At 65.3% G+C, this 55,282-nt stretch carries 54 protein-coding genes (1 of these 54 only partly in view); 23 read left to right on the top strand and 31 right to left on the bottom strand.

What is annotated here, in order from left to right; translation table 11 throughout:
* A protein-coding gene (locus PKA57_RS03520; protein WP_324297549.1) for a crosslink repair DNA glycosylase YcaQ family protein crosses the window boundary here: on the top strand, positions 1 to 751 show its 3' portion. The gene continues 455 nt to the left of window position 1, outside the view; the window shows 751 of its 1,206 coding nt (coding positions 456-1,206); the start codon falls outside the window, past its left edge; its stop codon occupies positions 749 to 751.
* Here the strand turns inward: PKA57_RS03520 and PKA57_RS03515 are convergent.
* Positions 693 to 1,205 carry a gamma-glutamylcyclotransferase gene (locus tag PKA57_RS03515; RefSeq protein ID WP_324297547.1) on the bottom strand — a complete coding sequence of 171 codons (513 nt, stop codon included), beginning with the start codon at positions 1,203 to 1,205 and terminating at the stop codon, positions 693 to 695. The genes PKA57_RS03520 and PKA57_RS03515 overlap by 59 nt on opposite strands.
* Before the next feature lie 96 nt (positions 1,206 to 1,301).
* Between PKA57_RS03515 and PKA57_RS03510 the strand changes: the two genes are divergently transcribed.
* A complete protein-coding gene (locus PKA57_RS03510; RefSeq protein WP_324297545.1) occupies positions 1,302 to 2,438 on the top strand; it encodes a DUF2125 domain-containing protein in 1,137 nt (378 codons plus the stop codon).
* Here PKA57_RS03510 and PKA57_RS03505 read toward each other — a convergent pair.
* From PKA57_RS03505 to PKA57_RS03495, 3 genes are read right to left on the bottom strand one after another with little or no spacing between them, the layout of a single operon-like run.
* Positions 2,435 to 3,382: a prephenate/arogenate dehydrogenase family protein gene (locus tag PKA57_RS03505; protein ID WP_324297544.1), complete on the bottom strand. Its 948-nt coding sequence runs from the start codon at positions 3,380 to 3,382 to the stop codon at positions 2,435 to 2,437. The genes PKA57_RS03510 and PKA57_RS03505 overlap by 4 nt on opposite strands.
* The gene (hisC, locus tag PKA57_RS03500) at positions 3,379 to 4,476 is read right to left on the bottom strand and encodes a histidinol-phosphate transaminase (RefSeq protein ID WP_324297543.1); all 1,098 of its coding nucleotides are present in this window, start codon (positions 4,474 to 4,476) and stop codon (positions 3,379 to 3,381) included. Before hisC ends, PKA57_RS03505 begins: the two co-directional genes overlap by 4 nt.
* A 2-nt stretch (positions 4,477 to 4,478) precedes the next feature.
* Positions 4,479 to 5,375 carry a chorismate mutase gene (locus PKA57_RS03495; protein ID WP_324297542.1) on the bottom strand — a complete coding sequence of 299 codons (897 nt, stop codon included), beginning with the start codon at positions 5,373 to 5,375 and terminating at the stop codon, positions 4,479 to 4,481.
* Positions 5,376 to 5,660: 285 nt separating this feature from the next.
* On the opposite strand from PKA57_RS03495, the gene PKA57_RS03490 reads away from it, so the two are divergent.
* Together PKA57_RS03490 and metW are read left to right on the top strand one after the other, a co-directional pair.
* Entirely contained in the window at positions 5,661 to 6,845 is a 1,185-nt protein-coding gene (locus tag PKA57_RS03490; RefSeq protein ID WP_324297541.1) for a homoserine O-acetyltransferase, read from the top strand.
* The gene (gene metW / locus PKA57_RS03485; protein WP_324297540.1) at positions 6,842 to 7,492 is read left to right on the top strand and encodes a methionine biosynthesis protein MetW; all 651 of its coding nucleotides are present in this window, start codon (positions 6,842 to 6,844) and stop codon (positions 7,490 to 7,492) included. Before PKA57_RS03490 ends, metW begins: the two co-directional genes overlap by 4 nt.
* Here metW and PKA57_RS03480 read toward each other — a convergent pair whose 3' ends face one another.
* On the bottom strand, positions 7,493 to 8,254 hold the full coding sequence (locus PKA57_RS03480; RefSeq protein WP_324297539.1) for a methyltransferase domain-containing protein: 762 nt from the start codon (positions 8,252 to 8,254) through the stop codon (positions 7,493 to 7,495).
* 118 nt (positions 8,255 to 8,372) lie between these two features.
* Between PKA57_RS03480 and gloB the strand changes: the two genes are divergently transcribed.
* The 4 genes from gloB to PKA57_RS03460 all read left to right on the top strand — a co-directional run bounded on the left by gloB (position 8,373) and on the right by PKA57_RS03460 (position 11,162).
* Complete coding sequence (gloB, locus tag PKA57_RS03475; protein ID WP_324297538.1) at positions 8,373 to 9,143, top strand: hydroxyacylglutathione hydrolase; 771 nt, start codon at positions 8,373 to 8,375, stop codon at positions 9,141 to 9,143.
* 2 nt (positions 9,144 to 9,145) lie between these two features.
* Positions 9,146 to 9,574, top strand: a complete 429-nt coding sequence (locus PKA57_RS03470) for a cupin domain-containing protein (protein WP_324297537.1) — start codon at positions 9,146 to 9,148, stop codon at positions 9,572 to 9,574.
* Between the two features lie 74 nt (positions 9,575 to 9,648).
* A complete protein-coding gene (locus PKA57_RS03465; protein WP_324297536.1) occupies positions 9,649 to 10,515 on the top strand; it encodes a polysaccharide deacetylase family protein in 867 nt (288 codons plus the stop codon).
* 17 nt (positions 10,516 to 10,532) lie between these two features.
* A complete protein-coding gene (locus PKA57_RS03460; protein ID WP_324297535.1) occupies positions 10,533 to 11,162 on the top strand; it encodes a DUF882 domain-containing protein in 630 nt (209 codons plus the stop codon).
* Positions 11,163 to 11,164: 2 nt separating this feature from the next.
* On the opposite strand, the gene phbB is transcribed toward PKA57_RS03460, so the two are convergent.
* Both phbB and PKA57_RS03450 read right to left on the bottom strand, forming a co-directional pair.
* Positions 11,165 to 11,890 (bottom strand): acetoacetyl-CoA reductase, encoded by a 726-nt coding sequence (phbB, locus tag PKA57_RS03455; protein ID WP_324297534.1) that lies wholly within the window; start codon positions 11,888 to 11,890, stop codon positions 11,165 to 11,167.
* A 43-nt stretch (positions 11,891 to 11,933) separates the two neighbouring features.
* Positions 11,934 to 13,124, bottom strand: coding sequence for an acetyl-CoA C-acetyltransferase (locus PKA57_RS03450; protein WP_324297533.1), 1,191 nt, complete (start codon positions 13,122 to 13,124; stop codon positions 11,934 to 11,936).
* Between the two features lie 262 nt (positions 13,125 to 13,386).
* Here PKA57_RS03450 and phaR point away from each other — a divergent pair, with 262 nt between their 5' ends.
* Complete coding sequence (gene phaR, locus PKA57_RS03445; protein ID WP_324297532.1) at positions 13,387 to 14,040, top strand: polyhydroxyalkanoate synthesis repressor PhaR; 654 nt, start codon at positions 13,387 to 13,389, stop codon at positions 14,038 to 14,040.
* A gap of 10 nt (positions 14,041 to 14,050) precedes the next feature.
* Here phaR and PKA57_RS03440 read toward each other — a convergent pair whose 3' ends face one another.
* Positions 14,051 to 15,808 carry a bifunctional diguanylate cyclase/phosphodiesterase gene (locus tag PKA57_RS03440; RefSeq protein WP_324297531.1) on the bottom strand — a complete coding sequence of 586 codons (1,758 nt, stop codon included), beginning with the start codon at positions 15,806 to 15,808 and terminating at the stop codon, positions 14,051 to 14,053.
* Positions 15,809 to 16,046: 238 nt separating this feature from the next.
* Here PKA57_RS03440 and PKA57_RS03435 point away from each other — a divergent pair, with 238 nt between their 5' ends.
* Positions 16,047 to 16,373, top strand: coding sequence for a hypothetical protein (locus PKA57_RS03435; protein WP_324297530.1), 327 nt, complete (start codon positions 16,047 to 16,049; stop codon positions 16,371 to 16,373).
* Positions 16,374 to 16,383: 10 nt separating this feature from the next.
* On the opposite strand, the gene PKA57_RS03430 is transcribed toward PKA57_RS03435, so the two are convergent.
* From PKA57_RS03430 to PKA57_RS03420, 3 genes are read right to left on the bottom strand one after another with little or no spacing between them, the layout of a single operon-like run.
* Positions 16,384 to 16,740: a hypothetical protein gene (locus PKA57_RS03430; RefSeq protein ID WP_324297529.1), complete on the bottom strand. Its 357-nt coding sequence runs from the start codon at positions 16,738 to 16,740 to the stop codon at positions 16,384 to 16,386.
* 20 nt (positions 16,741 to 16,760) lie between these two features.
* Positions 16,761 to 17,582 carry an enoyl-CoA hydratase-related protein gene (locus PKA57_RS03425; protein WP_324297528.1) on the bottom strand — a complete coding sequence of 274 codons (822 nt, stop codon included), beginning with the start codon at positions 17,580 to 17,582 and terminating at the stop codon, positions 16,761 to 16,763.
* A gap of 35 nt (positions 17,583 to 17,617) precedes the next feature.
* Positions 17,618 to 18,421, bottom strand: a complete 804-nt coding sequence (locus PKA57_RS03420) for an SDR family oxidoreductase (RefSeq protein WP_324297527.1) — start codon at positions 18,419 to 18,421, stop codon at positions 17,618 to 17,620.
* A 227-nt stretch (positions 18,422 to 18,648) separates the two neighbouring features.
* Between PKA57_RS03420 and PKA57_RS03415 the strand changes: the two genes are divergently transcribed.
* The 5 genes from PKA57_RS03415 (at position 18,649) to PKA57_RS03395 (ending at position 24,225) form a co-directional block, all read left to right on the top strand.
* Positions 18,649 to 19,710, top strand: coding sequence for an alpha/beta fold hydrolase (locus PKA57_RS03415; RefSeq protein WP_324297526.1), 1,062 nt, complete (start codon positions 18,649 to 18,651; stop codon positions 19,708 to 19,710).
* A gap of 83 nt (positions 19,711 to 19,793) precedes the next feature.
* Positions 19,794 to 21,272 carry a PQQ-dependent sugar dehydrogenase gene (locus PKA57_RS03410; protein ID WP_324297525.1) on the top strand — a complete coding sequence of 493 codons (1,479 nt, stop codon included), beginning with the start codon at positions 19,794 to 19,796 and terminating at the stop codon, positions 21,270 to 21,272.
* A gap of 54 nt (positions 21,273 to 21,326) precedes the next feature.
* Complete coding sequence (gene pabB / locus PKA57_RS03405; RefSeq protein WP_324297524.1) at positions 21,327 to 22,784, top strand: aminodeoxychorismate synthase component I; 1,458 nt, start codon at positions 21,327 to 21,329, stop codon at positions 22,782 to 22,784.
* Entirely contained in the window at positions 22,781 to 23,371 is a 591-nt protein-coding gene (locus PKA57_RS03400) for an aminodeoxychorismate/anthranilate synthase component II (protein ID WP_324297523.1), read from the top strand. The genes pabB and PKA57_RS03400 overlap by 4 nt, the downstream gene beginning before the upstream one ends.
* Positions 23,368 to 24,225: an aminotransferase class IV gene (locus PKA57_RS03395; RefSeq protein ID WP_324297522.1), complete on the top strand. Its 858-nt coding sequence runs from the start codon at positions 23,368 to 23,370 to the stop codon at positions 24,223 to 24,225. The genes PKA57_RS03400 and PKA57_RS03395 overlap by 4 nt, the downstream gene beginning before the upstream one ends.
* Before the next feature lie 25 nt (positions 24,226 to 24,250).
* Here the strand turns inward: PKA57_RS03395 and PKA57_RS03390 are convergent, their stop codons facing one another.
* Complete coding sequence (locus PKA57_RS03390; protein ID WP_324297521.1) at positions 24,251 to 24,646, bottom strand: hypothetical protein; 396 nt, start codon at positions 24,644 to 24,646, stop codon at positions 24,251 to 24,253.
* Between the two features lie 199 nt (positions 24,647 to 24,845).
* On the opposite strand from PKA57_RS03390, the gene PKA57_RS03385 reads away from it, so the two are divergent.
* Positions 24,846 to 25,916 carry a M14 family metallopeptidase gene (locus PKA57_RS03385; protein ID WP_324297520.1) on the top strand — a complete coding sequence of 357 codons (1,071 nt, stop codon included), beginning with the start codon at positions 24,846 to 24,848 and terminating at the stop codon, positions 25,914 to 25,916.
* Positions 25,917 to 25,998: 82 nt separating this feature from the next.
* On the opposite strand, the gene rpmF is transcribed toward PKA57_RS03385, so the two are convergent.
* The 3 genes from rpmF to ald all read right to left on the bottom strand — a co-directional run bounded on the left by rpmF (position 25,999) and on the right by ald (position 28,070).
* On the bottom strand, positions 25,999 to 26,184 hold the full coding sequence (gene rpmF / locus PKA57_RS03380) for a 50S ribosomal protein L32 (protein ID WP_324297519.1): 186 nt from the start codon (positions 26,182 to 26,184) through the stop codon (positions 25,999 to 26,001).
* 185 nt (positions 26,185 to 26,369) lie between these two features.
* Entirely contained in the window at positions 26,370 to 26,846 is a 477-nt protein-coding gene (locus tag PKA57_RS03375) for an SPOR domain-containing protein (RefSeq protein WP_324297518.1), read from the bottom strand.
* Between the two features lie 105 nt (positions 26,847 to 26,951).
* Entirely contained in the window at positions 26,952 to 28,070 is a 1,119-nt protein-coding gene (gene ald, locus PKA57_RS03370) for an alanine dehydrogenase (protein WP_324297517.1), read from the bottom strand.
* Positions 28,071 to 28,217: 147 nt separating this feature from the next.
* On the opposite strand from ald, the gene PKA57_RS03365 reads away from it, so the two are divergent.
* Positions 28,218 to 28,838, top strand: coding sequence for a CoA pyrophosphatase (locus tag PKA57_RS03365; RefSeq protein WP_324297618.1), 621 nt, complete (start codon positions 28,218 to 28,220; stop codon positions 28,836 to 28,838).
* Positions 28,839 to 28,844: 6 nt separating this feature from the next.
* On the opposite strand, the gene PKA57_RS03360 is transcribed toward PKA57_RS03365, so the two are convergent.
* Positions 28,845 to 29,045, bottom strand: coding sequence for a DUF2061 domain-containing protein (locus PKA57_RS03360; protein WP_324297516.1), 201 nt, complete (start codon positions 29,043 to 29,045; stop codon positions 28,845 to 28,847).
* Positions 29,046 to 29,127: 82 nt separating this feature from the next.
* Positions 29,128 to 31,650 (bottom strand): cation-translocating P-type ATPase, encoded by a 2,523-nt coding sequence (locus tag PKA57_RS03355; protein ID WP_324297515.1) that lies wholly within the window; start codon positions 31,648 to 31,650, stop codon positions 29,128 to 29,130.
* A 354-nt stretch (positions 31,651 to 32,004) separates the two neighbouring features.
* Here PKA57_RS03355 and PKA57_RS03350 point away from each other — a divergent pair, with 354 nt between their 5' ends.
* Entirely contained in the window at positions 32,005 to 33,144 is a 1,140-nt protein-coding gene (locus PKA57_RS03350) for an ABC transporter ATP-binding protein (RefSeq protein WP_324297514.1), read from the top strand.
* A gap of 25 nt (positions 33,145 to 33,169) precedes the next feature.
* On the opposite strand, the gene PKA57_RS03345 is transcribed toward PKA57_RS03350, so the two are convergent.
* Together PKA57_RS03345 and PKA57_RS03340 are read right to left on the bottom strand one after the other, a co-directional pair.
* A complete protein-coding gene (locus PKA57_RS03345) occupies positions 33,170 to 33,898 on the bottom strand; it encodes a MerR family transcriptional regulator (RefSeq protein ID WP_324297513.1) in 729 nt (242 codons plus the stop codon).
* An 83-nt stretch (positions 33,899 to 33,981) separates the two neighbouring features.
* Complete coding sequence (locus tag PKA57_RS03340; RefSeq protein WP_324297512.1) at positions 33,982 to 34,617, bottom strand: TetR/AcrR family transcriptional regulator; 636 nt, start codon at positions 34,615 to 34,617, stop codon at positions 33,982 to 33,984.
* Between the two features lie 98 nt (positions 34,618 to 34,715).
* Here PKA57_RS03340 and PKA57_RS03335 point away from each other — a divergent pair, with 98 nt between their 5' ends.
* Together PKA57_RS03335 and PKA57_RS03330 are read left to right on the top strand one after the other, a co-directional pair.
* Positions 34,716 to 35,828, top strand: a complete 1,113-nt coding sequence (locus tag PKA57_RS03335) for an HlyD family secretion protein (RefSeq protein WP_324297511.1) — start codon at positions 34,716 to 34,718, stop codon at positions 35,826 to 35,828.
* A gap of 27 nt (positions 35,829 to 35,855) precedes the next feature.
* Positions 35,856 to 37,436 (top strand): DHA2 family efflux MFS transporter permease subunit, encoded by a 1,581-nt coding sequence (locus tag PKA57_RS03330; protein WP_324297510.1) that lies wholly within the window; start codon positions 35,856 to 35,858, stop codon positions 37,434 to 37,436.
* A gap of 62 nt (positions 37,437 to 37,498) precedes the next feature.
* Here the strand turns inward: PKA57_RS03330 and PKA57_RS03325 are convergent, their stop codons facing one another.
* The 11 genes from PKA57_RS03325 to PKA57_RS03275 form a co-directional block, all read right to left on the bottom strand.
* Positions 37,499 to 38,671: an acetyl-CoA C-acetyltransferase gene (locus tag PKA57_RS03325; protein WP_324297509.1), complete on the bottom strand. Its 1,173-nt coding sequence runs from the start codon at positions 38,669 to 38,671 to the stop codon at positions 37,499 to 37,501.
* 269 nt (positions 38,672 to 38,940) lie between these two features.
* A complete protein-coding gene (locus PKA57_RS03320) occupies positions 38,941 to 39,999 on the bottom strand; it encodes a sulfate/molybdate ABC transporter ATP-binding protein (RefSeq protein WP_324297616.1) in 1,059 nt (352 codons plus the stop codon).
* A 55-nt stretch (positions 40,000 to 40,054) separates the two neighbouring features.
* The gene (cysW, locus tag PKA57_RS03315; protein WP_324297508.1) at positions 40,055 to 40,918 is read right to left on the bottom strand and encodes a sulfate ABC transporter permease subunit CysW; all 864 of its coding nucleotides are present in this window, start codon (positions 40,916 to 40,918) and stop codon (positions 40,055 to 40,057) included.
* Positions 40,919 to 40,927: 9 nt separating this feature from the next.
* Positions 40,928 to 41,788: a sulfate ABC transporter permease subunit CysT gene (cysT, locus tag PKA57_RS03310; protein WP_324297507.1), complete on the bottom strand. Its 861-nt coding sequence runs from the start codon at positions 41,786 to 41,788 to the stop codon at positions 40,928 to 40,930.
* Between the two features lie 192 nt (positions 41,789 to 41,980).
* A complete protein-coding gene (locus PKA57_RS03305; protein ID WP_324297506.1) occupies positions 41,981 to 43,384 on the bottom strand; it encodes a porin in 1,404 nt (467 codons plus the stop codon).
* A 119-nt stretch (positions 43,385 to 43,503) separates the two neighbouring features.
* Complete coding sequence (locus PKA57_RS03300; protein ID WP_324297505.1) at positions 43,504 to 44,523, bottom strand: sulfate ABC transporter substrate-binding protein; 1,020 nt, start codon at positions 44,521 to 44,523, stop codon at positions 43,504 to 43,506.
* An 87-nt stretch (positions 44,524 to 44,610) separates the two neighbouring features.
* A complete protein-coding gene (locus PKA57_RS03295; protein ID WP_324297504.1) occupies positions 44,611 to 45,057 on the bottom strand; it encodes an Rrf2 family transcriptional regulator in 447 nt (148 codons plus the stop codon).
* 216 nt (positions 45,058 to 45,273) lie between these two features.
* The gene (locus PKA57_RS03290) at positions 45,274 to 46,782 is read right to left on the bottom strand and encodes a bifunctional 3-(3-hydroxy-phenyl)propionate/3-hydroxycinnamic acid hydroxylase (protein ID WP_324297503.1); all 1,509 of its coding nucleotides are present in this window, start codon (positions 46,780 to 46,782) and stop codon (positions 45,274 to 45,276) included.
* Positions 46,783 to 46,800: 18 nt separating this feature from the next.
* Entirely contained in the window at positions 46,801 to 47,673 is an 873-nt protein-coding gene (locus PKA57_RS03285) for a fumarylacetoacetate hydrolase family protein (RefSeq protein ID WP_324297502.1), read from the bottom strand.
* A gap of 32 nt (positions 47,674 to 47,705) precedes the next feature.
* Entirely contained in the window at positions 47,706 to 48,626 is a 921-nt protein-coding gene (locus PKA57_RS03280; RefSeq protein ID WP_324297501.1) for a VOC family protein, read from the bottom strand.
* 37 nt (positions 48,627 to 48,663) lie between these two features.
* On the bottom strand, positions 48,664 to 49,338 hold the full coding sequence (locus PKA57_RS03275) for a helix-turn-helix domain-containing protein (RefSeq protein ID WP_324297500.1): 675 nt from the start codon (positions 49,336 to 49,338) through the stop codon (positions 48,664 to 48,666).
* A gap of 188 nt (positions 49,339 to 49,526) precedes the next feature.
* Here PKA57_RS03275 and PKA57_RS03270 point away from each other — a divergent pair, with 188 nt between their 5' ends.
* Positions 49,527 to 50,324, top strand: coding sequence for a class III extradiol ring-cleavage dioxygenase (locus PKA57_RS03270; RefSeq protein ID WP_324297499.1), 798 nt, complete (start codon positions 49,527 to 49,529; stop codon positions 50,322 to 50,324).
* On the opposite strand, the gene PKA57_RS03265 is transcribed toward PKA57_RS03270, so the two are convergent.
* Positions 50,297 to 51,040: a TetR/AcrR family transcriptional regulator gene (locus PKA57_RS03265; RefSeq protein WP_324297498.1), complete on the bottom strand. Its 744-nt coding sequence runs from the start codon at positions 51,038 to 51,040 to the stop codon at positions 50,297 to 50,299. The genes PKA57_RS03270 and PKA57_RS03265 overlap by 28 nt on opposite strands.
* A 95-nt stretch (positions 51,041 to 51,135) precedes the next feature.
* On the opposite strand from PKA57_RS03265, the gene PKA57_RS03260 reads away from it, so the two are divergent.
* Positions 51,136 to 52,230 (top strand): efflux RND transporter periplasmic adaptor subunit, encoded by a 1,095-nt coding sequence (locus PKA57_RS03260; RefSeq protein WP_324297497.1) that lies wholly within the window; start codon positions 51,136 to 51,138, stop codon positions 52,228 to 52,230.
* On the top strand, positions 52,227 to 55,282 hold a 3,056-nt coding region (locus tag PKA57_RS03255; RefSeq protein WP_324297496.1), incomplete at its 3' end, for an efflux RND transporter permease subunit. The genes PKA57_RS03260 and PKA57_RS03255, both read left to right, overlap by 4 nt.

Below are 55,282 nucleotides of genomic sequence, written 5' to 3'. Positions count from 1 at the left end.
AGGCGGCTGGTGGGGCTGGGGCCCCTCGAAGACGGCGCTCGAATATCTCTGGCGCACGGGCGAGCTCGCCATCGCGCGGCGCGACGGCTTCGAGAAGGTCTATGATCTCGCCCCGCGCGTGATCCCGGATGAATGGCGCAAGGCGCGCCCCACGCGCGGCCAGACGGTCGATTGGGCCTGCCGCGAGGCGCTGGAACGCCTCGCCATGGCGACGCCCACGGAGATCGCCGCCTTCTTCGACCTCGTCGAGATCGCTGAGGCACGGGCCTGGGCGAAGGCGGCGCTGCGCCGGAAGGAGATCGTCGAGGTCGCCGTCGAAGGCGCCGACGGCACGCGGAAACCAGCGCTCGCACTGCCCGGCATCGAAGCGCAGCTCGCCGCGCTCGACGAGATGCCTGATGGCGCGCGGCTCCTCTCGCCTTTCGATCCGGCGATTCGCGACAGAAAACGCACGATCCGTCTTTTCGGTTTCGACTACCGTATCGAGATCTTCATGCCCGAGGCGAAACGACGCTATGGCTACTATGTGCTGCCGATCCTCGAAGGCGACCGCTTCGTTGCGCGCGCGGACCTGAAGACGCATCGCGACAAGGGCCTGCTCGAAGTGAAAGGCATGTGGCTCGAACCGAGTGTGAAGCTCGACAAGACGCGCAAGGCCGCGATCGAGGATGCGCTTGGCAAACTTGCCAGCTTCACCGGCGCCGATCGGGTAGAGGCAGGCGCTCCGCTACGGCGTGCCAGAGGCGCGTAAGCTCACGATCGGCAATGCCCGTTTCCTCGAGATGGCGGACCGTGCTTTCCAGATAGTCGGGATTCCGGCCCGACCGCCCCTCCGCGCCCGCGACGATTTCGACCTGCCGCTCGAAGGGAAGCGCGCCCGCATATTGCGGATGCCTGCGGTCGACGATGAAGCAGAGCGCCTCGACGCGGCGCTTCTCGTCGACGAGTTCGACGTTTTTCAACGCTTCGACATAAACCGATGTCACCTGCTCGCGCGCCTGCAGATAGCGCCGCGTTTCCTCCGCCCGCGAAGCCGCCACGCGAAAGGCGACGCCCCGGCAGGCGCCGCCCGCATCGAGGCCGAAAACGAGGCCCGGCCGCTCCGGCGTGCCTCGGTGCACATGGCTGTAGACGCAGAATGAACGGCGATAGCCCCTGAGAAGCGCGGGCCTGCGCTCCTCATGCTCGAAACCCGGCCGCCACATCAGCGACCCATATCCAAAGACCCATAAATCCTGCATCCTGTGCCCCGGAAGCATGTTCTGGATTTCATGAACGGCGCGGCGGATATTATCGACACCATGACGAGCACACCACCCGACACGAGAAATGCCGCGCCTGTATTTTCATGGCGCATTTTCGGGCCAACACTTGTCCTCATCGCGGGGCTCGCCGTCTATTCGGCCTACTGGTATGTCGCCGCCGGCAAGACGCGTGAGGCGATCGAGCGTTTCGCCGCCGCGCCTGCCGAGAAGATTGCCGTCGGCTGGGACACATTCTCGATTTCGGGTTTCCCCTACCGCATCGAAGCCGACTTCGTCGCCCCCATCATCCGCGCGCCGAACGCGCCGGAAGCATGGGAATGGTCGGCGGAAAATCTCGAAGCCGATTTCCTGCCCTACAATCTCCGCCACGTCGTGCTGAAGATCGAGGGCGGACAGCTTCTGAAATATCGCGACGTATCCGGCGCCGCGCGGCAAACGCACACCGTCAGCATGATTTCGGACGGCGCATGGGCGAGCTATGTCGCCATCGACGGCGCGCCGGTCGGCCGGCTCGCCATCGACATCAACAATCTCGTCGCGCTGCACGATACCGGCACTGACAAGCCCGGGGCCAAGGCAGGCGCGGGAAAGGAAGGCCGCTTCGCCGCCGGTCGTCTGCAGCTTCACGCGCAGCCCGCCGCAACGGATCCGGGAAGCCCACCCGCGCCGGGCGACGCGGCAAGCTATGACATCGCACTTCAAGGCGACGACATCGACCTTGAGCGCCTCGCCGCTTCGAAGGTTCTCGGCGAGCGCATGACGCTTTTCGCCGCGCAGGCGCGCTTGCGCAACCTGCCCCCAAGCACCAATGCGAGCCCGGTCGAGATGTCACGCGAATGGCTGGCCAATGGTGGCAGGCTCGCCATTTCCGATCTCGCTATCAAATGGGGCGCGCTCGATCTCATGGCGCAGGGCGAGGTGACGCTCGACCGGCAGATGCGGCCGGAAGGCCGTCTCGATGCCGCCATCGCGGATTATGCGGGGCTCGTGAGCGCGCTTGTGAAGGCGAAGGTCGTCAACGAGAAGGATGCGCGCGTCGCGCTTGTCGGCATCGGCCTTGTCGCGCAGTTGCAGGGTGACAAATCGGGCCGGGTCCATGTTCCCGTTCTGATGAAGGACGGAAGGCTCTTCCTCGGCCCGCTTCTGGTCGCGACGCTCGACCCGCTCTTCTAGCCGCGCCCGCCCCCGGGGCCAGCCTGGCCCGGAGTGCGGCCGAAATTCGGGGCCGAAACGTCCTGCCCCGCATCGATGATGGCGCGGCGGACGGCGCGCGTCCGTGTGAAGAGCGCGAAAAGCCCCTCACCGTCGCCCCAGCGGATCATGCGCTGCATGGCCGAGAGATCCTCCGAGAAACGGCCGAGCATTTCGAGGATCGCGTCCTTGTTGTTGAGGCAGATGTCGCGCCACATGGTCGGATCGGAGGAGGCAAGGCGCGTGAAATCGCGAAAGCCGCCGGCGGAATATTTGATGACCTCGGATTCCGTCACCGTTTCGAGATCGTCCGCCGTGCCGACGATGTTGTAGGCGATGAGATGCGGCAGATGGCTGACGATGGCGAGCACCAGATCGTGATGCTTCGGCTCCATCACATCGACCTTCGAGCCGCAGGCCTCCCAGAAGGCGGTGAGCTTTGCGAGCGCGGCCCGGTCCGTGCCCGGCACCGGCGTCAGAATGCACCAGCGCCCGTCGAAAAGTTCGGCAAAGCCCGCATCGGGGCCGGACTGCTCGGTGCCCGCGATCGGGTGGCCGGGGATGAAGCTGACGCCTTCCGGCACGAAGGGGCCGACATCGCGGATGACCGCCGTCTTGACCGATCCCGCATCGGTGAGGATCGCGCCCTTCTTCAGATGCTTCTCGATGGCAGTGGCGACATCGCCAAGCGCGCCGACCGGCGTGCAGAGCACGACGAGATCGGCATCGCTCACCGCTTCCGCGAGGTTCGCGGCGGCGCTGTCGATGAAGCCGAGTTCGAGCGCGCGGCGCCGCGTCGCCTCGCTCGTCGCATAGCCGACAACGTGATCGGCGAGCTTGCCGCGCTTCACCGCATAGCCGAGCGAACCGCCGATAAGGCCGAGGCCGATAATGGCGATGCGCGCGAATTTCGGATCTGCGCTCATGCGCGCTTCCCCATGAATTCGGCGAGCGCGGCGACGACGAGGCGGTTTGCCTCCTCCGTGCCGACGCTGAGCCGGAGATGCTGCGGAAGCCCGTAGGAGCCGACCTGCCGGAGAATGAGCCCGCGCGTCATCAGGAAGCGGTCGGCGTCCTGCGCCGTCTTTCCCGCTTCTTCGGGGAAACGGATGAGCAGGAAATTCGCAACGCTCGGCGCCACCTCGAGGCCGAGCTTGCCGATCTCCTCGCTGAGCCATGCGAGCCATGTCTCGTTATGCGCACGCGCCTTCTCGAAATGCGCGATGTCGCGGATCGCTGCGATGCCCGCCTCGAGCGCCGGAACGGAGACGTTGAAGGGGCCGCGGATGCGATTGATGACATCGACGACATGGGCCGGCGCATACATCCAGCCGAGCCGGAGCGCGGCGAGGCCGTAAATCTTCGAGAAGGTGCGCGTCATCACCACATTGTCCGACGTCGCCACAAGCTCAATGCCGCTTTCGTAATCGTTCTTGCGCACATATTCGGAATAGGCAGCGTCGATCACGAAGAGGATGTCGGAGCGAAGTCCGGCATGGAGCCGCTTCACCTCGTCGACCGGCAGATAACTTCCCGTCGGGTTGTTGGGATTGGCGAGGAAGACGATCTTCGTCCGCGGCGTCACCGCGGCGAGGATCGCATCGACATCGGCGCGCAGGCCCTTCTCGCGCACCGAAACGAGCTTCGCGCCCGCGGCCCTGGTGACGATGGGATAGACGAGAAAGCCGTGCTCGGTCGCGATCGCCTCGTCGCCCTCGCCGAGATAGGCCTGAGCGAGAAGGTGCAGCAGTTCGTCCGAACCGGCGCCGCAGACGATGCGGTCGGGACTGAGCCCGAAGCGCTCGCCGATCGCCCGGCGCAATTCGCTGGCCGAGCCTTCCGGGTAGCACTCGAGCCCGCCCGCCGCCGCGATGAAAGCCTCGCGCGCGCGGGGACTTGGCCCGAGCGGCGTCTCATTGGCCGAGAGCTTGAAGACCCGCTCCGCGCCATGCGCCTGCGCGCGGCCCGCGACATAGGGCTCGATCTCGAGAATGCCCTTTTGGGGAAGAGGGTGCGTCATGGTCACTCGCCATCCTTTGCGCGCTGAACGGGGTTCGCATAGCCGCCGATGACGGAAGCGGCTTCGATCGCCCCATCCGCCGCGAGCGCCGCGATGCGCGGATCGCCCGCATCGATATGGCCCGCCACCGCGAAGAGATTGTGGTGAAGCGCCTGTCCGTCCTTCGTCGCCGCGACGGCGATCCGCCTTGCGTCAAGTCCCGCCGCCTTGACCCGCGCCGCAATCGTCGCCTCGCTCACATCGCCCTCGGTCGCGACCGCGACAAGGCTCGTATCGTCTCCGGTCGGCTCGAAATCGGCCTGCGCGACGACGAGGCCGCGCACCGCCTCCGCATCGGCGCCGATCTCCAGGAAGGGCACCCGCCCGACGACGCGCGGTCCCTCCGCGCCTCCGCCCGCCAGCGCCGGCCACCAGTCGCCACCCGCATAATTGCCGGGCTCGGGCAGAATGCCGATGGCGGAACGGTCATGCGAGACGCGGCGCAGCACGTCGCGCGCCGTCTCGTGAAGCTCCATATCGGTCGACGAGCCGTAATAGCTCCGCGCCAGATCCCAGAAGGCGAGATCCCGGTCGGCGCCGAACACATCGACCCGGAACGGCCCCTGAATGCGCGTCATGGTGCAGATGATCTCGCGCCAGATGCGGAAGACGACCTTGAGCGGCAACTGCCCCCTCTGGCGGCTGGCAAGGCGGCGCAGCACCTCCGCCTCGCGGCCCGGCCGGAAGGCGATGAAGCTGCCCTGCCCCTCGGCGCTGGCCGCCCGGGCCTTGGCCTCGGCGACCTCGACGACAAGTTCGGTCCGCTTCATCAGCAGGTCCTGGATGGCGTCGTCGATCGTATCGATTTCGCGCCGGACCTCGGCGAGCGCCTTTTCGGGATTCATGGTCTTGCTCGACATGGGGCTCAGCTCTTCAGGGGGCTCTCGTCACAAGGCTCCCGGCGGCGATCCGGCTGGCCGGAACGGGACTCCAGATTGAAGGCGGAAGGCCCCCACGCCCCGCCCGCAAGAGGGGTATTCATAAGCGGCGTACCCGGCAAAATCAAAGAAAACATTGACATTTAGCGGGCCTGGTCTCTAGCTATGCAGCCTGCCGCCGGGGGTCCGGAATGGTCCTGGCCCAGCGCCCGTCTGACCCTGCCGCCCGTGGCTTGCTCCGAGATTTTAGGGAAAGATGGCCGGGCGATGAGCAAGAGCCGAGAGCTGAAAACCGGGCCCGCCGCAACCGCGGATGGGGTCGAGGCCGTGAGCGCCGTCGAGACCTTCGGGCCCGAGACGCCGCTGGCGCTCGACTGCGGCGTCAGCCTTTCGCCCTTCACCATCGCCTACCAGACCTACGGAACGCTCAACGCCGACAAGTCGAACGTCGTCCTCGTCTGCCACGCGCTGACGGGCGACCAGTATGTCGCGAGCCGCCATCCGATCACCGGTAAGCCCGGCGGCTGGTGGGCGCAGATGGTGGGGCCGGGCCTGCCCATCGACACGGACCGCTTCTTCGTCATCTGCCAGAACGTCATCGGCGGCTGCATGGGGACGACGGGGCCGATGGACACCGACCCCGCGACCGGCAAGCCCTATGGCCTCTCCTTCCCCGTCATCACCATCGGCGACATGGTGCGGGCGCAGGCCATGCTGCTCGACCGGCTCGGCATCAGGGACATTTTCTGCGTCATCGGCGGCTCCATGGGCGGCATGCAGGTGCTGCAATGGGCGGCCGCCTATCCCGAGCGCGTCTTCTCGGCCATTCCGATCGCGACCGCCGCGCGCCACTCCGCGCAGAACATCGCCTTCCACGAGGTCGGCCGGCAGGCGATCATGGCCGATCCCGAATGGAGAGGCGGCGCCTATCTCGACGAAGGCACGACGCCGGCGAAAGGTCTCGCCGTCGCGCGCATGGCCGCGCATATCACCTATCTCTCGGAGGCGGCCCTTCACCGCAAGTTCGGCCGCAATCTGCAGAACCGCGAGAAGGTCACCTATGGCTTCGACGCCGATTTCCAGATCGAATCCTATCTGCGCCATCAGGGCTCGACCTTCGTCGACCGCTTCGACGCGAATTCATATCTCTACATCACGCGCGCGATGGATTACTTCGATCTCGCGGCCGATTATGGCGGCGTGCTCGCCAACGCCTTCAAGGGCACGGCGACGCGCTTCTGCGTCGTCTCCTTCACATCCGACTGGCTCTTTCCGACCTCGGACAATCGCCAGATCGTGCAGGCGCTCAATGCGGCCGCCGCCAATGTGAGCTTCGTCGAGATCGCGACCGACAAGGGGCATGACGCCTTCCTGCTCGACGAGCCGGAAATGTTCTCGACCCTCAGGGGCTTCATCGGTTCGGCCGCCAAGCGCCGGGGGTTGGCGGAATGACGGCAAGAGACGTGACGTCCTCGAATGGCGGCAATAACGGCCATGCGCAAAGCCGCGTCGATCTCGCGCTCATCGCCGAGATGATCGCGCCCGATGCGCGCGTGCTGGATGTCGGCTGCGGCGATGGCGAGCTTCTCGCGCTGCTCGCGCGAACGAAGAATGTCGACGGGCGCGGCATCGAGCTTTCGCAGGAGGGCGTCAATGCCTGCGTTTCACGCGGGCTCTCCGTCGTTCAGGGCGATGCCGATACCGACCTTCGCACCTATCCCGACAATGCCTTCGACTATGTGATCCTGAGCCAGACCATTCAGGCGACGCGCAATCCCCGCGAGGTGCTCCAGCAGATGAAGCGCATCGGCCGCCGCGCCGTCGTCTCCTTCCCCAATTTCGGCAACTGGCGCGTGCGGCTTCAGCTTCTCTGCTCCGGCCGCATGCCGGTGACGCGCACGCTCGGCCATGCCTGGTACGACACGCCGAATATCCATCTCTGCACGGTGCGCGACTTCGTGGCGCTTTGCGAGGAGGTCGATTTCAATATCGACGATGCGGTGAGCGTCAGTGGAAATCGCGCACGCCGCGTCGGACGCCCCGGCCGCATCGACAATCTGCTCGCCGAGGATGCGGTGCTGCTGCTGTCGCGGAAATAATCAGCGCTCGTCTTCCATGTCCTTCTGCCAGCCGCGCGGCACCGGCGCCATAGCCCGCACGCGCTGCCGGATCGCGGCCACGCGGCGCGCCTCCGGTATGGGCGTCGCCGCATAGATCTGCTTCGTCGCCTCGACGAGAATGACTCCAGCGAAGCGCGGCCAAAGGAAAGCGCCCACACGCTCCCAGGCGCGCGCCGAGCGCATCAGCGGCCGCAGATCGAAGGGCGGCACGAAAAGCGCCACCTCCCAGCCCGCCGGGCTGAACATCGATTCGCGCAGCGCCTGCGTGATCTGCCCGCGCGAGAAGGGCTGCCCCTGCCCGAAGGGCGTCGCCTCGCGCCGCGCCCAGAGGCCGCGCCGGTTCGGCACCACGATCAGCACCCGCCCGCCCGGCGCCAGCACGCGCCACACCTGCCGCAGCATGGCGCGCATCGCCTCGCTCGCCTCGAGCCCATGCACGATGAGAACGCGGTCGATGCTCTCATCGTCGAGCGGCAGTTCCTTTTCATCGACGAGGCCGGTGAGGCAGCGCCCCTCAGGCGGCCAGCGCAGAACGCCCTGCTGGGCCGGCATGAGCCCCACGACGCGCTCCGCCTCGCCCAGAAACGGTCCGAGATAGGGCGTGGCAAAGCCGAGGCCGAGCACGGAAAGCCCCTTCACCTCGGGCCACATGGCGCGAATCCGCCGGCCGATCAGCGCGCGCGCGACCCGCCCGAGCGCCCTGCCGTAAAAATTCCTGAGATCGATGACATCCATCGGCATGCGGGAACCCTAGCAGATTCTTCCTGACGCTTCGTTGCGTCCCCATGAGGGCTTCAAACTCGGCCTCCTCGACACTACCTTATGTCTAACCCCCATCAGTGAAAGCCGGACACCGCATATGAGCAATATCGAGATCCTCCAGTTTGCCGCCCTCAACGACAATTATGGCTATCTCGTGCATGAGCGCTCATCGGGCGCCACCGCCGCCATCGACACGCCCGAGGTAGCGCCCCTCCTCGCCGCGCTCGACAGCAAGGGCTGGAAGCTCACGCATATTCTCAACACGCATCATCATTTCGACCATGCCGGCGGCAATGCGGAACTCAAGGAGAAGACGGGCTGCACGATCATCGGCCCCAAGGGCGAGAAGGATCTCATTCCCGGCATCGACCGCGCCGTCGGCGAGGGCGACATCGTGGAAATCGGCGCGGCGAGCGCGCGCGTCATCGACGTGCCGGGCCATACGCGCGGCCACATCGCCTATCATTTCGCGGAGGATGGCGCCGTCTTCGTTGGCGATACGCTTTTCGCGCTCGGTTGCGGCCGGCTCTTCGAGGGAACGCCCGAGCAGATGTGGACGTCGCTTTCCAAGCTGATGGCGCTGCCCGACGACACCACCGTCTATTGCGCGCATGAATATACGCAGTCGAACGCGCGCTTCGCGCTCAGCGTCGAACCGCAGAACGCCGCCCTCGTCGCCCGCGCAAAGGAAATCGACGAGAAGCGCGCGCGCGGCGAATGGACCGTGCCGACGACCATCGGCCTCGAAAAGGCGACCAACCCCTTCCTGCGCGCCGCAAGCCACGATCTGCGCCGCACGATCGGCCTCGAGGCGGCCTCCAATGTCGATGTCTTCGCCGAAACCCGCCGCCGCAAGGACAATTTCTGATCATGTCCTCCATGCCCGACGCGGACGAGATCATCCGCCTGCTCGATCTCGCGCCGCACCCCGAAGGCGGATGGTACCGCGAAACCTTTCGCGACGAGGGCGAGCCGCGCGCCCGCTCCACCGCGATCTACTACCTGCTCAGGGCGGGCGAACGCTCGCATTGGCACCGGGTGGACGCCGCCGAGGTCTGGCACTGGTATGCGGGCGGACCGCTGGCGCTGTCCGTCTCCCCCGACAGCCAGTTCGCGGCGCGCACCGTTCTCGGGCCCGACCTCCTCAAGGGAGAACGGCCGCAGATCGTCATTCCGGCCCGCCACTGGCAATCGGCCGAGCCGCTCGGCGCCTTCACTCTGGTCGGCTGCACCGTCGCGCCGGGCTTCGACTTCGCGGGCTTCGAGATGGCCGGGAAGGACTGGGCGCCCGGCGCCTGACAAGGCCTGAATCCGCTTTTCCCGTTTTGGAACAATGCTAGATTGCCTTCCGGGGAAATCCGGAGCCCGGGGGCATGCGCATCAAACTTCTTTCCGGCCTGTTGCTGGCGGGCGCGATCGGCCTCGCGCTGCACGCCCATGCGGAACCAGCACATATGCATGTGGAGCCGGCCCATGCCGGCAGGGCTGCCTGTACTGGCGAGGCGCCGACGCCCACCGTCGTTCTGGCGACAAGAGGCGGCGCGCGCTACGGCACCATGCAATATGCGGGCGGAGAGGCCCTCGGGCCGAAGGAGATCGCCCTCACCTTCGATGACGGGCCCGATCCGAAAACGACCGAGCGCGTGCTCGACATTCTCGACCGGCACTGCATCAAGGCGACCTTCTTCATGGTCGGCTGGTATGCGAAGGCCCGCCCGGACCTCGTGCGCGAGGTCGCGGCGCGTGGCCACACCATCGGCACCCATAGCTGGCTCCACCCCAACAATCTGCGCCACCTGCCGCTGAAGGACGCCAAGCGCGAGATCGCGCGCGGATTTGCCGCCGTCGAGGAGGCGCTCGCCGCCGCCCCGCCCGAGGATCAGGCGCGGCTTGCGCCCTTCTTCCGCTTTCCCGGCCTCAACGATTCAGCCCCGCTGATGAAATGGCTCGCCGCCCGCAACATCGCCACCGTCTCCTGCGAGTTCGGCGCCGACGACTGGCTCAGGATTTCGGCGGCCGAGGTGAAGCGCCGCGCGCTTGCCAATATCGATCAGCTCGGACGCGGCATCCTCATTCTCCACGACACCAAGCCGCACACGGCGGACATGCTGCCGGACCTCATCGTCGCGCTGCGAAAGCGCGGATACCGCTTCGTGCAGCTCGTGCCCGAAAGCGATGCGCGCACCCTTGCCGCCAATGCGCCGGACCCGCTGCTCGGCAATCCGCGCACGGTGCAATGATGCAGGACGGAAAGCCCATGACGACGAAACGAAGTGGAAAGTCCCTCACCCGGCGCGCCGCGCTCGCACTGGGCGCAAGCGCCATGGGGCTCATTGCCGCCCCCGCCATCGTCAAGGCAGCCGCGCCCTACAAGCGCACGCTCAACATGCAGAGCCTCAATTCGGGTGAGAAACTCAACATCACCTATTGGGCGGACGGCGCCTATATCGACGAGGCGCTGAAGCGCATCGACTGGTTCATGCGCGACCTCAGGACCGGCGAGACGACGCGCATGCACACAGCGCTTCTCGACCTGCTCTGGGAGATCGACAGCCTCACGCCATCGACCCAGCCGCTCTACACCATGTCCGGCTTTCGCTCGGAGAGCACCAATGCCTGGCTCGCCGCGCATTCCGACGGCGTCGATCCATCGAGCTTCCACATGCGCGGCATGGCGATGGATCTCACGCAGGATTTCTCCGACCCCGGCATGATCTATCGCGTGGCGAAAAAGCTCGGCAAGGGCGGCGCCGGCTTCTATCCGGTGAAGCGCCCCTTCGTTCACGTCGATGTCGGCCCGCCGGACAGCTGGGTCTATCCCGAGCATGGCGACCCGACGCGCGCCGAGCGCTATGAGCGCGAAGAGGCGGAGAAGCCGAAGGGCTGAAATCAGCCCGTGATGTATTGCGCGCCGTTCGCCGTCAATGTCGCGCCGGTGATGAAACCGGCCTTGTCGTCGGCGAGAAAGACGACGCAATGAGCGATCTCATCCGCCGTGCCGAGACGGCCGACCGGGATCGTGGCGATGATGCTCTCGAGAACCTTCGGCGGAACGGCCGATACCATTTCCGTATCGATATAGCCCGGCGCGATGGCGTTGACCGTCACGCCTTTCTTCGCGACTTCCTGCGCCAGCGCGCGCGTGAAGCCGATGACGCCGGCCTTGGCCGCCGAATAGTTCGTCTGGCCCATCTGGCCCTTCTGGCCGTTGATCGACGAGATGTTGATGATGCGCCCGAAGCCGCGTTCGCGCATGCCGTTGACCACGGGCTGGCACATGTTGAACATCGAATCGAGATCGACGCTCATCACCTCCCGCCATTGCTGCGGCGTCATCTTGTGAAGCATCGCGTCGCGCGTGATCCCGGCATTGTTGACGAGAATATCGACGGGCCCGAGATCGGCCTCGACCGCGGCGATGCCCCTGGCGCAAGCCTCATGATCGCCGACGTCCCATTTGTAAGACCGGATGCCCGTTTCGCGGGTGAAGGCTGCGGCGGCGGCCTCGTTGCCGGCATAGTTGGCAGCGACCTTGTATCCGGCCGCCTTCAGCGTCACCGAGATCGCCTGGCCGATGCCGCGCGTGCCGCCCGTGACAAGTGCAACTCTGCTCATGTGTCGGAACCTTTTGCTGCCGGTGTCCGGTGCTGACGATGCTTCAATCCCGCGCGACGCAGAGCGCGATGCCCATGCCGCCGCCGATGCAGAGCGTGGCAAGGCCCTTCTTCGCGTCGCGCTTTTCCATCTCGTGAAGCAGCGTGACGAGAACGCGAGCGCCCGACGCACCGATCGGATGGCCGATGGCGATCGCGCCGCCATTCACATTGACCTTCGCCGTGTCCCAGCCGAGATCCTTGTTGACCGCGATCGCCTGCGCGGCGAAGGCCTCGTTCGCCTCAATGAGATCGAGATCGCCGGCCGACCAGCCCGCCTTCTTGAGCGCGGCGCGCGAAGCAGGAATGGGGCCTGTGCCCATGACAGCGGGATCGACGCCCGCCTGCGCCCAGGAGACGATCCGCGCCAGCACCTTGCGGCCTTCCTTGCGCGCGCGCTCCTCGCTCATCAGCACGAGGGCCGCCGCGCCGTCATTGATGCCGCTCGCATTGGCGGCGGTGACGGTGCCGTTCTCCTTCTGGAAGGCGGGCTTGAGGCCCTTCACGCCATCGAGCGTGACGCCGTGCTTGATGTACTCGTCGTCGCTGACGACCGTATCGCCCTTCCGGCCCTTGATAGTGACCGGCACGATCTCGTCCTTGAACCTGCCGGCCTTCTGCGCCGCCTCGGCCTTGTTCTGCGAGGCGACGGCGAAGGCGTCCTGCTCGTCGCGCGTGATCTGCCAGCGCGCGGCGACATTCTCGGCCGTCTGCCCCATATGGTAGCCATGGAAGGCGTCCCAGAGCCCGTCCTTGAGCATGGTGTCGACGAACTGCACATCGCCCATGCGCTGGCCCGAGCGCAGATAGGCGGCGTGCGGCGCCTGGCTCATGCTCTCCTGACCGCCCGCGACCACCACCTCGCTGTCGCCATTGACGATCGCCTGATAGCCGAGCGCGACGGCGCGAAGACCCGAGCCGCAAAGCTGGTTGACGCCCCAGGCCGGCACCTCGACGGGAAGTCCAGCGCCGATGGCGGCCTGCCGGGCGGGGTTCTGCCCCTGCCCGGCCTGCAGGATCTGGCCCATGATGACTTCGGAAACCTCGCCCTTCTCAACGCCTGCGCGGGCAAGCGCGGCGTCTATGGCAATCCGGCCCAGCTCATGCGCCGGCAGGCTCGACAGCGCTCCGTTGAATGAGCCGACGGGCGTGCGCGCCGCGCCGACGATGACGACACCGGTTTCGGATTTGCTCATGATACCTGTCCCTGGATTTGCCCTGAGGCCCTGTGCGCCCGGCGCCGGGCCCGAGATCCATCGACAATGCCCCAGCGGAATGAAGCGGTAAACGGATTTCTGTGCAATGCAACGTGGGGCTTGCGCATTGCAACAATACCGCGTCAGAATATGACGAAATCAGGGGGATTAAGGCTCGCGAGGTCGCATCGGGAACAGGCGACCTCTCGATTGCGCGCATTTTCGCGACATGCGGGCCGCTTTCAGTGGAGATGAGCCAGCCGTGGCAAAAAAAACCGCATCCACGGGAGATGACGTCATCGTCATCAAGAAATATGCGAACCGCCGCCTCTACAACACCGCGACGTCGAGCTATGTGACGCTCGATCACCTGTGCGAGATGGTGAAGCAGGGACAGGACTTCGTCGTTCATGACGCGAAGACCGGCGAGGACATCACGCGCTCGGTTCTCGCCCAGATCATCTTCGAGGAAGAAGGCAAGAGCGGGCAGAACCTGCTGCCGATCAAGTTTCTGCGCCAGCTCATCCGCTTTTACGGCGACAGCCTGCAGGGCTTCATCCCGTCCTATCTGGAACTGAGCATGGACACCTTCGCGCGCGAGCAGGAAAAACTGCGCGCGAAGATCGCCACCGCCTTTGGCGGCAACACGCGGCTCGGCCATTTCGAGGAACAGATCCGGCAGAACTTCGCCATGTTCGACAGCGCCATGCGCATGTTCTCGCCCTTCGTTCCGCGTCCGAAGACCGAGCGCGGCGAGGAGGCCGAAGCGCCGAAGGCTCCCCCCGCCAATGCCCCCGCTCCCAAGAGCGAAAGCCGGACAGAGGCCGAGCCCGCCGCGCGCGAACGCGAGCTTGAGGAGCTGAAGCGCCAGGTCGCGGCGATGCAGGCCCAGATCGAATCTCTGGCGAAGAAGTAGGCGGGCGCGGTCAGGCCTTCGCGCCGAAGCGCAGAACGGAGTTTTCCTGGGGCAGCGTCAGCATCGGCTCGCCCAGGAAGAACCCTTGCAGATAGTCGACGCCGAAACCCTTCAGCATCTCGACCTCTTCCGCATTGCCGACCCATTCGGCGACCGTCGGCAGATCGAAATTGTGGGCGAGATCGACCAGCGTGCGCACGAAGAACTGGTTGTCGCGGCTCGCGGCGAGGTTCTGCACGAAGGAGCCGTCGATCTTGACCATGTCGACATCGAGCGTCTTCAGATTGCGGAACGATGTGTAGCCGGCGCCGAAATCGTCGATCGCGACGAGGCAGCCGAGATCGCGCAAGGTCGCGACGAAATCGACCGATTCCTCCATGTCCTGGATGGCCACCGTTTCGGTGATCTCGACGGTGAGGCGGCGCGCAAGCGCGGGCTCGGCGCGAAGCTGCGCGACCAGCGTGTCGAGCCACATGCGATCGTTCGTGGTGCGGCCCGAAACATTGAGCGCCAGCCTTTGCGCCGGATGTGCTCTCAGCGTCTCGAGCGTCAGCTCCATCGCACGGTAATCGAGCAGGCCGATCAGGCCGAGCTTCTCGGCGATGGGAACGAAATTGCCCGCCGCGCTGATGCTGCCATCGGGCTGCACGAGCCGGATGAGGCACTCATGCATCGAAACCTCGCCCGTCGCCGCCGAGACGATGGGCTGATAGGCAAGGCAGATGCGCCGGTCGTTCAGCGCCGTGACCAGCTCGTCCGCCAGGCTGAGATTGCGGCGCCGCGCCTTTTCGCGTTCGCGCGACGGGGTGTAGATGACATAGCTGTCGCGGTGCAGCTCCTTGGATGCGGTGAGCGCTTCCTCGGCATGAGCAAGAGCCGCCTCGACGGTGCGCGCATCGGAAGGAAGCGAAAGGCACCCGGCCGAAACGGTCATCGAAATCGGCCCGCGCGACGTCGTGACCACCTGATCGCGCACCGAGGTCAGCAGCCGCTCGGTCACCGAGGCGAGCCGATCCTTGTCGCAATTCCTGAGCACGAGCCCGAACTTGTTGCCCGAATAGCGGCCGACCGCGTCCACCCGCCGCGCCATTCCGCAAAGCCTCTGCCCGACGCCGATGATGACCTCATCGCCCACGTCGAAACCGTAGGACTCGTTGATGAGCGCGAGATTGTCGATCGCGAGAAGGAGGAAGGCCGCCGTCTGGCGCGAGTTTTCCGATTGGATCAGCACATCCTCGAGCGCCTCCTTGAGGCGGATGCGGTTGAGAAGCCCTGTCAACTCGTCATAGGTCGCGAGCCGCACCAGCCGCTCCTCGCGCACGCGCCGCTCATCGATGGCGCGCAGCACGCCGATGGCGACCTCGGGCCTGCCCTGCTCGTCGGCGAACCAGCGGCCGCGATCCTCGATCCAGCGCAGGCCGCCATAATCGTCAGCCACCTGATATTCGATTTCGTAGCGGACGCCGCTGCCGCCATCGCTTTCGCGCGAGCGCGCGACGAGATCGAACCGGCTTGAACCGTTTTGAGACACGGAGCGGGCGCCGAAGGCGCGGCCCGTCGCCACGGCATCCTTGTTCGCGATGCCAAGAAGGGCCTCGGCGCCCTCGCCCCAGTGAATCCGGTCGTCCGCTAGTGTCCAGCGATAGGCCACATCGCCGACAGCGCTGACAGCACTCGCAGAAAATCCGCCCGCTTCCGCAGGACGCTCGTCGCTGTGTGAAACGCGGCTCGTGGCCTCCCGGGCAACCGTCTGCGCTTTCTCGTCCACCTGGGACCTCACTCGCCTGCTTTTTGACCGGACATTTCTGGCCGTGTACCCATCCTGGGCAATCTCAACAGAGGCGGTCAGTTTCCTTGACAGGTCTTAAAATTCCGCCAAGTCTCTTGGCGACTAAAGCTTTAACAAAACTGGTTAATTGACCTTGACGTGGCGCGAGCGGGCTTCATATGGCAGACTTCTTGCTTACCTGGAGCATGAAACTGTCCTTTATCGCAGGCCATCGACCATGGAGCCCATAAGGCGCGCCGGTTCGCCGCAAAGACTGCCCTCGACGCAGTTGCGTACGACCGAGCGCTTCGTCGAAGAAGTCGAGAATGCACCGGAGCGGATGCAAGGTCAGGCGCGCGCGCCCCGCGAGCGCTCCACGACGGGCTTCCGTCCCGCCGCCGGCTTCCTCGCGCAATATGTAGATCAGCATTTCCCCTGGGCGCGCTCGCCCTTCCGCAAGGAAGGAAAGCGCCAGCGCGCGGCCAGCGCCTATCTCGCCGCCGACATGCTCCCCGACGTTCTTGCTGATGCGCTCCGCATACGGACAATCGACAAGGATCTCTGAATAGAGAGCTTCAGCCCGCGGGCCGCGTCGCAAGGATCAGCGATTGCAGATCGGCGACCGCTCGCTCGATGCGGCGAAGTCTCTGATCCATCTCCTCGAGCTTTGCGAGCACGGCGCCGTCGTCGGGCGCCTTCTGCTGTTGCGGCATGGGTGTCGCGACGCCCGCCCGCGAGACGACCTCGCTCAGCGGCTCGCCCATCAGCCGCGCCAGCATGGCCACCTCGTTGGGCGAAAGCTCGCGCTGATCCTTGAAGACCTCATCGACCTCGCCCCGGCTGATGCGAAGCCCGGCTGCCACGCTGTCGCGTGTCAGCCCCTTGGCCGCGAGTTTCCGGTCGAACCACTCCTGATCGAAAAAAAGCGCCATGCCGCCCGTCTCTCTCCGTCCTACTTGCCTTTGAATACCGGCGCGCGCTTTTCCAGAAAGCTTCTCACGCCCTCGCGATGATCCTCTGTCTGGAAGAGTTTGCCCAGAGTGCCGGAGACCCAGCCCCCGATCTCGCGCAGATCGCCATAGCTCGTGCGCCTGAGCCCTTCCTTCATGAAGCGCAATGCGAGCGGCGGATTGACGGCGATGCGCCCCGCCAGCGCGCGCGCCCGCTCCATGAGTTCGCCATGCGGCACGGCCTCGCTCACAAGGCCGATCCGCAACGCCTCGGCGGCATCGATGATGTCGCCCGTGAAGAGAAGCTCCGCCGCCTTCGCCGGGCCGACAATGGCGGGCAGCCGCCAGAGGCCGCCCACATCGGAGATGAGCCCGCGCTTGATGAAGATCTCGCCGAACTTCGCATTTTCGGAAGCGATGCGGATATCGGCGAAGAGCGCAAGCTCCATGCCCCAGCCGACCGCCGCGCCATTGACAGCCGCAATGACGGGCTTGTCGCATTCGAGAGCGGCGACGGCGGCGGGCGTGGGTTCCGGCCTGACGCTGGTGAGGCGCGCGACGCTCCTGTCGCGCTCCTCGCCCGTCATCATCTCCTTCACATCCTCGCCGGAGCAGAAAGCCGGATCGGCACCGGTGACGATGACGCATCGAACTTCCGCATCGGCCGCCGCCGCGCGGAAACCGGCCTCGATCTCGTCATAAGCGCGGCGGTTGAGCGCGTTGCGCCTGTCCGGCCGGTCGATCGTCAGCGTTGCGACATGGTCCGAGACTTCGTAGCGCACGCACTGGAAGTCCGCGGGCGCGATCTTGATTCCCCCCTGCATCTGCTCCTCCCGTCAAATGCGCGTCTGCCCGCGCTTCAGTTGAACCCCGCCAGCGCATCGGCGCTTGCATCGCCGAGCGTCGTGCCGCCATCGACGTCGATGATGGCGCCGGTGATGTATCTGGCGTTCTCGGTCGAAAGGAAAAGCGCCGTATCCGCGATGTCGGTCTTGGTGCCGTAATCGCGCAGCGCCAGCCGCTTCTTCACCGCCGCCTCCATTTCCGGCGTCGGCGCGAGCCGGGCCATGCCTTCCGTCTCCGCGATGGGTCCGGGCGAGATCGCGTTGACGCGAACGCCCGCAGGGCCCCACTCCATCGCCAGGCACTTGGTCAGCATGTTGATGCCCGCTTTCGCCGCGCAGACATGCGCCTGGAACATCGATGGATTGACCGCCTGCGGCGCCGTGATCGAGATGAGCGAGGCGCCCGGCCGGTTGAGATACTGGAAGGAGGCGCGCAGCACGTTGAACGTGCCGATGAGATCGATGTCGACGACCGTCTTGAAACCGTTGGACGACATGCCGAGCGCGGGCGCGACGAAATTTCCGGCGGCGCCCGAGAGCACGATGTCGATCTTGCCGAAGCGGTCATGCGCGGCCTTGAGCGCGCCGTCCACCGAGGCGAAGTCGCGCACATCGGCGGCGATGCCGATGGCGGGGAAGCCCTCGTCGGTGATCGTCTTCGCGGCCGCCGTGATCTTCTCATGACTGCGGCTGATGATGGCGACGCTCGCACCCGCCCGCGCGAAATGCTGGGCGATGCCGAGATTGATGCCGCTCGACGCGCCGGCGACGAAGGCGACCTTGCCCGCCAGCACCTTGTCCTTGAATGCGTTCTGCATGTGTCCGACCTTCCGATCCCTGCTGGATGGCGCGGAGCTTGCCGCCCGCGCCGAATTGCACTGCCCGCATCAAGCCTCCATTCGGAAGGTCCCGCAAGTCCGCTCATGCACAATGGATGTGCAGTCCGCGCTTACCGGCATGTCAGCATTTGTGACCTTCCGCGCGAAGCACTAGACTGCCGCTCGGTCAGCCGCCTGTCGCGGCGGGGGCAAATACGAGAGAGACGATGGCGATCCTCAAGGGCGCGGCAGTCACGACCGCCGCCTTCCTGATCATCATGCTGATGAGCTACTGGGCGGCGGGACAGGCGAACCCTTCGCTTGACGCCACGGCACGCGGCTATTTGCAGAAGCGCGGCCTGGCTCACTCCTTCATCGAGCTACAGAAGGGCTGGGTGCACTACCGGCTCGAAGGCCCCGAGGGCGGGCCGCTCATCGTGCTGGTGCACGGCTTTTCGGTCGCCTCCTTCGTCTTCGACGACTATGTGGCACCGCTGACCGCGGCGGGCTACCGCGTCCTCGCCTTCGACAATTACGGCCGTGGTTTTTCCGACCGGCCGGAGGCAATCTACGACGCCGATCTGACCGACGGGCTGATCGTCGAGCTACTCGACAAGCTCGGCCTTGGCGAGCCCGCGCATTTCGTCGGCTATTCGATGGGGGGCGCTGCCGCCACGATCTTCGCCGCGCGCCATCCGGAGCGCGTCCGCTCGCTGACACTGATCGCGCCTGCCGGCCTCGACATTCCGGGCGAGCGGAATGTCGATCTCATCAAGCGTCCGTTCATCGGCGACTGGATCGTGCGCATGTTCGGCCTGCGGATCTTCCACGACGCCGCCGCCGAGGAGGCGAAGGCCGCGCCCAACCCCGCCCGTTTCCTCGCCGATTTCGACCGCCAGATGGACTATCGCGGCTATGGCGAGGCGCTTCTCTCGACGCTCCGGCATTATCCGCTGACGGCGAGCGGGGATGCCTATGCCGAAGCCGGCCAGTCGCCCCGCCCCGTGCTGGTGATCTGGGGCGAAAGGGACAGGACCGTCCCCTTCGCCAATGCGCAGAGGCTCATGCAACTCATGCCCTATGCGAGCCTGCGCTCCTATCCGAAATCCGGCCACGAGATCGCCTTCTCGCAAGCTCCGCTGGTTGCAGGTCTCATCACGGCTTTCATCGCCGCGCAGGGCACGGGCTCCGCATCGGCGGGCGGCGGCGTCATCTCGCGGATCGGGACGCGGCCGGCCGGAGCGGCGCCGCAGGCCGCGCCGAAGCCTGATGGCGCGGCGGCGGAGTGACGAAAACAATCACCGCCCGGCGCTTCCGGGTGGATAATCGCGAAGACGCCCGCCATCGGGGCCGGGCTTTTTGGGAGAAGACCATGCTGCGCAAGATCCTCGCCGGGTTCCTCGCCGTGATCCTCGCCGGAGCGGGCGCGGCCTATCTCTTCTGGCCCGCGAACTGGACCGTCAACGCGCCAGTCATGAACTCGCTTTTCGGCTGGGGCGTCGATGCCGCGCCCGAGGCGCTCTTGCGCGAGCGGCTGGTGCTGCCCGCGGGCTATCAGATCAATCGCTATGCGATCGGCCTCGGCCAGGCGCGCATCATGCGCTGGACGAGCGGGGGCGATCTCCTCGTCTCCATTCCGCGCAAGGGCGAGATCGCGCTGATCGGCCGCGATGCGAAGAAGACCGGACGCGGCGGCGCCATTCGCGCGCTTCTCACCGGCCTCAACCGTCCGCATGGCATCGAGATCCATGACGGCTACCTCTATGTCGCCGAGACGGACGCGATCCTGCGCGTACCTTTCGACGAGGCGAAGGGCGAGATCACCGGCAAGATCGAGCGCATCCTCACGGGCCTTCCCGCCAATGGCAATCACTGGTCGCGCACGCTGCGCATGGGGCCCGATGGCTGGATGTATGTGAACGTGGGCTCGAGCTGCAATGTCTGCATCGAGGAGGACCCGCGCCGCGCGGCCATCCTGCGCTTCCGGCCCGACGGATCGGGCGAGGAAATCTTCGCTGGCGGCCTTCGCAATACCGTCGGCTTCGACTGGGACGCGCAGGGCGAACTCTGGGGCGTCGACAATGGCCGCGATCTTCTCGGCGACGATCTGCCGCCCGAGGAACTGAACCATATCGAAAAGGGCAAGTTCTACGGCTGGCCCTTCCGCTACGGGAACAACGTGCCCGACCCCGATTTCGGAACGACGCCCGATCCGCGCGTTGAGGCAGCCGTACCGCCGGCCTTCGCCTTCCCCGCCCATGTGGCGCCGCTCTCGATCAAGTTCCTGCACGGATCGCTGCCCGGCCTCGAAAACGCAGCGCTCGTGACGTTCCATGGCTCGTGGAACCGCTCGCGAAAGAGCGGCTATCAGGTCGTCGCGCTCCATTGGGACGCAGATGGCCGGATCAACCTCGAGCCCTTCGTCACCGGCTTCGAGAAGAATGAGGAGGTGATCGGCCGCCCCGTCGATACGGCGGTCGGACCCGACGGCGCGATCTATATTTCCGACGACTATGCGGGCGTCATCTACCGGGTGAGCTACGGCAAGGGCAACGCCGCCTCGTCCGCCGCCCGGCCCGCCGAGCCCGAAAGCGAGACGGCAGGCGCGCGCGAGACGCCGACCAATGACGAGGTGCTGCGCGGCCAGGGCATGTTCGGCGCGATCGGCTGCAAGAATTGCCATGGCGGCGAGCATCCGGTGTCGCCGCTCAAGAATCTCGGTGCCCGCTACGGCCAGGAGGAGATCGCCGCGCTTCTGGCGACACCGCCGGCAAACATGCCCTCCTTCGCCCATCTGAAGGAGGACGAGCGCCGCGCCATCGCTGCCTATGTGCTCGCCACATACCGCTAGGCGGATTAGACTTGAGCCCGGCTTGGGCATGCTCTTGAGCGAGGTCCGGCGCCTTTGTCGCACATCGAAACGCATATCGAAGAGCTGCCCTGGGCCGCGCCGCATGAGCTGTTTCATGCTTTCGCGGACGAACCCTTCGCGCTGCTGCTCGACAGCGCGACGGCGGCGCCGGGGCGCGATCCGGCGCTTCATGGCCGCTGGAGCTTCATCGCGCGCGAGCCTTACGACACACTCGTCCTTCGCGCGGGCGATGGGCGCGATCCCTTCGCAACACTGAAGGAGCGCCTCGCGCGGCTGCAACCGGCCGCCTCGCCTTCGCTGCCGCCCTTCGCGGGCGGCGCGGCCGGTTTCTTCGGCTACGACCTCGCCCATGCGCTCGAAAAACTGCCGCCGCGCGACAGGCCCTTTGCCATCGACGACCGGAACCTCCCCGACATGGCGGTGGGCTTCTACGACACCGTGCTCGCCTTCGACCACCTGGAAGGCCGCGCGTTCACCGTCTCGACTGGCCGTCCCGGAGAGAGCACCCAGGCGCGCATGGCGCGTGCGGCAAGCCGCGCCGCCGAGTGGCGCGAAAGGATTTCGGCGGCGCGGAACGAATTGCGACCCGAAGCGGCGCCGGGCGCGACCGTGATCGCCGCGAATTTCACGCGCGAGGAATATGAACGCGCCGTCGCCCGCGTCATCGACTACATACGCGCCGGCGACATCTTCCAGGCCAATCTCGCCCAGCGCTTCGACGCGCCGCTCGCCGGGGGCGATACGCCTTATGCGCTTTATCTCCGCCTGCGCCGCCGGAGCCCCGCGCCTTTCGCCTCCTTCTTCAATTTCGGCGCGGGCGCACTCGTCTCATCCTCACCCGAGCGCTTTCTCGCCTGCCGGGAAGGCGCGGTCGAGACGAAGCCGATCAAGGGCACGCGGCCGCGAGGGCCAACGCCTGCGGAGGATGCGCGGCTCGCCGCCGAACTTCTCGCCTCGGAGAAGGACCGCGCCGAAAACGTGATGATCGTCGATCTTCTCCGCAACGACGTCTCGCGCGTCTGCGCCGATGGCACGGTGACGGTGGAAAAGCTCTGCGCGCTCGAAAGCTTCTCGCATGTCCACCATCTCGTCTCGACGGTGAAGGGAGGCCTCGCGCCCGGCATGACGAGCGTCGATCTCCTCGCCGCCGCCTTTCCCGGCGGCTCGATCACCGGCGCGCCGAAGCTCCGCGCCATGGAGATCATCGCCGAACTCGAACCGACGACGCGCGGCCCCTATTGCGGCGCCATCGGATATATCGGCTTCGATGGCGGCATGGACACATCGATCGCCATCCGCACCATGATCGTGCAGGGCGAGCGCGTGAGCTTTCAGGCCGGAGGCGGCATCACCGCCGACAGTAATCCGGCGGCTGAATATGAGGAAACCCTCGCCAAGGCGCGCGCCATGATGGACGCGCTTGGCGCTGGCGGCGTAAGCCCGGACGCCACGGACGGAGAGCGGCCGCGCCTTGCGGAGGCAGGGGCATGATCCTCCTCATCGACAATTACGACAGCTTCGTTCACAACCTCGCGCGCTATGTCGGCGAACTCGGATTTGCCCGCCGCGTCATCCGCAACGACGCGATCTCCGTCGCCGAAGCGCTGGCGCTCCGCCCGCAGGCGATCATCCTTTCGCCCGGCCCCTGCGGACCCGACGAGGCGGGGATCTCGATTCCGCTGGCGAAGGCGGCGGCCGGAGCGGGCGTGCCGCTGCTCGGCGTCTGTCTCGGCCATCAGGCGATCGCGGCTGCCTTTGGCGGCCGCATCCACCGCACGGCGCCCGTCCATGGCAAGCCCGCGCGCATCGCGCATGACGGCACGGGGATCTTTCTCGATGTACCGAGCCCCTTCACCGCCGCGCGCTATCACTCGCTCGCCGCCGAGCTTGCCGAGGACGGACCCTTGCGCGCGACGGCGCAGAGCGAGGACGGTGTCTTGATGGCGCTCGCCCATGAAAGCCTGCCGATCTTCGGCGTGCAGTTTCATCCCGAATCCGTGCTCACCGAACACGGCCATTTGCTGCTTTCGAATTTTCTGGCGCTTGGCCGCGCCTCGAAACTGAAGGAGAGCGCATGATCGTCTGGCTCAACGGTGAACTCATGGACGAGCGCGCCGCGCGCATCGACCCGCGCGATCGCGGCTTTCTTCTCGGCGACGCGCTCTTTGAAACCCTGCTGGCACGGAACGGCAATATCGCCTTTCTTGAAGAGCATCTGGTGAGGCTCGCGGCGGGCGCGAATATTCTCGGCATACCGCTGCCCATCTCGACCGGCCATCTCGCCATCGCCTGCGAGATGGTGCTGGAGGCGAACGGCCTCATCGATGCGCCGCGCGCAGCGCTTCGCGTGACGCTCACCCGTGGACCCGGCCCGCGCGGCCTCGTGCCGCCCGAAAATCCCGCGCCGACGCTCCTCGTCTCGGCCGCCGAAAGCGCAAGTCCCCCCGCATCGCAAAGCGCGATCATCGCCACGCCGCGGCGAAACGCGCTCTCGCCCACATCGCGCCTGAAGGCGGCTCCCTATCTCGACAATCTTCTCGCCCGAGAGGAGGCGCGCGCGCGAGGCGCCGACGAGGCGCTGATGCTCGACACATCGGGCTATCTCGCCTGCGCGAGCGTCGCCAATGTGTTTCTCTGGGAGGGCGAAAGGCTCGTCACCCCAGCCGAGGAATGCGGCATCCTGCCGGGGATCACGCGCGCCGCCGTGCTGGAGCTCGCCGGGCGGCTCGGCATCGACGCCGCCGAGGAAATGATCATGCCGCAGCGCCTGCCGCGAGCCGACGGCGTGTTCCTGACGAACAGCCTCATTGGCATCGTGCCGCTCTCGCGCATCGAGACGCACGAGTTCGAGCCCCATCGCATGACGGCGCGGCTCAAGGCGGCTTACGAGCTTCTCCTCGAGGCCGACGAGGACGAGGAAGGCCGCAGCTAGAGCGCTTTCGCGGTTCGGAAACGCCCTAGTTGTCGGAGACGCTGAAGTCGCGCCGCGCCGAGGTGATCGTCACCGTGAAGCCCGCGATGACATCGAGAATGCAGAGCAGCACGAGCAGGAAGAAGATCGACGTGCCGAACTGCGGCAGCACGATGAACTGGACGAGCGCGACGAGCATCACGAGAAGCGAGAGCGCGTGATTGATGATGGTGGGCGCGCCGGTCCTCGTCGAATTGACGAGCTCGAGGAAGAGCAGCAGCAGGCCGAGAACGAGGAGCGTGTCTCCGACGGTGAGCGTCCAGATCGCGCCCGACACGAGAGAGACGGGCACCAGGGCCGTTTCCATCGTGGCGCCGGTCAGAAACACGATGATGTTGTAGGCGATGATGACGAGCGCCAGAAGCGGCAACGAACCAAGCATGTCTGTTTCCCCCGTTTATACGCCGGACGCCCCCGAAGCCCGGCTCCCGCATCAAGGCCCGGCAAGCAGGCCCCTGGGCAGCCTGAATGTGTCAATATAGCACGGACATGCCCCGCCGCGCCTCGCCATAATCTGGCGATGCGGCCGGCCCCATGCTTGGATGGGACCGCGGGCCACTCATGAAAGGATAACGGCGGATATGAAGGACGCGGCACGGCATTTCTCGGCCAGTTACGCGGAGGCTCGCGGGCGCTTTCTCGCCGCCGCGACCGAAGCGGGCGCCGCCCTGAGCGCGCACCAGCACCCGCTCAAGGGGCCGGAAGGAGAGCCGCTCGCGGTCGATGTGGCCCGGATCGGCCCGGCCTCTGCCGCTCGCGTGATCGGGCTCGGCTCGGGCACCCATGGCGTGGAGGGCTATTGCGGCTCAGGCATCCAGACGGCACTGCTTGCCTCGGGGCTTGCACGCGCGCTCCCGGCCGATACGGCCATCGTCTTCATTCACGCGATCAATCCCTGGGGTTTCGCCTGGGGACGGCGGGTCAATGAGGACAATGTCGACCTCAACCGCAACTTCCTCGACCATGAGCGCCCCTACCCGGAAAATCCGGGCTATGAGGAGATCTATGCGGCGCTGAACCCGCCCGACCTCGCCCCGGCGACGCTCGACGCGGGCCGCGCGCTCCTCAAGACCTATGCGGAGAAGAACGGCGCGGCGGCGCTGCAACATGCGCTGAGCGGCGGGCAATATGTGCATCCAGAGGGCGTGCAGTTCGGAGGGCGCGGGCCCGTCTGGTCGAACCGCACGCTGCGCGCGATCATCCGCGCCGAATTCGCGGCCGCCACGCGCATCGTCTATGTCGATCTCCATTCGGGCCTCGGACCCAGGGCGAAGGGCGAGGTCATCTCAACGGCGCCGGAGACGAGCGGCGAATTCCGCCGCATGAAGGACTGGTGGGGCGGGATCGTTCATTCGACGCAAGGGCCGGGCTCGGTATCGGCCAATGTGACGGGGTCGATAACGGAAGTCTTCTCCGATGAGCTTCAGGGGCGCGAGGTGAGCTCCTGCGGGCTCGAATTCGGCACCATCCCCATGAATGCGGTCGCATCCGCCCTCATCGCCGACAACTGGCTTCACCGGAATGGCGGGCTCGACAACCCGCTCGCGCCCGCGATCAAGACGCAGATTCGGGATGCCTTCTATGTCGATGAGGATGACTGGAAGGAGGCCGTCACGCGCCAGACGGACGAAATGATCCGCCGCCTGCTCTGAGGGCAGGGCGCGGAAACGAAAACGCCGGTCCCCGCGCAAATGCAGGGACCGGCGTTCGGATGTCTCGCCGCGATGCGAAGTCTCAGATCTCGGACTTCGGCTTCAGCACCTGACGGCCGCGATACATGCCGCTCTTCAGGTCAACATGGTGCGGACGATGAAGCTCGCCCGAATCCGCATTCTCCACATAGGCCGGCTGCTTCAGCGCATCGGCCGAGCGGCGCATGCCACGCCTCGACGGGGAAGTCTTCCTCTTGGGGACGGCCATTTCTCTAAGGTCTCCGGTCTGGCAAAGCCTCGGGCCTCGGGGTCGCGACCCCTGAGGGACCGGCGCTGGGCAAAGGCTTCTGAAAATCCAATCGGGCCGGCACCCCGGCGGGGCGCAGCTCTCGGCGGGCCTTATACAGGGAAAACCCGCCTCAAGTCCACAGGCTTGCTGGCAGATAACGCCGCTTATCGAACCTCGACGACGGGGCAGCGGGCGGGTGTGAGCCCTGCGCGGCGGCAGGCGGCCTTGGCCTCGCCGGTCGTACCGAAATCGCCCATGCGGACGCGATGGAAGCGGCCGCCATCGAGCGCGACGGTTTCGATCCTGAGCTTGCGCCCATCCTCGATGCGGGGTTCGCGGTGCACGATGTCGAGATAGCGCCGGGTCGCATCCTCGATGGAATCATAGGAGCCGAGCGGCACATAGTAGCGGGCCTTGCGGGCCCGCTTTGCGGGCTTCGAGATCGACCCGGTGACGAGATCGTCGTCGGGATGGGCCACCGGCGCCGCCATGGTCTGGCGCACGAGATTGTTGAAACCGCTCCTGTCATAGGCCGCGACGGCCGGCCCCTGATGGGCGCGCTCGCGATGCGCGACGAAGAGCGCCACGCAGCCGCCGATAAGGATAAGCCAGATGAGTTCCTGGCGTCTGGTTCTGAACATGGCCCCGGCCCCTGCCTTGCCTCGAAAGCAGGCGGAGTCTGGGCCAGGATGGTTAATTTGTGTTTAATTCTGGGACACACACGCCGGAAACAGGCCCTCTGCACCTCAGGCGGCGAGCACCCCTGCCGCCGGATGGTAGGCGACGCCAAGCGCATCGGCGACCGCCTGATGGGTGATGCGGCCCCGATAGACGTTGAGCCCCGCAAGGAGATGCGGATTTTCGCCGAACGCCCGCGCATAGCCCTTGTCGGCGAGCGCCAGGATGAAGGGCAGCGTCGCATTGTTGAGCGCGAAGGTCGATGTGCGCGCCACCGCCGCCGGCATGTTGGCGACGCAGTAATGAACGACGCCATGCTTGATATAGGTGGGCTCGGCATGGGTGGTCGGGCGCGAGGTCGCGAAGCAGCCGCCCTGATCGATGGCGATGTCGACGAGCACCGAGCCCTTCTTCATGCGCTTCACCATCTCCTCCGAAACGAGCTTCGGCGAGGCCCCGCCCGGAACGAGGACGGCGCCGATGACGAGATCGGCGCCGAGCACATGCTCCTCGATCGCGTCGACCGTCGAATAGATGGTGTTGAGGCTCGCCCCGAACTGGAGGTCGAGCTCATAGAGGCGGCGCAGATTGACGTCGATGACGGTCACATGCGCCTCGAGCCCCATCGCCATGCGCGCCGCATTGGTGCCCGAGACGCCGCCGCCGAGAATGACGACCTTGGCCGCAGGCACGCCGGGCACGCCGCCGAGCAGCATGCCTCGCCCGCCCTGCCCGATTTCGAGGCAATGGGCTCCCGCCTGTATCGACATGCGACCCGCGACCTCGGACATGGGCGCGAGAAGCGGCAGGCCGCCGCGCGCATCCGTCACCGTTTCATAGGCGATTGCGATGGCGCCGGACTGGATGAGCGCACGGGCCTGCTCGGGATCGGGCGCGAGATGCAGATAGGTGAAGAGCAACTGTCCCTCGCGCAGCATCTTCAGTTCCGAAGGCTGCGGCTCCTTCACCTTCACGATCATCTCGGCTTCAGCGAAAATCTCTTCCGCCGTATCGACAAGCCGCGCTCCGGCCGCCGCATATTGCTCGTCCAGAAGGCCGGTGGCGAAGCCCGCCCCCTTTTCCACCAGCACCTCATGGCCTTGATGCACCGCCTCGCGCACGCTCGAAGGCGTCATCCCGACGCGATATTCATGAACCTTGATTTCCTTCGGAACGCCGATGCGCATGAGCAACCTCTCGTCTTTGGCCGGATGGTTGGCGGCCAGCAGGGGAATGCTATTCCCCGGCGGCTGGCCTTCCAATAAGGGCACGCGGAAAATGCCGGACGGTCTTTGACACGAGGCCCGCCCGGAGTCGATAGTGCCGTCATGCCCATGGCCAATGTCTTCGACGACGCGCTGCGACGCCTGCTTGCCGAACGGCTTTCAGCCTTCGAGCGCAGGCAGCTTGCCGATGCCGGGCTGAAGCGGGCCGCCGTCGCCATCACCGTCGTTCCGCAGGCCGGCGAGGCCGCCTTTCTGCTCACGCGCCGCGCGCCCCGTCTCAACGCCCATGGCGGACAATGGGCGCTTCCCGGCGGCAGGCTCGATGGAAACGAAAATGCGATGGAAGCGGCGCTCCGCGAGCTGGAGGAGGAAGTGTCGCTGCGGGCAGGCGCATCCTCCGTCCTCGGCACGCTCGACGACTACCCGACGCGCTCGGGCTATCTCATCACCCCGGTCGTGGTCTGGGCCGAAAGCATCGACGGCATGAAGCCCAATCCTGGCGAAGTGGCCTCGATCCACCCCTTCCCCCTGTCGGAATTGCAGCGCCCTGATTCGCCCGTCCTCGTCACTATCGCCGAAAGCGAGCGGCCGGTGATCCGCATGCCGCTCGGCGAAAGCCACGTCCATGCGCCGACGGCGGCCGTGCTCTACCAGTTCGGCGAGGTCGCGCTCCGGGGCCGGGCGACCCGCGTCGCCCATTTCGAGCAGCCCGTCTGGGCGTGGAAATAGCCCGCTTCAGGCCGCAAGAGGCCGTCCCCCATCCGCAGGCGTCTCGTGCCAGCGGTCGTGGAAATAATGGACGACCCCGCTCACCAGAGGCTCGACCAGCGCCACCCCGGCGGCAACGATGAACTGGCCGGTCAGCGCATAGGCAACCGCGAGCCCCACCAGAAAATGGATGATGGTGAAGGAAACCGCCTTTTTCGCCGCGCGCATGATGAACCTCTTTCGCTTAATTGCGAATGATTATCATTTAAAACTATAAGGCGGCTACGTCAAGGCCCCGAACACAGGCAATTCAGCCTGAAAGCCGCCTGCGCCAGAGCGGTTTCAGCACTTCGAGGGCAATGAGGGTCAGCAGCCCTCCGGCAGCGCAAAGCGCGAGATCGTCCGCATGGAGCGGCCCGAAGCGGAAGAGTGCCCGCGTGGCCGGAATGGCGAGCACGAGAGCGAGCAACAGGCTCGTCACCCCAAGCACGGACCAGAGAGCGAGATTGCGTCCGCCAATCGCGGTCAGCAGCGAGGTGCTGAACGACCGGTTGGCGAAGATGAGCGCCACATTCGTCACCACCAGCGAAACGAAGGCGAGCGCCCGCACCTCGGGCTCGCTCATGCCGCGCGACATGGCAAGCCACGTCATGCCCGCGACCACGGCGAGCGAAAGCGCGCCCTGAACGAGGCTCCAGGCGATGAGCGCGCCGGAAAAGAGGGGGCTCGCCGGATCGCGCGGCGGGCGGCGCATGATGTTGCCCTCCTCCCCCTCGGCCTCGAAGACAATGGAGCAAACCGGGTCGATCACCATTTCGAGAAAGGCGATGTGGACGGGAGTGAGGATGAGCGGCCAGCTCGCGAGCAGCGGAATGAGCGAGATGCCCGCGATCGGCACATGCACGGCGAGGATATAGCCCATCGCCTTGCGCAGATTGTCGTAGATGCGCCGTCCGAGCCGTACGGTCTTCACCATCGAGGCGAAATCATCGTCCAGCAGCACGATGGAGGACGCCTCGCGCGCGACATCCGTGCCGCGCCCGCCCATGGCGATGCCGATATGCGCCGCCTTGAGCGCCGGCGCGTCATTCACGCCATCGCCCGTCATGGCGACGATCTCGCCATCGGCCTTGAGCGCATTGACGATGCGTAGTTTCTGCTCCGGCAGGATGCGCGCGAAGACGGTGACGCGACGCGCTTCATCGCGAAGCGCCTCATCGTCGAGCCTGTCGATCTCCGCCCCCGTCAGCACCTCCCCGACATCGAGCCCCGCCTGGAGCGCAATGGCGCGCGCCGTCGCCGGATAATCGCCGGTGATCATCGCGACGCGGATACCCGCCGCCCGGCATTCGGCGACGGCGGCAGGCACGGCGGGCCGCAACGGATCGGCAAGTCCCACAAGCCCCGCATAACGCAGGGTGAGATCGCCGAGAGACGCGGGCATTTCTCCCTCATGCGTTCCCTCGGCGATGCCCAGAACGCGCATGCCGCGCCCGGCCATGTCCTCGACCTGGCGGCGCATGGCGGCCGTCTCCTCCGGTCCGAGCTTCGCCAGCCGCGCAATCGCTTCGGGCGCGCCCTTGGCCGCGACCACGCGATCCTTCCGGTCGGGCGCGCTCCATATCTGGGTGACGGCGAGGAGTTCGGGGCTCAGGCCAAAGCCATGCACGAGCTCCATCCCGTCATCGACCTGCGCCAGCGCGTGAAATGCCTTCTCCATCGGGTCGAACGGATCGGGCGCGCTCGCAAGCACGCCGAGTTCGACAAGCGCGCGCATGGGCTCTGGGATCGGTCCCGCTGGCGCCTCGTCGAACCGATAGGCGAAATCGCCGACGCGCAGCTCGACGATGGACATGCGGTTCTGCGTCAGCGTTCCCGTCTTGTCCGTACACAGAACGGTTGTCGCGCCCAGCGTTTCGATGGCCGCCGAACGCCGCGTGAGCACGCGGGCGCGCGAGATGCGCCAGGACCCCATCACCATGAAGACGGTGAGGACGAGCGGAATTTCTTCCGGCAGCATCGACATGCTGACGGCGATGCCTGCAAGGAGGCCGCCGAGCCAGTCATGCCGCGTCAGCGCATAGAGAACGACGACGAGCGCCGCCGTGACGCCGCCCAACGCCGCGAAGCCGCGCACGAGCCGCCGCATCTGCCCGCGCAGCGGCGGCGGCTCCGTGTCTATGCCGCCTAGCGCCGCGCCGATCCTGCCGATCTCGCTGCGCGGTCCGGTCGCCATGACTTCCGCAAGCCCCTGCCCCCGCACGACGAGCGTGCCCGAATAGACGAAGGGAAGATCCTCACCCCCCGGGCGCGGGGCCACGGGGGCCACCGCCCCGCCCGCAACCTTCCTCACCGGCGCGGCTTCGCCCGTCAGCAGGGATTCATCCACTTGGAGTTCATGCGCCGTCAGGAGCCGCCCATCGGCTGGCACGCGATCGCCCTCGGCAAGAAGCACGAGATCGCCGCGCACGACGTCGCGCCCCGCGATGCGCTTGCGGACGCCCTCGCGGATGACGAGCGCGCGCGGGCTCGTCAGATCGCGCAGCGCATCGAGCACGCGCTCGCTACGCGTCTCTTGAACCACGGCGATCGAGACCGAGAAGGTTGCGAAGGCAAGGAGGATGAGCGCCTCCTCGTGATCCCCGAGAACAAGATAGATGAGCCCCGCTCCGATCAGCAGCGCGAACATCGGCTCGCGCATGACTTCGGCCACGATGCGCAGCGCACTTCGGCGCTCCGCCGCCGGGAGGAGATTGGCTCCCTCGGCGCGCAGGCGCGCGGCCGCTTCCTCTTCGCTCAGTCCTTGAGGGGCCCCCACATTCGGATTCTGCATCGGCGCTCCTGACGGGATCACGTGATGCGACAGACTCTCGACGCCGGACCATTATCGGTGCGGTCATGGGCATATGCCCCCACGCCCGGCTGACGGCACCGCCCGTCCCCGGCCCCACCGGAGAATCGGGATTTCCCGTCATGCGTCATCGAAGCGCCATGGAGATCGGTCATGTCCTCGCGCCCGCTTTACCTTGATCGAGTATATCCTCCCGTGCGCGGATCGGCAGCGGAAGCATTCTTCGGCAAGCGCCAGCTTGCCATCATTCAAAAAGACATGAACACTGTGCGCCCCTGAACCCGCAGGCCCCTTCGCGCGGGAACCTGAAACTGGACCGCATAGCGGCAGACTGGCATGAGCACGCAGGAACAAACCCGGGCCGCCCCGGCCGGAGAAACGAAGACCGGACAGGAAAGCCCGATCATCGAGATCAGGAACGTCACCAAGATCTATGGCGGCACGGTCAAGGCCGTCGACAATGTGAACCTGACGGTGGGCCGGGGCGAATTCTTCGCGCTTCTCGGACCGTCCGGCTGCGGCAAGACCACGCTTCTGCGCATGCTCGCGGGCTTCGAGACGCCGACATCGGGCGAAGTCATCATTGACGGGCACAATATGGCGACCGTCGCGCCGAACAAGCGGCCGGTGAACATGGTGTTCCAGTCCTATGCCGTGTTTCCGCACATGTCGGTCGAAAAGAATGTCGGCTACGGCCTGCGCATGGATGGCCGGCCGCGCAGCGAGATCAGGGCGCGCACCGAGGAAGCGCTCGAACTGGTGAAGCTCGGTGGCTATGGCAAGCGGATGCCGAACGAACTTTCGGGCGGCCAGCGCCAGCGCGTCGCGCTCGCCCGCGCGCTCGTCAAGCGTCCCTCGGTTCTGCTTCTCGACGAACCGCTCTCCGCGCTCGACGCCAAACTCCGCGAGGCGATGCAGCTCGAACTCGTGCGCCTTCAGCAGACGGTCGGCATCACCTTCGTGATCGTGACCCACGATCAGTCGGAAGCGCTCTCCATGGCCAATCGCATCGCGGTGATGAACCAAGGCCAGGTGCGGCAGGTCGCGACGCCGGCGGAACTCTACGAATATCCGAATTGCCGCTTCGTCGCCGACTTCATCGGCAAGATCAACCTCATCGGCGCGAAGTCCGTGCGCACGGGCGAAGGCAGGGTGAAGGTCACCGTGCCCGTGCTCGGCGAGATCGAGCTTCAGGGACAGGCGGCGGGCGATGTCGCCCTAGCGGTGAGACCCGAAAAGATCTTCGTGTCGGAAACGAAGCCGAACGATCCCGACATCATCACGGCGAAGGGCCGTGTCGGCGAAGTCGCCTATTACGGCAGCTTCAGCAACGTCTTCTTCGACATTGGCGTCGGCTCGCCCATTCTCGCCGATATCGGAAACGTCTCGCGCGACATCGAGGCGTTCACCTTCAAGAAGGGCGAGGAATACTGGCTCTATTGGCGCAAGGGCGACACGCTCGTCCTCGCCGACTGAGGGCTGGCACGCAGGCGCGTCCGCTTCAGTCGTCCTCGCGGTCGGGCGTGCCGCCGCGCACGCTCGCGCGTTCCATCTCGCCGATGATCTTTTCCGTCCGCAGCAGCGCCATGATCTCGTTGACGATCTGCACGCCGCGCGCGGCAAGCCTCGCCGCGTCCTCAGAATTGATCCGTCGGCCGAGATTCCGGTAGAACTGCGTCACCTCGTGATGTGCGAGCACGCCCGCCATCTGGGCGTAGATGCGGAAATCCTCGATCGTGTAGCCGGCATCCTCCTCGGTGAAACCGGAAGCGCGCGATTCGCCGATCAGTTCGATGAGCCGTACATTGCGCGGGTTCAGCCATTCGCCATCGTCCCTTTTCTCGATATGGACGTAGCCGAAGCTGTCGAACTGGCGAATATCCTCGACGCTGATTTTCGTTTTCGCCGCGACATCGGCGAGTCTCATCGGCTCGGGATTTCGCGGCTCCGACACGAGCGGCCCGAGCCGACTTTCCAGACCGATGAACGCCTCGAAGCCCGCCGCCGGATCGTTCGCCTCCGCCTTCACGATGGTCTTGATGACGCTCAGCGGAAGGAACCGCTCCTGCTGCAGCCGCCTGATGAGCTTCAGCCGCGCGACATGCTGCGGCCCGTAATCCGCCACATTGCGCTTGGGACGGACGGGTTCCGGCAGCAGACCTTCGCGAATGTAGAATCGGATGGTCTCCCGCCCGATGCCCGTTTCGCGCTCAAGTTCCTTCATCTTCATGGCAGGGGAGACGCCTCGACTTTCACCGGTCCTCTTTCTATCCCCTTGTCCCTCCGACGGCTCGAAAAATCTTCGGCGAGCCCTCAGCGATGCGCGCCATAGCCCTTGAGAAAGAGCCATACCGCCCGCTCGATGACATGCGCGATACGCTGCGGCGTGGCTGTCTCGATGACATTCACATGCCGCATCAGCACGAGATCGGCCTGACAGAGATTGAGAAATTGCGTTGCCGCAAGGGAAAGGTCGTCAATGTCGAGTTCGCCCGTCTCGACACGCCGCTTCAGGAATTCCTTCAGCCGGTCGTTGGCGACGCGCGGGCCCGTGTCGTAATAGGCGCGGCCAAGCTCGGGAAATTTCTTCGATTCGCCGATGACGAGACGGCGGACCGACTGCACGTGATCGCCGAGCAGGAACCTCAGAAATTCGTGTCCGAAGGCGCTCAGCACCTGATCGACCGGTTCCGGACGATTGAGAACTTCAAACGCCCTGCCCGCCTGGAGCCTGCACGCCGATTCCATGAAGGCGGCAAAGAGCGCCTCCTTGTTGTCGAAATAGACATAGAGCGTGCCCTTGGAGACGCCCGCTTCCCGCGCGATGAGAGACATGCTCGCCCCCTCATAGCCCCGGGCAAGAAACACCGCCTGCGCGCCCAGAAGGATCTGCTCCCTCTTGGCCGGGTTCAGAGAGGTTCCAGCCTCGTCGATCGCGAGATTCGTCATGGCTCTGACCGAACGGTTCGGTTAAAAATATCCTTGAATATGGCCAAATCGCGGCCATATTTCAACGCGATTGACCGTCCGGTTCGACGAGCGGGTGCATGATGGCGCAGCGTCAAAGGCTTTTCCTCGGGATAGGCGGCGTGTTTCTGCTGGCCGGACTGGCCTATGCGATCCTCTGGTTCACGCATTACCGCCACATCCAGACGACCGACAACGCCTATGTGCAGAGCGACATTTCGGTCATCTCGCCCAAGGTTTCCGGCTATCTGGCCAGCGTGAGCGTCACCGACAACGCCTATGTGCGCAAGGGCGACCTGCTGGCGAGGATCGATCCGCGCGACCTCGAGATCGCGCGCGATCAGACACTGGCGAAACTCCAGACCCAGCGCGCCGCCATCGCGACATTCAGCGAGCAGATCGCCGCCGCCGAGGCACAGGCCGACAGCGCGCGGGCGAATATCGCGTCCGCAGAGGCGCAGGCCTCGCGCGCACGCGCCGACTATGCGCGCTATGCGGCGCTGGCGCGCTCCGAATTCGCGAGCCGGCAAAAGCTCGAAGCGGCCCACGCCGACACGCAGTCGAGCGACGCCCGGCTTCATGCGATGAAGGCCAGCCTCAATTCCGCGCTCGCCCAGGTCGCGGTTCTCAGGGCGCAGAAGTCGGAACAGGAAGAGCGCCTGAAGCAATTCGAGGCCGATCTCGTACAGGCCGAGCAGAACCTGTCCTACACGGAAATTCGCGCCCCCATCGACGGCGTCGTCGGCAACCGGCACATGGATGTCGGACAGCTCGTCCAGCCGGGCGCGCATCTCGCCTCGCTCGTCGCGCTGCCCCATGTCTATATCGAGGCCAATTTCAAGGAAACGCAGATCGAGAATATCCGCATCGGCCAGGCGGCAACGATCGTGAGCGACGCCTATCCCGGCGTCACGATCGAAGGCCGGGTGGAAAGCTTCTCGCCCGCGAGCGGGCAGATCTTCAGCCTTCTGCCCGCCGAGAACGCCACCGGCAATTTCACCAAGATCGTGCAGCGCGTGCCCGTGCGCATCGCGATCGCCGACGACAACGCGCTTCGCGGCCTGCTGCGGCCGGGGCTTTCCGTCACCGTATCCATAGATACGAGAAGCGCGGGCGCGGCGGACGCGCTCGCCTCCGGCGGCGTCTTCGGCGCGGCCCGGACGCAGAGCCACAGCATGGTGAGCGGCAACTAGTCTTCGGGGCGCGGAAGGGACGATGCGATGACGAGCCTCGATGCATCGGCCGCGGAAATCACGCCCTCCTTTTCGGCACGCCGCGTCGTCGGCTTCTTCTTCATGGTCGTCGGCATGTTCATGGCGATCCTCGACATCCAGATCGTGTCGAGTTCGATCACCAAGATCCAGGCCGGCCTCTCGGCGAGCGCCGACGAGATAAGCTGGGTCCAGACCTCCTATCTCATCGCCGAAGTCGTGATGATCCCGATGACGGGCTGGCTGTCGCGCGTCATGTCCACGCGCTATCTCTTCGCCGCGTCATCGGCGGGCTTCACCATCATGAGCGTGATGTGCGCGACCGCGACCTCCATCGAGCAGATGATCGTCTATCGCGCGCTTCAGGGCTTCATCGGCGGCGCGATGATCCCCGCCGTCTTCGCCTCGGCCTATGGCAATGTCTTTCCGCCCGAGCGCCGCGCCACCATCTCGATGCTCATCGGCCTCGTCGTCACGCTCGCGCCGACCGTCGGCCCGACGCTCGGCGGCTATCTCACCGACACCTTCTCCTGGCACTGGCTTTTCCTCATCAATATCGTTCCCGGCATCATCGTGACGGCCGCGGTCTGGCTGCTGATCGATCTCGACGAGCCGAACTGGTCGCTCCTTCGCGGCTTCGATGGCTGGGGGATCGCGCTCATGGCGGTCTTTCTCGGCACGCTCGAATATGTGCTCGAGGAGGCGCCGCGCAGTGGCTGGCTTGAGGACAACACGATCTGGTGGATGACGGTCGTCTGCGTCGTCTCCGGCGCCTTCTTCTTCGCCCGCGTGCTCACCTTCGAACAGCCGATCGTCGAACTCAGGGCCTATCGCGACCGCAACTTCGCGATCGGCTCGCTGCTGAGCCTCTTCCTCGGCGTCGGCCTCTACGGCCTCACCTATCTCTACCCGCTCTTTCTCGCCCAGGTGCGGCAACTGAGCGCCGTGCAGATCGGCGAGATCATGGCGGTGACCGGCATTTTCCAGTTTCTGTCCGCGCCGCTCGCCGGCATCCTCTCGCAGAAGCTCGACGTGCGCTATCTCATCGCCTTCGGCTTCGGCCTGCTCGGCATCTCGAACTACATGCTGCTCGGCCTCACCTGGGAATGGGATTTCGCCCAGTTCTTCCTGCCGCAGATCATGCGCGGCATCGGCCTCATGTTCTGCATCGTGCCGATCAACACGCTCGCCCTCGGCACGATCCCGCCCGAACAGCTCAAGAATGCGAGCGGCCTCTACAATCTGATGCGGAACCTCGGCGGCGCGCTCGGCCTTGCCATCATCAACACGGTGCTGATCCAGCGCCTCGACTTCCACAAGAGCACGCTGCGCGAATCGATCTCGGCAGGCCGGCCCGTCGTCGAACAGACGATGGCGGGCCTTGGCGAGATGATCGCAAGAACGCCCGGCATCGAGGAGGGGCATCTCGCGGCGGTGAAGACGATCTATGGCCTGATGCTGCGCGAGGCGACCGTGATGGCCTTTGCAGATGCCTTCTTCGTGCTGACGATCTGCTTCTTCGCCATGCTCCTCACCCTGCCGGTGGTGAACAAGCCGGAGCCCATCGCAGCGTCAGCCGACGCGCACTGACGGGCAAAGGAAAAGGGGCGGAGCATCTCTGCTCCGCCCCCGATCCATGAACTTCGTCGAGCTCAGAGACGCTCGATGATCGTCACGTTGGCGAGGCCGCCGCCTTCGCACATGGTCTGGAGACCATAGCGCTTGCCCCGGGCATGCAGCGCATGAACGAGCGTCGCCATGAGCTTCGCGCCCGAGCCGCCGAGCGGGTGGCCGAGCGAGATCGCACCGCCATTGACGTTGAGGCGCTCCGGATCGCCGCCCGTCTGCTGGAGCCAGGCCACCGGCACCGAGGCGAACGCCTCGTTGACTTCGTAGATGTCGATGTCGTCGATCTTCATGCCGGCCTTCTTCAGCGCCTGCAGCGTGCCGGGGATCGGCGCTTCGAGCATGATGACCGGATCGCCGCCGACCACCGTCATGTGGTGGATGCGCGCGAGCGGCTTCACGCCAAGAGCCTTGAGGCCGTTCTCGTTGACGATCATGACGCCCGAGGCGCCGTCGCAGATCTGGCTCGAGGTCGCGGCCGTGAGCGCGCCGCCTTCGACGAGGAGCTTCACGCCCTTGATGGCGTCGAGGCTGGCGTCGAAACGGATGCCTTCATCCACCTTGTGGATTTCCTTGTTGCCTTCGGCGGTCGTGATCTCCAGCGGCACGATCTCCGCGTCGAACGCGCCTGCCTGCGTCGCGGCGATCGCCTTCTGATGGCTGTTGAAAGCGAATTCGTCGAGCACGTCCTTGGTGAGGCCGTACTTCTTCGCCATCATTTCGGCGCCGGTGAACTGGCTGAACTGGATGCCCGGATACTTCTTCTGAAGCTCGGGGCTCATATAGGTGCCGAAGCCGTTCTTCGCCGGGAGAGCGGCCGAAAGGCCCATCGGCACGCGCGTCATGCTCTCGACGCCGCCCGCGATGACAACATCCATCGCGCCCGACATGACGGCCTGCGCGGCGAAGTGGATCGCCTGCTGCGAGGAACCGCACTGACGGTCGACCGACGTGCCCGGAACGCTTTCCGGCAGCTTCGATGCCATGACCGTGTTGCGCGCGACGTTGATGCCCTGCTCGCCCACCTGGCCGACACAGCCCCAGATCGCGTCCTCGACGAGCTTCGGATCTGCGCCGGTGCGATCGACGAGCGCGTTGATGACCTGCGCGCCGAGATCGACGGGGTGCCAATCCTTGAGCTTGCCGCCCTTGCGGCCGCCGGCGGTACGAGCCGCCGCTACGATATAGGCCTCAGCCATGATGCATCTCCTTGCCTTGCGGCCCCTGGGCCCAGACGGGCGGGTGCCGGTTGCTCGATAAGAGGTTTCGTCCGGGCGACATCTTGAGCATGGCGCGCCGCTTGTCCAGCGCCGGGCCACGTCTTTCTGCCCGCCCCTTCCACTCCCATATCGGGCGGAAATGCCCGATTTCCAAGGCTTTTTTGCATGCCGGCAAATTGACGTAGGGGAACGGCCAGCCGCATCGGCCGCGCCGCCCCTCGCCTTCGACCGGGGGAGTTGCTCCCCCGTCAGTCGCGCCTGAAGATGCGCGCCGCCGTGGCGCGCACGCGCACGGCCTGCCCCGCCCTGATCTCGCCGACCTCGAAAAGCTCGCGCGGAATTTCCGCCTCGATCGGCTCGGCGCGACCCTCGACGATGAGTTCGACCGAGACGGACGCGCCGAATGGCCTGATCGCCCCGACCGTGGCGGGGACGCCTGCCTGCTGGTCGCGGCCGACGATCTCGATCTCATGCGAGCGCACATAGGCGACGGCCGGGCCATCAGGCACCTCCTCGCCTTCCGCGACCGGAAGGACGCCGCCGAGCACCTGGGCCTCGCCGCCCGACACGACCGTATCGAAGCGCGTGACATTGCCGAGAAACTCGCACACGAAGGGCGTCGCCGGCTCGTCATAGATTTCGCCGGGTGTCCCGATCTGCTCGATACCGCCGCCGCGCATGATGACGACGCGGTCGGCAAGCTCCAGCGCCTCTTCCTGATCATGCGTGACGAAGATGGTGGTGAGTCCCGTCTCGCGATGAATTTCGCGCAGCCAGCGGCGAAGGTCCTTGCGCACTTTCGCGTCGAGCGCGCCGAAAGGTTCGTCGAGCAGAAGAACCGTCGGCTCGATCGCAAGCGCGCGGGCAAGCGCGACGCGCTGGCGCTGGCCGCCGGAGAGCTGGCTTGGAAACCGCTTCTCGAGCCCTTCGAGCTGCACGAGTTCGAGCAGGCGGCGCACACGCCGCGCGATCTCGCGCTCTCGCGGACGCTCCGCACGCGGACGGACCCGCAAGCCGAAAGCGATGTTCTCGAACACCGTCTTGTGGCGGAAAAGCGCATATTGCTGAAACACGAAGCCGACACGCCGCTCGCGCAGGCTCAGAAATGTCGCATCGACGCCCTGAAAGCGGATGCGCCCCTCATCCGGCGTCGAAAGCCCGGCAATGGCGCGCAGAAGTGTGGTCTTTCCCGATCCCGACGGGCCGAGAAGCGCCAGAAGCTCGCCCGGTTCGACGACGAGCGAAACGCCGTTCAGCGCCGCGAAATCGCCGAAGCTCTTGCGCAGATCCTCGACATCGATGCGCACCGGGGGCTGGTTCGCGCGCGCGGCATCCCGGTCAGCGCCTCCTCCCGCCACTCTCTCAGTGCCTTGCCGATGCGGTAAGTTCACCACCGTAGCGCCATTCGAGGACTGTCTTGAGGACGAGGGTGACAAGCGCGAGGAGAGCCAGAAGCGAGGCAACCGCGAAGGCTGCAACGAAATTGTACTCATTGTAGAGAATCTCCACATGAAGCGGCATGGTGTTGGTCAAACCGCGGATATGCCCGGAAACAACCGAGACCGCGCCGAATTCGCCCATCGCGCGGGCGTTGCACAGTAGCACGCCGTAGAGGAGCGCCCATTTTACATTGGGAAGCGTGACGCTCCAAAAGGTGCGGAAACCGCCCGCGCCGAGCGACAGCGCGGCTTCCTCGTCCTCATTGCCCTGCGCCTGCATGATCGGAATGAGCTGGCGGGCAACAAAAGGAAACGTGACGAAGATCGTCGCGAGCACGATCCCCGGCACCGCGAAGATGATCTGGATGTTGTGCGCGGCAAGCCACGATCCGAAGAACCCTTGCGCGCCGAAAAGCAGCACATAGACGAGGCCGGAAATAACCGGCGAAACGGAGAAGGGAAGATCGATCAGCGTGATGAGAAAGCTCTTCGCCGAAAACTCGAATTTCGCGATCGCCCATGAGGCGGCAAGTCCGAAGACGACATTGGCCGGCACCGCGATGGCTGATACGAGAAGCGTGAGCCTGATCGCGGAGCGCGCGTCGGGGTCGATGAGCGCCGAAAAATAGGCGCCGAGCCCCTGCCGCAGCGCCTCGACGAAGACGATGATGAGCGGCAGCACGAGAAACGCGCCGAGATAGGATATGGCGAGCCCGATCAGCAGCCATTTGGTGAGCGGCTGTTCGCTGATGGGCGAGCCTTTCTCGCGTCTGGTCCATTGGCTCATGATACGTCCTCAGCTCGCAAAGCCGGTGCGCCGCCGGCTCCAGGCTTGCAGCAGATTGACGATGAGCAGAACGCCAAACGAAAGAAGAAGCATGATCGCCGCAATCGCCGTGGCGCCTGCATAGTTGAACTCCTCGAGACGAATGATGATGAGGAGCGGCGCGATCTCGGATTTGTAGGGAAGATTTCCGGCGATGAAGATGATGGAGCCGTATTCGCCCACCGCGCGCGCGAAGGCGAGCGCGAAGCCGGTGAGAAGCGGCGGAAGCAGCGCCGGAAAGATCACCCGCGTCGCGATCTGAAGCCGCGTCGCGCCGAGCGTCGCCGCCGCCTCCTCAAGCTCCGGCTCGAGATCGGACAGCACCGGCTGTAGCGTGCGCACGACGAAGGGAAGGCCGATGAAGACGCAGGCGATGACGACACCGAGCGGCGTGAAGGCGGCCTTGATGCCCGCCTCGCCAAGTATCGACCCGATCCAGCCGTTCGGCGCATAGAGCGCGGCGAGAGCAAGACCGGAAACCGCCGTCGGCAAGGCGAAGGGAAGATCGATCGCCGCATCGACGATGCGCCGCCCGGGAAACTCGTAGCGCACGAGGATCCAGGCGACGAGAAGCCCCGCGCCCGCATTGACCGCCGCGCCGATCAGCGCCGCGCCGAAGCTGAGCTTCAATGCGGCGAGGGTTCGCCCATCGGTGGCGAGCGCGACGAACGCGTCCCAGCCGAGCCCGGCCGAACGGATGAAGACCCCGGCGAGCGGAATGAGAACGATGAGCCCGAGATAGGCCATCGAAAAACCGAATGTCAGGCCGAATCCCGGCAGGACGGACGGCGTCCGGCGCGGCAATCGATCGGTCAGAACAGCAAGGCTCATGCGGGGGCTCCTTTGAGGGGGGCACTTTAGAGCGGAAGTCGCAAAAGTGTAAGATATTTCACGGCGAAAACATGTCACTTGTAATGTTTTACATTAAAATTTGTGGATTTTATGGGAACGCGGCAATGGCAGGCGCCGCCCCGAAGTCCGGCTTCAGGGTGGCGCTCACACGGATCTTGTGGGGTTTGGCGCTCACCAGATCACCGCGACGCGGGTGATGAAGGCATCGCCCTGATCCTGCACGGCAGGCGCGCCCTTCTTCACGTCGAAGCGCACGTAGTCGGTCATCAGGCGCAGATAGTTGTTCGGATACCAGTTGAGGCCGAGGCTGTAGTTGTTTTCCTTGCCGCCAAGCACGGTCCCGTCATTGAGATCGAGGGTGCTGTAGCGCGCGGCGACTTCCCATGCGCCCCAGCCGCCATTCTTGAACGAGAAGGGCTTGGCGGGCTTGGGACGGGCGAAGGCGCCGTCCTTGTATTCGCGGCTCTCGCCGGTGATGAGCCAGGAGGCCGCGACATAGCCGCCGTCGAAGGAAACGTCGCTGCCGCCTGCCGCCGTGACAGAGGGCGAGGACTGCACGACGACATTGGTGCGATAGCGGCTGACATCGGTGCGGCCATATTCGCTCTGGAGATAGAGCGGACCATACTGGCCTGCCAGTTCCGCGCCGATGAAGGAGTAGTTCCTGGCCGCAAGAAGGCCGGTATCGACAAGCCGCGTGCTGTCGACGCTGACTTCGGGACCTGAACGGAACTGGATCGTCCGCCGTCCGCCCGTCTCGCGCCAGTAGCCGGAGACGCCGAGATGCAGCGTTTCGGTGACGCCGTTGATGGGCGCCCATGTGAGCCGCGCAGCCGGACCCCAGCCCTCGTCCTTGTAGGTCGGCGTCGTGTTGTAGGTCGAGCCGCTGCCCGTCGAGCCGCCGCCGCCATTGAGCGCGAAATTCTCGCCGAAGACGCCGAGCGTCGCCGTCCAGTTCACATCAGAATATCTGGCCGAGATGCCCGCCTTGTAGTCGCCGCCTGCCGTCGTGCGATTTGTGAAGGCCTCGACGTAGAGCGGAAGCTCGGTGAACAGCAGATCGGTGCTCGCAATCGCCTGTTCGAGCGTGTTCGGCGTCTTGTGCTGACCGACGGTGATGACCGTCTGGTCTATGCCCTTGTACTGCACATAGGCGTCCTTCACGTCGACTTCCTGGTTGGCGTTGTCGTCGCGCGAGGCGTTGCCGACATCGACCTCCAGGCGATAGAGCCAGTCGCTCGCGATCATGCCGTCGATGCCGAGACGGGCACGGCGAAGTTGCGTGCCGTCGTTGAAATCCCGCGTGCCCTTGCGGACGTTGAAGGCGGCGACATCAGCGGCGATCTGTCCGCGGAACTTGAAAGCGTAATCGCCCTTGGTATTGGTGAAGTTCGGCGACGGCTTGAATTCCGGCGTCTTGCGGATTTCGGCGATTTCGGCACGCAGCGCGTCGATGGTCGCCTCCAGATCGTCCACGCGGTTCTGAAGCTGCTCGGAACTGTCGGCCGCGAGGACCGGTCCGGCCAGCGTCAGCGCAATGGCGCTGGCGCCGAGATAAAGCGAAAGCCTGCTCATAAGTCAGCCTCTCTCATGCGGACTCGAAACATGCGAGTCCGGCTCGATGAATTTGGAAGTGTGGATAGGTTGGAAGTGGCGGGCGCGGTGCCAGTGCGCCGCGCCCGAATTCTCAGACCTTACGGCTTGTAGACCTGATCGAAGACCCCACCATCGGCGAAGAACTTCTTCTGCGCCTCGCGCCAGCCGCCGAACTTGCCGTCAATCGTCACAAGCTCGATCTGCGGAAAGCGTTCGAGGTCCTTCGCGTCGGCCGCCTGCGGATTTCGCGGACGGTAGAAATTCGCGGCGATGATCTTCTGCGCCGCCGGCGTGTAGAGATATTCGAGATAAGCGTTCGCAACCTTGCGCGTTCCGTTGGCGTCGGCATTGGCATCGACGACGGCCACGGGCGGCTCGGTCAGGATGGAGATTGTCGGATAGACGATCTCGAACTGGCCGGGAAACTGCTTCAGGATGAGATAGGATTCGTTTTCCCAGTTGATGAGCACATCGCCGAGCCCGCGCTGGGCGAAGGTCGTGGTCGAGCCGCGGGCGCCGGTATCGAGCACGGGGACGTTCTTGTAGAGAGCGCCGACAAATTCGCGCGCCTTCGCCTCGTCGCCTGCGAATTTCTTGTCCGCATAGGCCCAGGCGGCAAGGAAGTTCCAGCGCGCGCCGCCCGAGGTCTTCGGGTTGGGCGTAATGACGGCGACACCCGGCTTCACGAGGTCGTCCCAATCCTTGATGCCCTTGGGATTGCCCTTGCGAACCACGAAATTGATCGTCGACGTATAGGGCGAGCTGTTGTCGGGGAGGCGCGTCTGCCAGCTATTCGGCAGCTTGCCGGTCAGCGCCGCGATCTGGTCTATATCGGAGGCGAGCGCGAGCGTCACCACATCGGCGGCAAGCCCGTCCACGACTGAGCGCGCCTGCTTGCCCGAGCCGCCATGGGACTGGCGGATGGTGACGGTTTCGCCGGTCTTCGCCTTCCAGTCGGCGGCGAAGGACTTGTTGATCGCTTCGTAAAGCTCGCGCGTCGGATCGTAGGAAACATTGAGCAGCGTCGTGTCCGCCCTGACTTCCAGGGTCGAGGCGATCAGCAGCAGCAAGGCGCCGACAAGCAGCGTCGCGCGCGCGGTCAGTCTTGCCAGTGTCATGGTCGGTTCCCTTCGGTCATACTCGATCAAATTACTAGTGATAAATGTCAAAATTTTTTCGGTGCGCCCCTGCTCAGTCCGCCGGGCTCAATCCGTAAGAACGGCCTGAGCCCGGGAGGCGCTGGCGCCGCAAGCCTCTTCCAGCGTCAGTCCGTCGAGGATCGCCGCCGCCGCATCGCGCACCTCGCGCATGGCCCGGCGGATGGCGCATCCCTTCTCGTCCACGCAGTCCACGCAGCGACGGTAACCCGTGAGGCTCGCACAGGGGATCGGCGCAAGCGGCCCATCCATGATCCTGATGATCTCGCCGAAGGTGATCGCATCGGCGGGCTTTGCGAGCGCATAGCCGCCATGCTTGCCGCGCTGGCTCTGCACAAGACCCTGCCGACGCAGATCGAGGAGGATCAGCTCCAGAAACTTGCGCGGCACGTTCTGCCCCTCGGCGATATCGCCTGCCTGAAGCAGTTCTCCGCTCTTCTGTTCAGCGAGTGCGAGCATGGCCTTGAGTGCGTATTTGGCTTTTTGCGAGAGCATGTTTGTCTATCTGTTTTGTAGGGTAGGTGCCGGAACATCTTCGCGTCAACTATTTTCACGAAAAAAGTTGCGCACTGAATTTAATAACATATTTTGTTTGTATAATAAGGATCGCTGCTATAGCCCTTAATCCGATAGGAATTAAGGGCATTATGACAGAGAGGCTCCTGCCCCGAAACGGGTGCAAGTCAGGGCGCGCGGGAAACCCGGCCGCCCTCAGGCCGAGGCCGAGCCCGTGGCAAGATAGCGCTGCCAGGCCGCAATGAGCGCCGCGACGCGCCCCCGGCCGAACACATAGCGGTCAGGCCGGACGAGGACCGCCTCATGCTCCTCGAGAAGCGCGGCGACCGCCCCTTCCGGGTCAAGAAGCGCCCCGTCGGCAAGAGAGACGACATATCCTCCTCCGGCCACGAAGGCGGCCGCTGCATCCGTTCGTACGCCGCCAAGGATGAGCAGCGGGACGAGGCCCGCTTCATCGTCGAGCCGCCTGCGACCACCATTCGCCCTGAGCCACGGCTCGGGAAAAATCGTGCCCGCCGCCTCGTCGCCCTCGATCCCGCCGCTCGCCAGCCGCGGCAGACCCGGCATGACGGCGAAACGCTCTACCTCGGGCTTCGCCGTCATATCGCGGTCGCGGGCGGCGGCGGTCTCCTCATTCTGCGTACAGACGATCTTGCCCATGAAGACCGCCATCTCGGTGATCGCACGGACATGCGGGTCGCGCTCGCGCTGATAGCTGTCGAGGAGAGCGTCCGCAGCTCGGCCCTTGAGGCAGGCCGCAATCTTCCATGCGAGATTGGCCGCGTCTCGCGTGCCGGAACAAAGTCCCTGCCCCAGGAAAGGCGGCATCTGATGGGCGGCATCGCCCGCAAGCAGCACCCGCCCCTTGCGCCATATGCGGGCATGGACCGCATGGAAGCGATAGACCGCGCGCCGGTCGATCTCGATTGCGGACGGATCGATGAATTCCGCGACGAGCGCGTTGAGGAAACTGTCCTCCGTCACCTCATCGGCCGTCTCGCCGGGACGCAGCATGAATTCCCAGCGATGACGCCCCGGCGCCATGGGCATCGAGGTCACGGGCCGTTTCGGATCGCAATGCTGAAGGCCGACGGTGCCGAGCCGCTCGCGCCCGTCCTTGAGCCGCGCATCGATGACGAGCCATGGCTCGTCGAACCCCATATCGTCGAGTTCGATGCCGAGGCGGCGGCGGACGAGGCTCTGCCCGCCATCGCAGCCGACGAGATAGCGCGCCCGAAGCTCATAGGCGCCATCGGGCCCCGCGATCTCGGCGCGAACGCCCTCGTCATCCGCGTCGAAACCTTTGAGCGCATGGCCAAGGCGTGTCGAAACGGATGGAAGCGCCGCCAGGCTCTCCCTGAGCGCACGTTCGAGCGTCGGCTGGTGGAACATAGAGCTCATGGGAAAGCCGGTCGGGGCGAGACTCGTACCCGGCCTGAAGCCCATCAGCAGCTCGCCGTCGCCCGCGCGAAATTCATAGGCCGAGAGAGGCTGGCTCGCGCGCGACACGGCCTCGGCCGCGCTTGCGAGATGCAGAAGCCGCATCGTCTCGTGATCGAGATGCGCCGCGCGCGGGAGCGGATAGACGGCTGTGTCCCGGTCTATCGCGATGGCATCGACGCCGAGCCGGCCGAGATAGACGGCAAGCGCCGCTCCCACGGGCCCGAGCCCCGAAATCAGAACCTCTGTCTTCGCGCCCGGCATGTGTCCTCCCCGGATTTTTCAGCCGATGACGGTTTCGGCCTTTTCAGGCACGACGCGGTTTTCGATGGCGCCGAGCTTTTCGATCTCGACCTTCACGACATCGCCCGCCTTGAGGAAGACCGGCGGCTTCATGGCGACGCCGACGCCGCCCGACGTGCCGGTGAAGATGACGTCGCCCGGCTCCAGCGTGAAGGCCTGTGTCAGATGCGCGATCTCGTCGAAGCAGTTGAAGATGAGATGCCGCGTGTTCGAGTTCTGCCGAAGCTCGCCATTGACCCAGCATCGGATGTCGAGCGCGTGCGGATCGCCGACCTCGTCCGGCGTCACCATCCATGGGCCGATGGGCCCATGCGTGTCGAAACTCTTGCCGATCTGCCAGGTGTTCGTCCTGAGCTGCCAGTCGCGCACGCTGACATCGTTGCCGACGAAATAGCCCGCGATCACCTCATGCGCGCGCTCCTTCGGCACATGCTTGCAGCGCTTGCCGATGACGAAGCACATCTCGGCCTCGTAATCGAGCATGGTGGAGACGGAGGGCAGATTGATCGTGCCGTAAGGGTCCTGCACGCAGGTGCGCTGCTTGTTGAACCATGTCTGGTGCTCGGGCAGCGCCATGCCGCTTTCCTCGACATGGTCGCGATAGTTGAGCCCGATGGCGAGGATCTTGCCAGGTCTGAGCACCGGCGCGCGAAGCTGAACCTCGCCGAGCGGGATCGACGCGGCGCCGGCCGACGCATCGCGCGCCCGTGCCATCGCGCCATCGCCTGCTTCGAGAAAACCGACCATGTCGCGCGGAAGCCCGGGCGCCGCGGCGGCGAGATCGACGATGCTATCGCCGCGCACGACGCCGATGCGCGTTTCTCCATGATGGGTGAAGGTTGCAAGCTTCATCTTCTTTCCTTTTCGTATTCGTTGATGCGCGATCAGCTACCCATGCTGGGCGGAGCGGGCGGGCCCCATTGATTGCCGATGAGATCGTCGAGGCCACGCACATTGGGCGGCGTTTCATTGTTGAAGAGATCGCCATCGGTCCAGTGCTCGACCGTATGGCCCCACGGGTCGCGCCAGTAATCGAAGACCTGGCTGCCGAGTATGTGCCGCCCGACGCCCCATTCATGCCGCCTTCCGGCCTTTTGCAGATGATCGTGCCCGGCCATCAGATCGTCGAGATTCGCGACCTCGAAAGCGGCGTGATTGAAGCCGCGCGAGCCCGTGCCGACAAGAAACAGCGTGTGGTGATCGACATGGATGGAACCGCGATCGCAGCGCAGGAAGGCGCCGAGCGGCGCGCCCGGCGCAAGCTCGATTTCGTCGGAGGTCACGAGCCCGAGGCGGCTCTTGTACCAGCTCTCGCTCCTGCGGAAGTCGGTGACATTGAGAACGCAATGGCCGAGGCGCTTCACCTGCGACGGCCTGGCGCCGATGCGCAGCGGCGCGCCGATCCTGTTCTTCGTCTCGCCGTCATTGTGGCGAAGGTGGCGAAGAACGGGCAGCGCCTCGGGCGACGTCTGGCCTGCGATCACATCGACGGAAACGCCGTCCGGGTCGGTGAGGCGAAGGATCTTGCCTCCGCCCGGCATCGGGCTGTCCTCGACCGCCGCGCCCTCGGAGCTGGCGAGGCGCGCGAGATCGTCGGGCGTTTCGGCATAGAAGCCGATACCGGCAAACCCCGCGTCACCCTTCTCCGTCACATGGCAAAAGGGCCTCGGATCGCTGCCGCGCATATAGAGCGTGTCGCCCTCCCGCGCCGCGCGGCCCAGGCCGAACTCGACGAGAAAATTTTCCATCTGATCGAGATCGGGCGCGCGAAAGCGCACATAGGCGATATCTGTCACACGGATCATCGGCTGTTCCCTCCTTGTCCCATGGCCGGCGCGAACCTCACTTCCAGACCGCGAGGTGATCGACATCGAACGGTCGCGCCAGAATGCGCGAAATATGTGCGGGCCTGACGCCGAGCCCCTGAAGCAGCACGGTCGCAAGCTCCTGCGCGTAGCCGCCTCCCGTCAGCACGTCCCTCGTCGCGCCGGTATCGAGCAGATGCCTCATCCCGGTCGTGGCAACGCCCAGAACGAGATGAAGCGCCGCCTCGATCGAGGGCACGCGCAGCACGCCCCTGGCGATCCCGTCGGCAAGGTCTTCAAGAAGATGCTGGTTCGCATCCTTGAGAGCCTCCGCCCCGCCCTCATAGATGCGGGCAAGAATACGCGCACGGACCGGATTGCGGATGGCGAAGGCGAGGTAGAGCTTCACGCCGCGCGACACGCGCTCGGCCGGGTCCTCAATCCCTTCATTGATTTCGGCCACTGCCGCATTCATTTCATGCCGCACGCTCGAGGCGACGGCACGCGCGATCTCCGCCCTGTCGGTGAAGTAATTGTAGAAAGTGCCCTTGGCGACGCCCGCGACATCGACGATCTCGTCAATGGTCGTGGCATCGACGCCCTGCCGCGCGAAAAGGCGCATCGCCGCCTCGATGAGAAGGCGGCGCATCCGCTCGCGGCGACGCTGTCCGGCCTCGGTCAGCTTTTCCACCTGCATCGTCTTTCCGGCCATGAGGCTCCTCCTTCCCGATATGACTAAACGGTCATAAAATGACTGTACAGTCAAAAAATCGGCAATGGGCGAAAACTGGAGTGGCGCGGCCCTGCAACACTCAGTTTCATGCCTCGCGCTTTCAAGCCGGGCAGCGGCGCATTATGTCAGCAGCGACGGGACCACCCCCTCGCCTGAAGGAGATGCCCATGCCGCGCATGCCGAGCCTTTTCGTTTCCCATGGATCGCCCATGCTCGCCTTCGAGGACGGGCCCGCCCGGCGCTTCCTGCTCGGCCTTGCCCCGCTTCTCCCCGAGCCGCGGGCGATCCTCGTCATCTCGGCGCATTATGAAACCGGCCTGCCGACCGTGACGACGAATCCTGCGCCGGACACGATCCACGATTTCTACGGCTTCCCGCAGGCGCTCTACCGGCTGCGCTACCCCGCCCCCGGAGCGCCTGAGCTTGGCCAGCGCGTCGCGGGCCTCCTCTCATCGCAAGGCTTCGAGGCGGAGACGGACCCCGATCGCGGTTTCGATCATGGCGCCTGGGTGCCGCTGATCCTCATCAATCCCCATGCGGATATCCCCGTCATCCAGCTCTCGATCTCCCCGCAACGCGATCCCGCCTGGCACTATCGCCTCGGCGAGGCGCTGCGGCCCTTGCGCGATGAGGGCGTGATGATCCTCGCAACGGGCTCGATCACCCATAATCTGCGCGACCTCATGCGCACCTCGCCCGATGCGCCCCCGGCCGCCTGGGCCTCCGCCTTCACTGAATGGATTGACGAAAAGGTCGAGGCGCGCGCCATCGACGATCTTCTGCACTATCGCGAACGGGCGCCGAATGCGGTGCATGCCCATCCGACGGAGGATCATCTCCTGCCCTTCTTCGTGGCGCTCGGGGCGGGTGCGGCGGAGAGCGAGCCCGCCACGCGGCTGCACCACAGCTTCACCTATGGCACCCTCGGAATGGATGTTTACGCCTTCGGCGCCTTGCCCGGCTGAAGCCCCGGCCGCATCGGGCTTCCCTCCGGCAGCAATCCGCCAAGCAGAATGCGGATCTGAGTCTCGATCAGCGCCTCGCGGGACCAGGGAAAATCCGCATGCGTGATCATGAGCGAGACGAGCCCGTGGCCTGCGGCCCAGATGGTTTCCGCGACCAGCTCGGGGTCGCCCGGACGGATTTGCCCCCTCGCGATGAGGTCGCGCACCTGATCCTGAAGATAGCCGAAGGCGATGGCGCCCTTCGACGGCTGGATGGGCAGGGTCTGCCCCGGAACGGATCGATGCCTGCCATGCCGCTCGAAGCCCGGCACATTGGTCATGAAGACGAGGCGATACTCGTCGGGATGTGAAAACCCGACTTCGACATAGCTCCGCATGGCGCGGGTGAGCCAGTCCACCGGATCGGTGGCCTCAGCCGCCATTTTCTCGCTGTCGGCGATGAGGTCGGAGAAGAAATCCTCGGCTATCGCGAAAAGGACCGCTTCCTTGCCCTCGAAATGCTGGTAGATCGCCGCCTGCGTGATGCCGACGCGCCGGGCGATGTTCCGCATCGTCACCCGCTCGAGCCCGCCGGCCGCGAAGAGCGCCTTGGCAGCCGCGACGATCTGGATCCGCCTTTCCGCCGGCGGGAGCCGCCGCCGCGGCGCGCGTTTCGGCGAGCTGCTGGCCTTGGGCTTCTTTGGCTGGCTTTTCGATGTCCGGACGGCTGGAGACATTCTTTTAATTAACACCGTTCAGTTACTCTTGACCAGCCTGCCGGACGCACTAAATAAACACCGTTCGGTACTTGGCTGGAACCTGGGGCGCGCACATGGCGGATTCACGCAAATCACTGGTGGCCATGGCCGCCCTTCTCGTGGCTCTTTCAGGTTGCGGCGAAGGCAGATCGGACGAGACCGCCGAAGCGCCCTCCGCCACGCCCGTGCTGGTCGCGGCTGCCCGCCCCGCCTCCGGCAGCCACGATGTCGTCGCCTATGGCATGGTTCGCTCGGACAAGGAGGCCGTGCTCTCCTTCAAGATCGGCGGCCTCATCAAATCGCTCAAGGCCGACACCGGCGACAAGGTCGCGAAGGGCCAGCTTCTCGCCGAGCTCGACCAGCGCGAAATCGACGCGCAACTGAAGCGCGCCACCGCCGCCGCCGAAAAGGCCCGCCGCGATCTCGCCCGCATCGAGCCTCTCGTCAAGAAGGGCTTCGTCAGCACTCAGAAGGAGCAGGACGCAAGAAGCGCCCTCGACATGGCGCTCGCCGACCGTCAGGCCGTCGAGTTCAACCGCAGCCTCGCCCGGATCGTTGCCCCCGCCGATGGCGTAGTGCTCTCCCGCCATGCGGACATCAACGAGATCGTCGGGATCGGCGCGCCGGTGCTCACCGTCAGCCAGGGCTCGGAAGGATACATCCTCAAGGCCGGGCTCAGCGACCGCGATGTCGCCCGCCTCACAGTCGGCGACAGCGCGAAGGTAACGCTCGACGCCTTCCCCGGCACAGCCATCGACGGCGCCGTCCGCCGCAAATCGGCGACGAGCGACGCCCGCACCGGCACGTTTGAAGTCGAGATCCAGCTCTCCTCCGTGCCGTCCGGCGTCGAAAGCGGCTTCATGGGCGAGGCGCGCATCACCCCGAAGGCAGGCGCGGGGACGCCCCGGCTCGCCATTCCCGCCTCCGCCATTCTCGAAGGCCATGGCTCGACCGCGACCGTCTACATGCTCGACCCCGCAACCTCGACCGTTCGCCTGACGCGCATCGGGATCGCGGCCATTCGTGGCGATGAGGTCATCATCGCCGATGGCTTGCAGCCGGGCACGGAGGTGGTGAGCGCGGGCGCGCCCTATCTGCGCGACGGCGCGACCGTCAAGGTCGTGACCGACCTCGCCGATTTGCAGCCCAAGGCCGGGCCGCGCACATGATCCTCGGAAAAATCAGCGGCTTCTTCGTCCGCAACTGGCAGTTCACGCTCGTGCTGTTCGGCCTTCTGGTGATGATGGGCGTCAACTCCTTCAAGAGCATCCCACGCGCCGAAGACCCCGATTTCCCGATCCCCTTCGCCGTCGTCACCGCCGTGATGCCGGGCGCCGACCCCGCCGATATGGAAAAGCTCGTCGTCCGCCCGATCGAGGATGCGGTGAACGGTCTCGACGATCTCGAGAACATCGCCAGCCGCGCGGAGGATGGCGTCGCGAGCATCTCCATCGAGTTCAGCTGGTCGACGCCAGATCCCGACAAGCGCTATGACGACGTGGTGCGCGAGATCAACGCGCTGCGCGGCAGCCTGCCGCCCGGTCTTCAGGTGCTGCAGGTCGACAAGTTCCGCCCCTCCCTCACCAACATGGTGCAGGTGGCGCTGGTGAGCGAAACCGCGCCCGCCCGCGAACTCGAGGATGTGGCGAGGGATCTGCGCGACGAGATCGACCGCGCGCCGGGCGTGCATGAAACAAAAGTGTGGGGTCTGCCGCCTTCCGAAGTGCGCGTGGCGGTCAATTTCGGCCGCCTCGCCAGCCTCGGCATCCCCGTCACCGCGGTGGCGAACGCCATTGGCGCCGAAAGCAGGGACATTCCCGGCGGCCCCATTCATTCCGGAACGCGCCGCTTCAACATCAAGACGACCGGCGGCTTCAAGGATCTCGACCAGATCCGCAACACCGTCATCGGCTCCTACCAGGGCCGCGTAGTGAAGGTCGGCGACGTCGCCGACGTCACCTGGTCGCAACCGGAAGCCGGCCACCTCGCCTGGTACAATGGCAAGCGCGCCGTCTTCATCACCGCCAACCAGAAGGCGGACCAGAACATCTTCGAGGTCCGGAACGGTATCTACAAGGCGCTCGACCGGTTCGAGAGCAGGCTGCCGAAGGATATCGAACTCAAGCGCGCTTTCGACCAATCCGTCTCCGTGCATGAGCGGCTGAGCCATCTTTATCGCGACTTCGCCATTGCGCTAGGACTTGTGCTCATCACCCTCCTGCCGCTCGGCCCGCGCGCCTCGATCGTCGTCATGATGTCGATCCCGCTATCGCTGGCGATCGGCCTTTCCATGATGCAGTTCACCGGCTTCTCGCTCAATCAGCTCTCGATCGCCGGCTTCGTCATCGCTCTCGGCCTTCTCGTCGACGATTCCATCGTCGTGGTGGAGAATATCGAGCGGCATCTGCGCGAGGGCAAACGCCGGATCGAGGCCGCCATCGCCGCGACCTCGCAGATCTCGATCGCTGTGGTGGGATGCACCGCGGCGCTACTCTTCGCCTTCCTGCCGCTGCTCTCCCTGCCCGAAGGCGCGGGCAAGTTCACCCGCTCGCTTCCCGTCGCCGTCACGTTCACCATCATGGCCTCGCTGGTCGTCTCTCTGACGATCATCCCGTTCCTGTCGAGCAGGCTGCTGAGCAAGAATTCGCACCCCGAAGGCAACGTCTTTCTGCGCGCGGTGATGAGCGGCATCCAGCGTGTCTATCGCCCGCTTCTGCATCATGCCCTGACGCGCCCGCGCCAGACGGTCATCGGCGCGCTCGCCGTCTGCTTTGCGAGCCTCGCCCTCATTCCGGTCATCGGCTTCAGCCTGTTCCCGCCGGCCGACAGCAAGCAGTTCCTCGTTCACATCGAGACGCCGCAGGGCACCGGACAGCAGGAAACGAAACGCGCGCTCGAATTCGTGGAGCGAACGCTCTCGAAATATCCCGAGGTCGTCTGGCGCATGTCCAACCTCGGACATGCCAACCCGCAGATCTACTACAACATCCGTTCCATGGAGACGCGCGCCAACATGGCCGAGGTCTTTGTCGAACTGACGGAGTTCAACGAGAAGCGCACGCCGCACCTTTTCGACGAGCTGCGAGCGGAATTCGCGCGCTATCCGGGCGCGCAGATCATCCTGCGCGTCTTCCAGAACGGCCCGCCCATCGAGGCGCCGGTCGCCGTCCGCATCGTCGGTCCAGACCTCGCCGTGCTGAAGCAACTGGCCGCGCAAACCGCGCATATCATCGAGGACACGCCCGGCACGCGCGACGTCTTCAACCCGGCGCAGCTCAACCGCACCGACCTCGATCTCGGCGTCAACACGGAGAAGGCGGCGCTGATGAACGTGCTGCCGGGCGAAATCGACCGGACCGTGCGCCTCGCCATCGTCGGCGAGACGGCAGGGTATTATCGCGAGGCGAATGGCGAGCAATACAACATCACCGTGCGCCTGCCGCTGGACGATCACCACTCGGTCGATGCGCTGCAGAAGGTCTATGTGCCGACAGCGGATGGCAACTCCGTACCGCTCGGCCTTCTGACCGCGCCCCGCCTTGAATCGAATCCCGGCCGCATCGACCGCTACAATCGCGAGCGACTGGTCACGATCACCGCTTATACGAAGACCGGCTACAACACATCGAAGGTGACGGACGCGATCTTCGCCAGGCTCTCCGCCCTGCCCCTGCCGCCCGGCTACGAACTCCGCAAGGGTGGCGAGGCGGAAGCCGCCAGCAAGAGCTTCGCCGGCCTGTGGAACGCGGTGCTGATCGCCATTTGCGGCATTCTCGCCGTGCTCATTCTCGAATTCCGCTCCTTCCGCGCCATGCTGGTCGTGGCGGGCGTCATTCCACTCGGCATTTTCGGCGGCGTCACATCTCTCTATCTCTCGGGCTATTCCCTCTCCTTCACGGCGGTGATCGGCTTCATCGCGCTCATCGGCATCGAGGTGAAGAACTCGATCCTGCTCGTCGACTTCACCAACCAGCTACGCAGGCTCGGAACGCCGCTGATGGAAGCGATCGAGCAGGCGGGCGAAATCCGCTTCCTGCCCGTCCTTCTCACTTCGGCGACCGCCATTGGCGGCCTCCTGCCCCTCGCGCTTCAGGGCTCGGGTCTTTATTCGCCCCTCGCATGGGTGATCATCGGCGGGCTTCTGTCATCGACCTTCCTCTCGCGCCTGGTGACGCCCGCCATGTATCTCCTCCTCGCACCGAAGACCCTTGTCGATCCGGG

Source organism: Parvibaculum sp., from assembly GCF_035325945.1.
Classification (GTDB): Bacteria; Pseudomonadota; Alphaproteobacteria; order Parvibaculales; family Parvibaculaceae; genus Parvibaculum.
The sequence above is the reverse complement of the archived record's forward strand: the minus strand, read 5'-3'. Positions and strand labels throughout refer to the sequence as shown.

Excerpts from the sequence above, each read along its gene's own strand:
- PKA57_RS03515 (WP_324297547.1), bottom strand. The coding sequence starts at position 1,205 with ATGTGGCGGCCGGGTTTCGAGCATGAGGAGCGCAGGCCCGCGCTTCTC.
- PKA57_RS03510 (WP_324297545.1), top strand. The coding sequence starts at position 1,302 with ATGACGAGCACACCACCCGACACGAGAAATGCCGCGCCTGTATTTTCA.
- PKA57_RS03505 (WP_324297544.1), bottom strand. The coding sequence starts at position 3,382 with ATGAGCGCAGATCCGAAATTCGCGCGCATCGCCATTATCGGCCTCGGC.
- hisC (WP_324297543.1), bottom strand. The coding sequence starts at position 4,476 with ATGACGCACCCTCTTCCCCAAAAGGGCATTCTCGAGATCGAGCCCTAT.
- PKA57_RS03495 (WP_324297542.1), bottom strand. The coding sequence starts at position 5,375 with ATGTCGAGCAAGACCATGAATCCCGAAAAGGCGCTCGCCGAGGTCCGG.
- PKA57_RS03490 (WP_324297541.1), top strand. The coding sequence starts at position 5,661 with ATGAGCAAGAGCCGAGAGCTGAAAACCGGGCCCGCCGCAACCGCGGAT.
- metW (WP_324297540.1), top strand. The coding sequence starts at position 6,842 with ATGACGGCAAGAGACGTGACGTCCTCGAATGGCGGCAATAACGGCCAT.
- PKA57_RS03480 (WP_324297539.1), bottom strand. The coding sequence starts at position 8,254 with ATGCCGATGGATGTCATCGATCTCAGGAATTTTTACGGCAGGGCGCTC.
- gloB (WP_324297538.1), top strand. The coding sequence starts at position 8,373 with ATGAGCAATATCGAGATCCTCCAGTTTGCCGCCCTCAACGACAATTAT.
- PKA57_RS03470 (WP_324297537.1), top strand. The coding sequence starts at position 9,146 with ATGTCCTCCATGCCCGACGCGGACGAGATCATCCGCCTGCTCGATCTC.
- PKA57_RS03465 (WP_324297536.1), top strand. The coding sequence starts at position 9,649 with ATGCGCATCAAACTTCTTTCCGGCCTGTTGCTGGCGGGCGCGATCGGC.
- PKA57_RS03460 (WP_324297535.1), top strand. The coding sequence starts at position 10,533 with ATGACGACGAAACGAAGTGGAAAGTCCCTCACCCGGCGCGCCGCGCTC.
- phbB (WP_324297534.1), bottom strand. The coding sequence starts at position 11,890 with ATGAGCAGAGTTGCACTTGTCACGGGCGGCACGCGCGGCATCGGCCAG.
- PKA57_RS03450 (WP_324297533.1), bottom strand. The coding sequence starts at position 13,124 with ATGAGCAAATCCGAAACCGGTGTCGTCATCGTCGGCGCGGCGCGCACG.
- PKA57_RS03435 (WP_324297530.1), top strand. The coding sequence starts at position 16,047 with ATGGAGCCCATAAGGCGCGCCGGTTCGCCGCAAAGACTGCCCTCGACG.
- PKA57_RS03430 (WP_324297529.1), bottom strand. The coding sequence starts at position 16,740 with ATGGCGCTTTTTTTCGATCAGGAGTGGTTCGACCGGAAACTCGCGGCC.
- PKA57_RS03425 (WP_324297528.1), bottom strand. The coding sequence starts at position 17,582 with ATGCAGGGGGGAATCAAGATCGCGCCCGCGGACTTCCAGTGCGTGCGC.
- PKA57_RS03420 (WP_324297527.1), bottom strand. The coding sequence starts at position 18,421 with ATGCAGAACGCATTCAAGGACAAGGTGCTGGCGGGCAAGGTCGCCTTC.
- PKA57_RS03415 (WP_324297526.1), top strand. The coding sequence starts at position 18,649 with ATGGCGATCCTCAAGGGCGCGGCAGTCACGACCGCCGCCTTCCTGATC.
- PKA57_RS03410 (WP_324297525.1), top strand. The coding sequence starts at position 19,794 with ATGCTGCGCAAGATCCTCGCCGGGTTCCTCGCCGTGATCCTCGCCGGA.
- PKA57_RS03400 (WP_324297523.1), top strand. The coding sequence starts at position 22,781 with ATGATCCTCCTCATCGACAATTACGACAGCTTCGTTCACAACCTCGCG.
- PKA57_RS03395 (WP_324297522.1), top strand. The coding sequence starts at position 23,368 with ATGATCGTCTGGCTCAACGGTGAACTCATGGACGAGCGCGCCGCGCGC.
- PKA57_RS03390 (WP_324297521.1), bottom strand. The coding sequence starts at position 24,646 with ATGCTTGGTTCGTTGCCGCTTCTGGCGCTCGTCATCATCGCCTACAAC.
- PKA57_RS03385 (WP_324297520.1), top strand. The coding sequence starts at position 24,846 with ATGAAGGACGCGGCACGGCATTTCTCGGCCAGTTACGCGGAGGCTCGC.
- rpmF (WP_324297519.1), bottom strand. The coding sequence starts at position 26,184 with ATGGCCGTCCCCAAGAGGAAGACTTCCCCGTCGAGGCGTGGCATGCGC.
- PKA57_RS03375 (WP_324297518.1), bottom strand. The coding sequence starts at position 26,846 with ATGTTCAGAACCAGACGCCAGGAACTCATCTGGCTTATCCTTATCGGC.
- ald (WP_324297517.1), bottom strand. The coding sequence starts at position 28,070 with ATGCGCATCGGCGTTCCGAAGGAAATCAAGGTTCATGAATATCGCGTC.
- PKA57_RS03365 (WP_324297618.1), top strand. The coding sequence starts at position 28,218 with ATGGCCAATGTCTTCGACGACGCGCTGCGACGCCTGCTTGCCGAACGG.
- PKA57_RS03360 (WP_324297516.1), bottom strand. The coding sequence starts at position 29,045 with ATGCGCGCGGCGAAAAAGGCGGTTTCCTTCACCATCATCCATTTTCTG.
- PKA57_RS03355 (WP_324297515.1), bottom strand. The coding sequence starts at position 31,650 with ATGCAGAATCCGAATGTGGGGGCCCCTCAAGGACTGAGCGAAGAGGAA.
- PKA57_RS03350 (WP_324297514.1), top strand. The coding sequence starts at position 32,005 with ATGAGCACGCAGGAACAAACCCGGGCCGCCCCGGCCGGAGAAACGAAG.
- PKA57_RS03345 (WP_324297513.1), bottom strand. The coding sequence starts at position 33,898 with ATGAAGATGAAGGAACTTGAGCGCGAAACGGGCATCGGGCGGGAGACC.
- PKA57_RS03340 (WP_324297512.1), bottom strand. The coding sequence starts at position 34,617 with ATGACGAATCTCGCGATCGACGAGGCTGGAACCTCTCTGAACCCGGCC.
- PKA57_RS03335 (WP_324297511.1), top strand. The coding sequence starts at position 34,716 with ATGATGGCGCAGCGTCAAAGGCTTTTCCTCGGGATAGGCGGCGTGTTT.
- PKA57_RS03330 (WP_324297510.1), top strand. The coding sequence starts at position 35,856 with ATGACGAGCCTCGATGCATCGGCCGCGGAAATCACGCCCTCCTTTTCG.
- PKA57_RS03325 (WP_324297509.1), bottom strand. The coding sequence starts at position 38,671 with ATGGCTGAGGCCTATATCGTAGCGGCGGCTCGTACCGCCGGCGGCCGC.
- cysW (WP_324297508.1), bottom strand. The coding sequence starts at position 40,918 with ATGAGCCAATGGACCAGACGCGAGAAAGGCTCGCCCATCAGCGAACAG.
- cysT (WP_324297507.1), bottom strand. The coding sequence starts at position 41,788 with ATGAGCCTTGCTGTTCTGACCGATCGATTGCCGCGCCGGACGCCGTCC.
- PKA57_RS03305 (WP_324297506.1), bottom strand. The coding sequence starts at position 43,384 with ATGAGCAGGCTTTCGCTTTATCTCGGCGCCAGCGCCATTGCGCTGACG.
- PKA57_RS03300 (WP_324297505.1), bottom strand. The coding sequence starts at position 44,523 with ATGACACTGGCAAGACTGACCGCGCGCGCGACGCTGCTTGTCGGCGCC.
- PKA57_RS03295 (WP_324297504.1), bottom strand. The coding sequence starts at position 45,057 with ATGCTCTCGCAAAAAGCCAAATACGCACTCAAGGCCATGCTCGCACTC.
- PKA57_RS03290 (WP_324297503.1), bottom strand. The coding sequence starts at position 46,782 with ATGCCGGGCGCGAAGACAGAGGTTCTGATTTCGGGGCTCGGGCCCGTG.
- PKA57_RS03285 (WP_324297502.1), bottom strand. The coding sequence starts at position 47,673 with ATGAAGCTTGCAACCTTCACCCATCATGGAGAAACGCGCATCGGCGTC.
- PKA57_RS03280 (WP_324297501.1), bottom strand. The coding sequence starts at position 48,626 with ATGATCCGTGTGACAGATATCGCCTATGTGCGCTTTCGCGCGCCCGAT.
- PKA57_RS03275 (WP_324297500.1), bottom strand. The coding sequence starts at position 49,338 with ATGGCCGGAAAGACGATGCAGGTGGAAAAGCTGACCGAGGCCGGACAG.
- PKA57_RS03270 (WP_324297499.1), top strand. The coding sequence starts at position 49,527 with ATGCCGCGCATGCCGAGCCTTTTCGTTTCCCATGGATCGCCCATGCTC.
- PKA57_RS03265 (WP_324297498.1), bottom strand. The coding sequence starts at position 51,040 with ATGTCTCCAGCCGTCCGGACATCGAAAAGCCAGCCAAAGAAGCCCAAG.
- PKA57_RS03260 (WP_324297497.1), top strand. The coding sequence starts at position 51,136 with ATGGCGGATTCACGCAAATCACTGGTGGCCATGGCCGCCCTTCTCGTG.